General features: G+C 31.7%; 38 protein-coding genes, 1 tRNA gene and 1 riboswitch (2 of these 40 cut by a window edge). Of the genes, 17 read left to right on the forward strand and 22 right to left on the reverse strand.

The annotated features are described in order from the left end of the window. The 8 genes from EZS29_RS01220 to EZS29_RS01255 all read left to right on the forward strand — a co-directional run. Positions 1–2030 carry the final stretch of a translocation/assembly module TamB domain-containing protein gene (locus EZS29_RS01220; protein WP_130605736.1) on the forward strand. It extends 2161 nt beyond the left edge of the window, so only the last 2030 of its 4191 coding nucleotides appear in the window; its start codon lies off the left edge, out of view; it ends in the stop codon at positions 2028–2030. Next, positions 2017–5166 (forward strand): POTRA domain-containing protein, encoded by a 3150-nt coding sequence (locus EZS29_RS01225; protein WP_130605738.1) that lies wholly within the window; start codon positions 2017–2019, stop codon positions 5164–5166. Before EZS29_RS01220 ends, EZS29_RS01225 begins: the two co-directional genes overlap by 14 nt. An 18-nt stretch (positions 5167–5184) precedes the next feature. Next, a complete protein-coding gene (locus EZS29_RS01230) occupies positions 5185–6264 on the forward strand; it encodes a tRNA dihydrouridine synthase (protein WP_130605741.1) in 1080 nt (359 codons plus the stop codon). 117 nt (positions 6265–6381) lie between these two features. Beyond that, on the forward strand, positions 6382–7011 hold the full coding sequence (locus EZS29_RS01235; RefSeq protein WP_130605743.1) for a hypothetical protein: 630 nt from the start codon (positions 6382–6384) through the stop codon (positions 7009–7011). Continuing rightward, positions 7008–9530: a hypothetical protein gene (locus tag EZS29_RS01240; RefSeq protein WP_130605745.1), complete on the forward strand. Its 2523-nt coding sequence runs from the start codon at positions 7008–7010 to the stop codon at positions 9528–9530. The genes EZS29_RS01235 and EZS29_RS01240 overlap by 4 nt, the downstream gene beginning before the upstream one ends. Next, positions 9527–12682: a tetratricopeptide repeat protein gene (locus EZS29_RS01245; RefSeq protein ID WP_130605747.1), complete on the forward strand. Its 3156-nt coding sequence runs from the start codon at positions 9527–9529 to the stop codon at positions 12680–12682. The genes EZS29_RS01240 and EZS29_RS01245 overlap by 4 nt, the downstream gene beginning before the upstream one ends. Continuing rightward, positions 12679–13833, forward strand: a complete 1155-nt coding sequence (locus EZS29_RS01250) for a tetratricopeptide repeat protein (protein ID WP_130605749.1) — start codon at positions 12679–12681, stop codon at positions 13831–13833. The genes EZS29_RS01245 and EZS29_RS01250 overlap by 4 nt, the downstream gene beginning before the upstream one ends. Positions 13834–14002: 169 nt before the next feature. Continuing rightward, on the forward strand, positions 14003–14305 hold the full coding sequence (locus EZS29_RS01255; RefSeq protein WP_130605751.1) for an RNA recognition motif domain-containing protein: 303 nt from the start codon (positions 14003–14005) through the stop codon (positions 14303–14305). Between the two features lie 110 nt (positions 14306–14415). Here the strand turns inward: EZS29_RS01255 and EZS29_RS01260 are convergent, their stop codons facing one another. Next, on the reverse strand, positions 14416–16746 hold the full coding sequence (locus tag EZS29_RS01260; RefSeq protein ID WP_130605753.1) for a penicillin acylase family protein: 2331 nt from the start codon (positions 16744–16746) through the stop codon (positions 14416–14418). Further along, positions 16730–16966: an MbtH family protein gene (locus EZS29_RS01265; RefSeq protein ID WP_130605755.1), complete on the reverse strand. Its 237-nt coding sequence runs from the start codon at positions 16964–16966 to the stop codon at positions 16730–16732. Before EZS29_RS01265 ends, EZS29_RS01260 begins: the two co-directional genes overlap by 17 nt. A gap of 202 nt (positions 16967–17168) precedes the next feature. Here EZS29_RS01265 and EZS29_RS01270 point away from each other — a divergent pair, with 202 nt between their 5' ends. Then, on the forward strand, positions 17169–18524 hold the full coding sequence (locus EZS29_RS01270; RefSeq protein WP_130605757.1) for an MATE family efflux transporter: 1356 nt from the start codon (positions 17169–17171) through the stop codon (positions 18522–18524). On the opposite strand, the gene EZS29_RS01275 is transcribed toward EZS29_RS01270, so the two are convergent. Genes EZS29_RS01275 through EZS29_RS01305 form a run of 7 tightly spaced genes read right to left on the reverse strand, consistent with a single transcriptional unit; the run spans position 18420 to position 38688 of the window. After that, a complete protein-coding gene (locus EZS29_RS01275) occupies positions 18420–19082 on the reverse strand; it encodes a hypothetical protein (RefSeq protein WP_130605759.1) in 663 nt (220 codons plus the stop codon). The genes EZS29_RS01270 and EZS29_RS01275 overlap by 105 nt on opposite strands. Positions 19083–19124: 42 nt before the next feature. Further along, the gene (locus EZS29_RS01280) at positions 19125–19958 is read right to left on the reverse strand and encodes a class I SAM-dependent methyltransferase (protein ID WP_130605761.1); all 834 of its coding nucleotides are present in this window, start codon (positions 19956–19958) and stop codon (positions 19125–19127) included. Further along, positions 19955–22621, reverse strand: a complete 2667-nt coding sequence (locus EZS29_RS01285) for a lyase family protein (protein WP_130605763.1) — start codon at positions 22619–22621, stop codon at positions 19955–19957. The genes EZS29_RS01280 and EZS29_RS01285 overlap by 4 nt, the downstream gene beginning before the upstream one ends. Then, entirely contained in the window at positions 22611–23726 is a 1116-nt protein-coding gene (locus tag EZS29_RS01290) for a pyridoxal-phosphate dependent enzyme (protein ID WP_172603709.1), read from the reverse strand. The genes EZS29_RS01285 and EZS29_RS01290 overlap by 11 nt, the downstream gene beginning before the upstream one ends. Positions 23727–23737: 11 nt before the next feature. Then, the gene (locus EZS29_RS01295; RefSeq protein WP_130605767.1) at positions 23738–31018 is read right to left on the reverse strand and encodes a non-ribosomal peptide synthetase; all 7281 of its coding nucleotides are present in this window, start codon (positions 31016–31018) and stop codon (positions 23738–23740) included. 34 nt (positions 31019–31052) lie between these two features. Further along, a complete protein-coding gene (locus EZS29_RS01300; RefSeq protein ID WP_130605769.1) occupies positions 31053–35504 on the reverse strand; it encodes a type I polyketide synthase in 4452 nt (1483 codons plus the stop codon). Next, positions 35491–38688 carry a non-ribosomal peptide synthetase gene (locus EZS29_RS01305; RefSeq protein ID WP_130605771.1) on the reverse strand — a complete coding sequence of 1066 codons (3198 nt, stop codon included), beginning with the start codon at positions 38686–38688 and terminating at the stop codon, positions 35491–35493. Before EZS29_RS01305 ends, EZS29_RS01300 begins: the two co-directional genes overlap by 14 nt. A 393-nt stretch (positions 38689–39081) precedes the next feature. On the opposite strand from EZS29_RS01305, the gene EZS29_RS01310 reads away from it, so the two are divergent. Next, the gene (locus tag EZS29_RS01310; protein ID WP_130605773.1) at positions 39082–39798 is read left to right on the forward strand and encodes an NHL repeat-containing protein; all 717 of its coding nucleotides are present in this window, start codon (positions 39082–39084) and stop codon (positions 39796–39798) included. A 286-nt stretch (positions 39799–40084) separates the two neighbouring features. Here EZS29_RS01310 and EZS29_RS01315 read toward each other — a convergent pair whose 3' ends face one another. Both EZS29_RS01315 and tnpA read right to left on the reverse strand, forming a co-directional pair. Continuing rightward, the gene (locus EZS29_RS01315) at positions 40085–40342 is read right to left on the reverse strand and encodes a hypothetical protein (RefSeq protein WP_130605775.1); all 258 of its coding nucleotides are present in this window, start codon (positions 40340–40342) and stop codon (positions 40085–40087) included. Beyond that, complete coding sequence (tnpA, locus tag EZS29_RS01320) at positions 40317–40760, reverse strand: IS200/IS605 family transposase (protein WP_216678698.1); 444 nt, start codon at positions 40758–40760, stop codon at positions 40317–40319. The genes EZS29_RS01315 and tnpA overlap by 26 nt, the downstream gene beginning before the upstream one ends. A 602-nt stretch (positions 40761–41362) precedes the next feature. On the opposite strand from tnpA, the gene EZS29_RS01325 reads away from it, so the two are divergent. Continuing rightward, entirely contained in the window at positions 41363–42283 is a 921-nt protein-coding gene (locus EZS29_RS01325; protein WP_130605777.1) for a hypothetical protein, read from the forward strand. Between the two features lie 209 nt (positions 42284–42492). On the opposite strand, the gene EZS29_RS01330 is transcribed toward EZS29_RS01325, so the two are convergent. The 4 genes from EZS29_RS01330 to EZS29_RS01345 all read right to left on the reverse strand — a co-directional run bounded on the left by EZS29_RS01330 (position 42493) and on the right by EZS29_RS01345 (position 45921). After that, positions 42493–43365 carry a tRNA threonylcarbamoyladenosine dehydratase gene (locus tag EZS29_RS01330; protein ID WP_172603710.1) on the reverse strand — a complete coding sequence of 291 codons (873 nt, stop codon included), beginning with the start codon at positions 43363–43365 and terminating at the stop codon, positions 42493–42495. A 308-nt stretch (positions 43366–43673) separates the two neighbouring features. Beyond that, positions 43674–44075: a DUF4870 family protein gene (locus EZS29_RS01335; RefSeq protein WP_130605780.1), complete on the reverse strand. Its 402-nt coding sequence runs from the start codon at positions 44073–44075 to the stop codon at positions 43674–43676. After that, on the reverse strand, positions 44065–44949 hold the full coding sequence (locus EZS29_RS01340; RefSeq protein WP_130605782.1) for a hypothetical protein: 885 nt from the start codon (positions 44947–44949) through the stop codon (positions 44065–44067). The genes EZS29_RS01335 and EZS29_RS01340 overlap by 11 nt, the downstream gene beginning before the upstream one ends. A gap of 57 nt (positions 44950–45006) precedes the next feature. Then, positions 45007–45921, reverse strand: coding sequence for a ParA family protein (locus tag EZS29_RS01345; RefSeq protein ID WP_130605784.1), 915 nt, complete (start codon positions 45919–45921; stop codon positions 45007–45009). Positions 45922–46144: 223 nt separating this feature from the next. On the opposite strand from EZS29_RS01345, the gene EZS29_RS01350 reads away from it, so the two are divergent. Together EZS29_RS01350 and EZS29_RS01355 are read left to right on the forward strand one after the other, a co-directional pair. Next, complete coding sequence (locus EZS29_RS01350) at positions 46145–46492, forward strand: DUF423 domain-containing protein (RefSeq protein ID WP_130605786.1); 348 nt, start codon at positions 46145–46147, stop codon at positions 46490–46492. A gap of 36 nt (positions 46493–46528) precedes the next feature. Continuing rightward, entirely contained in the window at positions 46529–48517 is a 1989-nt protein-coding gene (locus EZS29_RS01355; protein WP_130605788.1) for an APC family permease, read from the forward strand. A gap of 39 nt (positions 48518–48556) precedes the next feature. On the opposite strand, the gene EZS29_RS01360 is transcribed toward EZS29_RS01355, so the two are convergent. The 3 genes from EZS29_RS01360 to EZS29_RS01370 all read right to left on the reverse strand — a co-directional run bounded on the left by EZS29_RS01360 (position 48557) and on the right by EZS29_RS01370 (position 51686). Next, the gene (locus EZS29_RS01360; protein ID WP_130605790.1) at positions 48557–49117 is read right to left on the reverse strand and encodes a hypothetical protein; all 561 of its coding nucleotides are present in this window, start codon (positions 49115–49117) and stop codon (positions 48557–48559) included. A 161-nt stretch (positions 49118–49278) separates the two neighbouring features. Then, positions 49279–50181, reverse strand: coding sequence for a methylisocitrate lyase (gene prpB / locus EZS29_RS01365; protein ID WP_130605792.1), 903 nt, complete (start codon positions 50179–50181; stop codon positions 49279–49281). Then, the gene (locus tag EZS29_RS01370; RefSeq protein WP_130605794.1) at positions 50181–51686 is read right to left on the reverse strand and encodes an MmgE/PrpD family protein; all 1506 of its coding nucleotides are present in this window, start codon (positions 51684–51686) and stop codon (positions 50181–50183) included. Before EZS29_RS01370 ends, prpB begins: the two co-directional genes overlap by 1 nt. 95 nt (positions 51687–51781) lie before the next feature. Further along, positions 51782–51938: riboswitch (adenosylcobalamin (AdoCbl) riboswitch) on the forward strand. Positions 51939–52028: 90 nt separating this feature from the next. Between EZS29_RS01370 and EZS29_RS01375 the strand changes: the two genes are divergently transcribed. Beyond that, positions 52029–53228 (forward strand): bifunctional 2-methylcitrate synthase/citrate synthase, encoded by a 1200-nt coding sequence (locus tag EZS29_RS01375; RefSeq protein WP_130605796.1) that lies wholly within the window; start codon positions 52029–52031, stop codon positions 53226–53228. On the opposite strand, the gene EZS29_RS01380 is transcribed toward EZS29_RS01375, so the two are convergent. The 3 genes from EZS29_RS01380 to EZS29_RS01390 all read right to left on the reverse strand — a co-directional run bounded on the left by EZS29_RS01380 (position 53225) and on the right by EZS29_RS01390 (position 54467). Beyond that, on the reverse strand, positions 53225–53662 hold the full coding sequence (locus tag EZS29_RS01380) for a hypothetical protein (protein WP_130605798.1): 438 nt from the start codon (positions 53660–53662) through the stop codon (positions 53225–53227). The two genes, EZS29_RS01375 and EZS29_RS01380, sit on opposite strands and share 4 nt — an antisense overlap. Before the next feature lie 14 nt (positions 53663–53676). Beyond that, positions 53677–54117 (reverse strand): hypothetical protein, encoded by a 441-nt coding sequence (locus EZS29_RS01385; protein ID WP_130605800.1) that lies wholly within the window; start codon positions 54115–54117, stop codon positions 53677–53679. A gap of 273 nt (positions 54118–54390) precedes the next feature. Continuing rightward, positions 54391–54467 (reverse strand) — tRNA-Met (locus EZS29_RS01390). A gap of 352 nt (positions 54468–54819) precedes the next feature. Between EZS29_RS01390 and EZS29_RS01395 the strand changes: the two genes are divergently transcribed. From EZS29_RS01395 to EZS29_RS01405, 3 genes are all read left to right on the forward strand, one after another. Further along, positions 54820–55359: a cupin domain-containing protein gene (locus EZS29_RS01395; protein WP_130605802.1), complete on the forward strand. Its 540-nt coding sequence runs from the start codon at positions 54820–54822 to the stop codon at positions 55357–55359. Positions 55360–55413: 54 nt separating this feature from the next. Further along, complete coding sequence (locus EZS29_RS01400; RefSeq protein ID WP_130605804.1) at positions 55414–56658, forward strand: aminotransferase class I/II-fold pyridoxal phosphate-dependent enzyme; 1245 nt, start codon at positions 55414–55416, stop codon at positions 56656–56658. Between the two features lie 188 nt (positions 56659–56846). Then, positions 56847–57407, forward strand: coding sequence for a hypothetical protein (locus tag EZS29_RS01405; RefSeq protein WP_130605806.1), 561 nt, complete (start codon positions 56847–56849; stop codon positions 57405–57407). A 60-nt stretch (positions 57408–57467) separates the two neighbouring features. On the opposite strand, the gene EZS29_RS01410 is transcribed toward EZS29_RS01405, so the two are convergent. Beyond that, positions 57468–57671 carry the 3' end of a DNA topoisomerase 3 gene (locus EZS29_RS01410; protein ID WP_130605808.1) on the reverse strand. The gene runs 2550 nt beyond the window's last position, so 204 of the gene's 2754 nt are visible here — the last part of the coding sequence; its start codon lies beyond the right edge, outside the window; its stop codon occupies positions 57468–57470.

A 57671-nucleotide genomic window follows, 5' to 3' on the forward strand; every position in this document is an offset into this window, starting at 1 on the left:
TATTTGAATTGTATGATTTGTCTTTCGAAAATGCAGGTATGAGGGGTAATATATTTAAACTTCCCCTTGGCATGTTTGCAAGAATATTTGAAAAAAAAATATCAGGTGTTCTTAATTCTAATATTCAATTTAAGGGAAAATGGAGTAATTTAGAAGGTTTTGCAAATGTAAATGCATATAAAATAAGTTTAGATAAATCTGAATTGGGTGATTTTAATCTGCAATTAAATCCATATGACAAAAATAAGATAAAGATAGATCTCAATGCATTTAGTAATCAGTTAAATGCATTTTATATCATGCAGCAAGGTTTAGAAGGTGACACTATATTAAATATAAACTTAGTAAATTTCAACTCATTTTTTTTGATAGATAGTGAAACACGAGCAAAAAATAGTTTATTTTCTCAAATAAATGCTGCAATGCGATTTGAAGGAATTGCACCTTTTACAAAGGATGAGAATAAAAAATGGTATCAATACTGGAAAGGAAGCGGAAAAATAAATTCAGCCTCAGTCCAAGTAGGTAAAGCAATATTTGAATTAGCGCAGCCACAAAATATTGTCTTTGATGGTGATGAAATAAAATTAGATGTATTTAACCTTGGTGGAAAAATTGGTCGTATCCAATTTGGAAAAACAAATTTAAATTTTACTAAAAAAACTATATACTCATCCCTTAATCTTGATTTTAATTTAGGTAATTTTGACTTACTTTCAGATGCATTTGGTCCTTCTGAAGGAGATTTAAGTGGACAATTTTCAATCACAGGATCCTTATATGATCCTTTGATTTCAGGAAGTCTATATATTGGTGCTAAGACGTTATTCGTAAAATCATTGCAGCCAGCATTTAATAATTTAAATGCTGAATTAAAATTCAAAGGTAAAAAGCTAGAAATTCAAAACTTTTTTTCTGAAAAAGGAGATGGTAATCTTTCTGCAAGTGGGAGTATTGACTTTTCCCCGATCTTTTCTGAAAATCCAAAATATCCTGAAGTGACTATAAAAATTGTTTCTAAAAAAGCAGACTTCAGGTTGCTTATACCTATTTTCCAAATCGCAGATATGAATGTGGATTCTGAATTAACTTTATCAGGCACTGATATACCTTATCTATTAACAGGCGAAGTGAATTTAAAAAAATTAAGATTGTTTAAAGATATTAATTGCGAGTCTATTTCGAGTCAATTATTTGCCTTAAATAATTCACAGAAGGTAACTTCCTCGCATAATCCTTTCTTAGCAATGAATGTCAACATTCATGCACTGAGCTCTTTTACTATTCAAAGTCAATGTATTCGTGGAAGATTTTCAACTTCACCCTTGATCAATTTAAATGGAACTTCAAGTGAACCTATTATAACAGGTACAATATCAACTGACTCAGCCAGTCTTATTTTGTTAAAGAGTCGTTTTGAAGTAAAAAAAGCAGAATTTACTTTTATTGAGTTACAAAAGTACGATCCCAATGTCGACATTTTTATGGAAGCAAGAGTCGCAAGTGAAACGATCAGTGTCAGTATCAATGGTCGTTTGAGTAAAAGCCGTTTGGAGCTCTCAGCGAGTCCGTCTACGTTACCTAATGGAGATAGAATCACCCAACCTGATATTATTTCTATGATATCAACTGGACAGGTTCCTGCCCAAAGCTCCAGTGCAAATTTGCTTACAGCATCAACAAGTCTTTTTCCATTTATAGGTTATGGAAATTTTTCTGAAAACTCGCTTCTCAATAATACCGTGAGCACAGTTACAGGTGGAATTATAGACAATGTGACTGTTTCGCCCACGACCCAAAATGGACAAGTGAGCTGGAGAGCAACAGCATCTCGTACATTATCGCAGAGACTAAATTTAGGTGTGAGTTATGAAGCTGGAGATATTGGAACGCGCAGTTCTGCTTATGCAACTTTTATTTTAAATGATACTGTTAGTATTTTTGGTTCGTATGATAATAATGCTCTGACTCAACAGGCAATTACAACAGAGTGGACAACTGGATTGAGGTTTCGTTTTGGCAGTCAATAAAAAATATATATTAAACTTTTTGATGAGTATATTAATAACATTTAATTTTTTTACTTCTTATGCAAATGCTCAAATAAATAAAGTAACCGCTATAGGTTCAGCATTTGAGCAAACAAACGTTGAAATTCGTTTTTATATTGATGGAAAAGAGCAGGGGTTTCCTCAGGAAATTCTAAATGATTTAGGGACTGTCCCTTTTTATGAATTGGATGATGCAATAATTACAAAGTTGATAGATACAGGAATCTATCAAGAAATTATTATTAAGAAAGGGCAGTTAGATAAAAAAGGGAATATTTTTATTGTTAATGCGAAAACTATTAAACGCATTCAAGATGTGTTCTTTTCAGGACTTTCATCAGCTGAAAGTTTAGAGTTCGAAAGAATAATAGTATCGCAAAGAGGCCGTCCTTTTAAGGCATCAGCAGCAAATGCTGATTCTAAAGAAATTGAAAAAAACCTTATACAAAAGGGTTATCCTAATGCAAAAGTTATTAAATATTCGATTAAAGAACTTTCTCCTGATTCTATTAGACTCAATTTTGAAATAAAAAAAGGTAATCCTTGTCATATAGATCAAGTGACTGTTCAAGATTCTTTGTCAAATATTTTGAACTTTTTAACAATTCCAATAGAAACTGGCTCAATCTGTAATTTATCAGCTATAAATGAGTCTTTGGATCAGTTGAAAGAAAACTATTGGGAACAAGGTTTTCTAGAAGCTAATGTTAAATTACAAGAAATTTCATATTCTGAAAATAGGGAAAGCGCAAAGATAACGTTACAAATAGAAAAGGGAAGGAAAACAACTTTTCAGATTTTTGATGAAGACAGTCAACTTATGAATAATGATTTTTTAGTATCAAAACAGGGATTAACTTATTCTGATATTATATTGTTATCAGATGCTGATTTAAATGCTATTTTGACTGATTTTTATAAAAAACAAGGCTATGCTTTTGTAAATATAAGCAATCCAGAAAGAATTGTTGATAAAAATGGAAATACTACTTTAAAATTTCTTTTGAAAAGGGGAGCCTACGTAAAGATTGGTAAGGTAACTTTTATCGGAACATTGCCTGAAAGTGAATCCAAAGTATTACAAGAGATGGGTTTGAGTTCTAGTTTTTTTTCAGGTTCAATTCCGTTTTATCAAGAAAATTTAAATATCTACAGAGATAATCTCAAGAAGTACTTATTGTCTAGAGGTTATTTGGAGGCGCAAGTTTCCAATCCAGACTATGTTCCAAATGAATCAAGTACGGAAATGAATCTTGTTTTTCGCGTAGATAAAGGAATAAAATATCTAATCAATAGCATATCATTTCAAGGTATTCCATCTGATTTTGAATTAAATAATGATAAATTATCGAAAATGGTTCAATTCGGTACAGTTTATAGTTCAGATGTTTTGCAGAACGTATTGATTGAAATAAAAAGGCAACTTTTATCAGCAGGGTATTTATATAATGAGGTAAAAATTGAACATGCAATTTTACCTGAGAGTAAATTTGAAAAATATGTTAATTTAGTTGTTAAAATTGATCCCGGGCAGATTGTTAGAATTCGAAATATTTATATTGATACAGACTTTTTTGGCAAAGAATTATCAATTTTATCTGCGTCGGGATTAGAAACAGGTGATATTTTCTCGCAAGAAAGTTTTGATGCAGCAAGACAAAGTTTAATTCGCCATGAGTTATTTTCAACTGTATCAATTGAACCATTAGATATTAATTCAATTGAGCGAAAAGAATTGAGGGTTGATATCATAATCCATGCGCGTTCACGTTCAGGCTATACCTTAGGAATATCTCCAGGATATGGGACACTGCGGGGCTATAATTTTGGAATTGATTTTACGTTAAATCGTTTAAATAATGATGGTCTTAAAATGATATCTTCAGCCTCTGTGAGTCAAGAAAGGCAGCAACAAAATTTTGCATCTACAGAAACAAGGCAAATATTAGGTAGGCAGATCACATTAGGATTTTCAGAACCACTTTTTAAACTTGGCCCCTTGCGTACGCCTTTTGATGCCACGGCTTCAGTTGGTTATAAAGTAATTGCAGAGACTTTAACAAATCGTGAATATTTCACAGTCAATTTAAAAGCGGATTGGAAACCAACGTTTTTTGATTTAAATTGGAATATAAGTCAATCTATAACGCATGAATCTTCAAATTCTACCAGTTCAGAAAGTGCAATTGTTCAAGTTTTAGATAGTCCTTCCATTATCATTCGGGAATTAACAAGCAGTGTTACTTTAGACAATACTGACAATCCTGCATGGCCTACTAAAGGAAGTCGGCACAATTTACAGGTTAGTTTTGCGCGATTTGGCCTTGATTCAGAAGTTCAATACAATCGCTATGTCGTTTCAACGGACTTATATTTTCCACTTTATAAAAAATTGAGCGGAGCAATTACTCTAGGGGGGAAATTTATAGTTGATACCGTAAATAAAAGTGGAGATACTGTTACCCCTCCTGCCTCAAGGCGTGAGACTCTTACGGACACAGCCCTTGTTCGTGGATTTCCTGAAACTTATGGTTCAGCGGCTCCCGGGCCTCTTCTATGGGTCCATTATAATCAAAGTAATCCTACGTTAAATTGCCCGACGCAGTTAACTTCGATAGGGGCTACTAATCTAATTTATTTTAAGGCAGAAGCTCGTTACCGCTTTAATGATAATATCGGTTTTGTTGCATTTTTTGATACCGCTACGAATTATTTCTCTAGAGCAGAGATAAATAATATAAATAAGTTTATTCAAAACCGCATCAGTTCTGTGCCTTCTTCAACGGACTGTGTTCCAGATCAGGCAGCACTCATTACGACAGGATCGGTGAATTTAAAAAGCTCAAATTTTATAGAACAATATTGGAGACAAGCTTATGTTTCAACTGGATTTGGTTTTCGTTATATAGTAAGTAATTACGCTACCATTAGCTTGGATTATGGTTATCCGTTAAAGGATCCTTCCTCAAATGAAACAGGCTGTGTATCACCTGCAGAAGCTTTGAATGCAACGACTCCACCACGCTGTGTGACGAGAATTCAAGATTCTGCTTATATTAATAATGCGATTCAATTTAAAGGAGCTTTGCACCTGAAAGTTGGTGCACAGTTTTAGAATCGATTTGGAGAAATAATGCCTGAAATTATCCCTTATGTATTAAAGACTCGTTTCAATAAATTGGGGATAGATTTTCCATTTATGATAGCGCCTATGGTTGGTCTTTCGCATGTTGCATTTCGTGAGCTCATAAAAAGTTATACACCGAAAAATATCAATGCTCTTCGTTTCACAGAAATGCTTTCCACGCGAAGAATTCCTAATGAAAAATTAGAAACAACTCATGAGTTGAAGACCGCACGCAATGAAGCTTTTTATATTCCTCAACTATTAGGAAATGAAGAAAAGTTTATTGCTCCTAGTATAGAAAAATTGCTGATTAAAAACCCATGGGGTTTTGATATTAATATGGGCTGCCCGGTCTCGCACACTTTGAAACACAATTGGGGCGTACGTCTCATGGGATCAAAGGACTACGCAGCGCAGATTGTAAAGATTGTGAAAAAATATTCATCTGTTCCAGTCAGTGTCAAATTGCGCGGAGGGTTGGCTGAAGACGAAGATTTTGATTATCTTTATTCTTTTGTGAGTGCATTAGCGGATGGAGGGGCTGATTTTCTGACAATCCATGCACGTACGCGCGCGCAAAAGCACAGTGGAGATGCTAATTGGCAGTTAGTTGCAGATATTCGCAATAAGATGTCGATTCCAATAATAGCCAATGGGAATATTCAAACAGCTCAGGATGCTGTTGAGCTTATCCAAAATTATGGAGTTGATGGTGCAATGATTGCACGGGCAGCCACAGCGCGTCCTTGGATATTATGGCAAATATCTGAACTCCTGGGCAATACAGAAGTTCCAGATGGGTTTGAGGGGCGGAATGCGCCAAGCACACCTGAGGAAGAAGGTGCTGAGTATTTAAAAGCTTGTTTAAAGATACTTTCCATAATGATAGATTACTTTCAGGACGAAGCTTATATCTTAGAAAAATTCAGATTTTTTGCTGCAACAGGTGCGCGTTGGTTTCAATTTGGTCATCATTTTTGGCGATTGACAATGAGAGCAAAAAATGTAGCACAATTAAGAGAAAGTATTGTTAATTTTTCAGAAAATAGTCAGAATACAATGTCTAAAAAGATAAAAATGATTTAATAATATTGAAAAGAACGAAAATATTTCCCACTCATTGTGTCAAAATCAAAGCGTATATTGCAAAAATTATTCAACTCATAATAAGCAAAAGTGAAATAATAATATATTGAGGCACTTATGAGAAATATTTTCTTAAAAATATCAATATATTTATTAATTATAAATTATGAAAGCAAAGCTTTCTCCGATCCTGAATATATTCCCCCCGATCCATTCTTAATTACTGGGGATAACTTTGATACGACAAAAGCAGAAGAGATTGCGAATAAACTATCCCAATTACAAGATAAAAATAAAGAAATTCGAGCTAAGATTTTGGCATTACAAGATATTTTGGTTTCTAAATTTAAAGATAGAATAGAACTTAAAGTAAATATAATTTCAGAGCAGAAAAAAGAATTGCCACAATTTGGAATTATAGAGTTAAATGCAACATTGAATAATATATCTATTATAAATTACAATAAGCCGATACTATTTGAAAAAAATATGAATTTACCAATATTTTATGGTCCGCTTCCTGTAGGAAAGTATGAGTTTAAAGTGCATGCAATTGTTGGCCAACAAAGTAACAATTGGCCGTATGTTCTACCTCAAGGAAAATGGATCTTAGATAAAGATGTAATTGTTAATGGAACTCTTAATAATCCAATACAAAAAATAAATATTATTCTCAAAGCTGATCCAAGTAGTGGTGTGCCAAAATTTGAAACAACTCAAGATTTATCTGAGGAAAAAATGGAATGAGAGTTGTTTATATAGTAATAATTATTCTAAATATAACTTGCAAATTGTCAAATTCTCAAGAGCTAAATTACTTGCCATCTGAAATAAATGTCTTTTCAGATATTGAAAAAAATCGAGTTGAACAATGGAAAAACTTAAGAAAAGTTGATACAGAAATTGACAAAATATTTAGTAATATAACAAGTCTTTCTTTTTTTTCAAATACATCTGATGTGACTGGTAAATCAAAATTTCTGCGAATCAACGAAATTGGTCTTGGGCAAAATGTTTTGCGAGATGAAATGAATTTATTGAGAGCCCAAGACCATCTTCAGCTCGGAGATCCTTTAATTGCTAAAGAAATGATTTTGAAAGATATTAAAAATTTTGACACAAGAAATAAAGAAAATTTAGTTTGGTCGTATAAAATTCTTTTTGAAGCAAATAGACATTTAAAAAAGCATGAAGAGGCAATTAATATCTGTTTAAAAATGCTATCTATTTATGGAGAAGATAAAGATTCATTTTCAGATAAATGGAAATTATCGTGTTCTTTAGAGTTTTTTAAAGCAGCAAAAATTGAAAATAAAAATTATATAAAGGATAATCTTAAAAATAGTCTAAGAGCTTGGAGTAATTCACCGCTCGTTAAAAGAGATTCGAACTATATGCCTCTCAGTGCAGTTTATATTGCATTGGCTTTAAGAAAGATTTATCCAAATAAAGTAATTCCAATTCAATATTTAGAAAGCGCCATTACTCATATAAAAAATGGCAATAAAAATCTAAGTCGTGCTTATTTGACATTAGCGCTCTTAAAATATGATAACAATAATAAAAATGAATCTCTGTCTTTGCTTAGGTACTTATCTGGAGATTTTAAAGGATATGGAGCGCGTTTAAAATATTTCGAAAGTGATGAAGCGAGTTTACAAATTGCGAGACTTTGTTTGGCTAGATATCAAGCATCTGTTGGGAATTTGAATGCGGCTGAAACATGGTATAGAGATGTATTGCTCGAGAGTAAAATTTCTGGAAATGATTTTATAAAAGGTGAAAAGAGAAAAACTTACTGGGAATTCGCGCAAATCTTATATTCACAGAAAAAATATTTAGAGAGTGCAAGACAATATAAGTTATCCTTAAAAGATATTTTTTATGATCATAATTTTATTATAAATAAACAATTCGATGAAAATAGTAAAAAAATTAGAACTTCAAATATTATGTTGGCAAAAATTCTGTCAAAGACTTCACAAAAAAATTTTCAAGCAGAAGGTCAGCTCCTTGAATTGCTAGGATATACTGAGGCAGATCTAAATTTTTTAAATAATATAAAAAACTTAAGTAAAGACAATACGGAAGAACTTCTCCAAAGCTTATTTGCTCTGGCAAGTCTTTCTTTAGAATATGGAGTGAACAGTAAAGTAACAGAAAATGCTATGAAATTTAGGAATGCTTTGTCGATGACAAAAAGTGAGATAGATTCTATGCGTACTGATCTTGCCAATGCACTCAATGCAGCCGACTATACATATACAGGCATTATTGAAACTAAAGCGATTTCTGCTCTTATGAAATTAGCACCTATTCTAGATAATCTAAAACAAATACTTTTAACCTTAGATAAAATAGAAAGTGCATTATGGGATCAAAGCAAAGTAGGACTCGATTTTGCTAAAAAAAACCGCATAGAAATATTAAGAAGACTCAATGCTATGGATGATGAAATCAGTAAATATAAATTAAAAGAAAAAATTGAAAGTAAAATCTATAAGCCAAAACTGCCAGGAGCTTTTCAATTGGTTGGAGAAAATATAAATGACTTATCTGCACAAATAGCTGCTGCTAATTTTTTATTTCAAGCGAATGATAAAAAAATATCGCGAGATATTCCATTAGATTTATTAGAATTCCTAGAAAATGACTTTGCAAATTTTGAAAGAGAAAAGCTCAACGACGAATTTATCAAGCTTACAATTGATAATAGAATATTTCAATTGTCTAGAAACTTACAAGAGAACACTACATTTCAGTTTCAAATAAAGGAAAGAATACTAGAAAAAAGTTTCTCTGAAATGTTTGAAATACATAAGAGAAATAGACTGAAATCAAGCTCCATTGGAGATATTGAGTTTTATAAATCACTAGATAGCTCATGGACAAATATAATCGCAGTATATAAAATGTTAAGTATTACGGTTGATAATATAAAGGAAAGAATAATAAATGAAAGAAAAGAAATTTTAGAGAAAGTTGAGTTTATCAATCAACACTTATCTGCTCAAGAATATCAATTCGAAAAATTAAAGAATATAACATATGATGAGTTTCAAAACATTTCTAAAGAAATCGTAAAGCAATTGATTCCAAGAGTTCTTAGCTTTAAAGAATATATAAAAATTGAATTAGCAAATCATAATAAAGATATTTATAACTTCAAAATTGAAAGTAATAAAGAGATTGAAAAATCTGCTGAAGAGAGAGTGAGGTGGTTGAATACACTCAGAGAAACTTCAAGATGGGATCTAATTAGATGAATAGAATAATCGTATTAAGTTTATTTGTTATTTTGATGATTCCTGAGTTTATTTACGCAGATGAAAATATTTTTATTCCTAAAATTCCTGAAAAATCAGAGACAGTGGATCCAAAAAAATATTTAAATATTGAACAGATGGAACACGAAAAATTAATTTTTAGAAATATATTTGATCTTCACTTTAAAAATTGGAAAGAGGAATTTAATAGAGAGATTGAATATGAAGATTTTAAAAGTGCAAGCAATGAAAAAATGATGATAGAAGAAAATAATAGAGTCAAGGAAGAAAAATTTAGCAAAGTTATAGAGTTTTTATCTCAGAGAATTCAAATTAATCATAATAAAATTATTCAAGCAGAAGCATCTTTTAAATTGGCTCTGTATTCCTATTTCGCAAAAAAAATGGATGCTAATAAAGCTATAGATGTTTTGCAAAAAGGACTTAATAAATTTCCTGTTAATTCTGAAAATATGCGATTATTTATTAGAATGAGTCTGTTCACCGCGGATCTTTTATTAGCAAATGAAAGATATGATGAAGCACAAAAATACTATGATGCAATAGTTTTACAAAAAGTGGATGCAAATGTCTTTCGTGAAGAATTGGTTAGAAGTTTTGTGGGTTTGGGTGATACTTACTATGCTCACTTTCAATTCAAGAAGGCTGGAAATTCATACCTGCATGCACAAGAGATTGCTAAAGCGGGTTGGTTGCTTGATGAAGAAAGACTAGCATTTTTACTTGCCGAGATCAAGATACGTCTTCTTTGGGCAACTTTTAGAAGTGCCGATTATATTCAATCATCTGAGTATGCATATCAGTTAGCCAGAGAGAAAGTTCGCTACGAAAAATACTTTAAAGATAATATCTTAAATGATATTATTCGTGTGGGCGCAATTTCATTATATGAAAGAAAAGATTTAGATTTTTATAAGAAAATCTCTTCAGATCTATTTGCAGGAGATTTTGCCAAAAAAATGGTGGTAAAATCTTTTTATTATTTTTCAGCAGCAGGTTTTGCAAATCAAGTTGAAAAATATGCGAATGCTGTTAAAGACAAATTTTATTCTTCTAGGGAATTGGTTGGCTTTGTCAAAGCTTATTTATTTGCTCTAAAAAAATTAAATAATATGAATAAATATTTTGAAATTTCATATTATGGTACAGCTTATATATCTAAGGATTCAATATGGAAATCTAGGTTTGTTCTATCGCAGGATGAAGAAGAAGTTCGTCGAGATTTAATATCAGAACTTTCTGAGGATGCAGCTAAATATTATTATAATTTAGGTTTACAAAATCACTCTAGAATTGAATTTTTAAAGAGTGCTGAAATTTATAGTGCACGCTTAAAAGAAAACTTTAGATTAGACTCAAAAGGAATTCTGTTACAGTCTTATGCTCAGTCTCTTTATCAAGCCCAAGAGTATGATTTAGCAATACAAGCAAGTGAGGAAAGTTTAAAATATCCATTAGAGGATTATTTAAAAAAAGTGAGCTGGTTTCAGCTTATAAATATATCACATGCAAAAAGTGGAAATAGTATAGATACAAAGAGTAAAGAGTATTTGCTGTATGAGAAGTTTGTGGATGGTTTTGTAGCTTATTTTCCTTTGGATCCAGAGAGTAGATTTGCATTGTTTGAAAGTGCTAAACGAGCAGAGTTTTTGGGGGACCTGTCGAATGCAAAAGATAGATATGAAAGAATATTATCGAGTCCTCCTTTAGAAAGTCAAGAACAATCAAACAATGAAAAAAATAAGGTATCATTAGCACTGGCATTATTATTAAAAAAAATGGGAGTCGAAAATAAAGATGTAATGGATTCAGCTGGGAATTTAGAAAATTATATTAAAGACTATACAGTGACGAAAATGGCTGAAGATGTGGTGCGAATGACAAACCAAGCGATAGCAATAGAATATGCAAAGCAATTGAAAAAAGACGGGAAAATTCGGGATGCTGCAAAATTTTTAGAAATGTGGTCAAGAAATTATGTACAAAATCCCGAGATGTCTTTAGTTCTCTTGCAATCGATTTCTGAATTTGCTCAACTGCAAGATTGGGAACATATTTTAAATATAACATTAAATTTTCAAAATATAATATCAGATCCAAACAAATTGTCTGCTTTGATGTTTTGGCAAGCTAAGGCTCAAGATATGTTATTACAATTTAAGGCGGCAGCATTAACATATGAAAAAGTATTTGATTCAGTTAAAAATACTAAAAAATATGATTATATTTTAATGAAGTCGAGTTTAGAAAGATCTGCAGAGCTATTTTCATTTCTTAATAAAATTGATGATCAAGCAAGAGTTTCAAGTAAACTATATACAGTTATCATGAAGTCTGAGAAAGATCAGTTGAAAATTGCTCAATTTGAAATTGATTTAGCTGAATTACTATTTTTGAATTTGCAATACGCTCAATCTAAAAATGTCTTAAATGTTGCGATGAGTAGAAAAAAATTGAGCAGAAAAATGAATAATAAAATTACGATTGGTTTATTAAAAGCAAACTTATTTATAAATAAAAATTCATGGAAATATGAAAATGATATTTTGAGATTTATTGAAATAAATTCTGGTTTAAAAGATAAAAATAAAGATGAAATTGATCCTTATCTTTTAACTTCATTATTAGTTGAAGTTAATCGTTTTGATGAAGAAAATTTTAATAATGAGGTTCTTATTTTTAAGAATGATTTTTCTATAAATAGATTGAGAAATATTGAAAATATAAAGAACAGTATTGGAAGTAGATTAAATGTTATAAGTAAATCAAAAAGTCTTATAAAAGAGGCAATTATTACTGAAATATTGTATGCGAAATTGTTAACCCAAACAGCTGATTTGTATACTCAATTATATTATAATAAAAAAGCAGTAGATGCTTATTTACTAAAGGCAAATCAATTTAATCTGTCAGCTAGGCAGCATTTTTATCATGCTCTAATGAGCGATCAATTGAGTTCAGGACAAAAACTATTAATTTCAATGGAGCTCTCAAAATTTGGTAAACGAGATTTTTCAATTCCTCCTGAGATAAATATAGAAGACTTTACTTCAGATTCAGCGCTCTATAATTCTATATCAGAGAACTTAAATTCAAATAATTTTTTAGTTAAGGATGAAGAGAAAAAATGATTAAGTCGTTTAAATTTTATATGATTTTATTATTCATTCTAATATTTACATTATCCTGTGTAAGCAAAACAGAGGATGCAGGATCCTTCCAATTTGGTTCATCTATCCTTAATTTACCATATCAAGAATCTCTATTGGTTTATCCAGATTCGACACAACCTGAACAAAGAATGATTTTTGCGGAAAAATTTATTTCACCAGATATAACAAAATATTTGAACTCAAAAGAAATTGAAAATCAAAAGAATAAAATTCAAATAGATGACTTTTCTCAAAATTATTTTAAAACCCCTACTATTATTGAGGTTATAGCTTTTGCTTTTCAAGATTTAAAGCGGGGTGATTCGCAAAAATCTGTAGAAAAAATAAATAATGTTTTAAATATTTTGGAAAAAAACAGATCGAAAACACTCTCTGAAGATTTAGCATTGAGCCCATATAGAGAAGCATATTTAATTCTTGCTCTGTCGCATCTCCACGATGGTAATAATTCTGATGCAGTGGTAATTTTAGAAAAATTAATTTTAGCATCTGCAGTTTGGGCTCAGCCATATATTGTACTCAGTGACTATTATCTTGAACAAGGGGCGTATGAGCTAGCAAAATTAGTCGCTTTAAAAGGAATTGATTTTGCAGAGCCCACTCATCCAGGTCTTTATGTTTCGTTAGCACGAGCATATCGTGGGAAAAAAAATTTAATCCAAGCACGTCAAGCTTTAAATAGAGGGCGGACTCTATTCCCTAGCAATAATGAATTGATTTCATGGTTGGGGGTTATAGAGTTTGATGAAAAAAATTTTTTAAAAGGCTGTCAATTGTTACAGCAAGCATTTGAATCAGAAAATAGCAACTCTTCACTCGCGCATAATTATGCAGTCTGTTTGTTACAGTCGAATCAACTTGATCAAGCAAATAAAATTATGCAAATTGCCATTGCATCAAATCCATCAAATTCTAAATTATATTATACGAATGGAATTATTGAAGAAGCACGAAAACATTTTTTTGCTGCACAAAAGTCTTGGCAAACTTATTTGAGCTTGGCAAATCATGATGATGCAAATTATAAACTGATTAAATTTAAACTTTCACAGATGAGTTATCTAGAGAGAAGCAAGGAAGAAGAGCAAGAATTACCTAATTCGCCTTAGAATCCATCAGAAAGGTTTGACTTTTTTTCTTTTGATTTGTAGTATTTATATTACCAGCACGCTCATTTCGTGTTTTATCTCATACATTTATGAAAGGGCGTTTTCGGTTGGTGTTTTAGTGATATTGCGTTTTTCCTCGTTTTGAGGGCGCTCCTTGGAGGCTTGTCTCATGGCTAAGAAGTTATATGTAGGAAACCTTCCTTTTAGTTGCACCGATGCAGATCTTTCTCAGGCTTTTACTCAGTTTGGGAATGTTGCAAGTGCACGTGTAGTTACCGATCGTGAAACAGGTCGGAGTAAAGGATTTGGTTTCGTAGAAATGGATCTGGATGGTGATGCACTCAATGCAGTTCAGAGTTTAAATGGGAAACCTTTTATGGGTCGTCCACTCACTGTCAATGAGGCTCGTCCTCGTGAAGAAGGAAAACGTGAAGGCGGATACAATCGTAGAGGCTATGACGCACGCACCTAATAAAAGTCCAAAAAGATTCTAAAAAGAGCCCTTTTTTAAGGGCTCTTTTTTTTATGATTAAAATTTTTTATAATTTTGTATAAAATACTGTTTTGATAGTTTTTAATTATTCAAATTGGTTCTAAAATTAATGTTTCATATTTTCCCCAACGGTTTTTTTCTGAACTCATAGGGATATATTTTCCATCACGCCAAAGTGGCATGAGATTATCGTAGTTTTTACTAAATATATTTCCTGATTGTCCTAAAGCCTGGATATAAATACTATCTTCTAAGTTATTAAAATCAACAATTTGTCTATAGCCTGGTCCAGCAATTTGTGATAAATTATCAAATTCATACGAGCCAACATTAACTGTAAATCCGTCACCAGGTGATGAAATACTACGATGCCAAAACCAATTTAAATATTTATTTTCAGAAAAACCTAATTCATTAAAGACTGCTTTATGAGTATAACCCCAATTCCAATTTTTTGGTTTTTCTCCAATATTTTTTACAATGGCATTTAAAGTTTTTGTGAGAGTATTGCTTAAAAATTCTTTACAATTTCTTGCATTATTAATTCGACAATATTTTCCATCACTTAGTAATTGATTTTTAATAAATAATGGCTCTGGCCATTGAGAAAATACTTTGAGTTCCTTTGGGACCATTTCTGCTAACTCTCGAAACCAATATGCAAAAAGCGTTGCTTCCTGGCTATTGATATTCATATTTCCATTCCAATCTTTTAGGATTTTAAGCACATCTTTTTCTTTATTGCTTGCAGGAATTGTTTTTAATAGAATTGTTTTAAAATCATTCCAAAGATAACTAACTGTATCATTCTGAATTTTCTGAATATCTATTAATGTTAATTTTTCTTTACGTTGCAATAAGTCAATGATTCGAGATGCTCGATAGGGTGCTGTCTTGCAATGTGGAGTGAGTGAATAAGGATAGTTGTTTGAAACAACTTTATTATTCGCTGATACGACAAAGCCTTTAGACGGATTCATCGTATGCGGCATCTCTTCAAAGGGGATAAAACTCTTCCATTCAAATTCTTTTTTACTTTCAATTGGATACAATCCAGACCACTGATCGCGAATTGGAATTTTCCCTGCTAAATAATACCCTATATTCCCATTGTTATCTGCATAGACATAATTTTGTGCAGGAACTACAAAATAGCTTAGAGCATTTTTAAAACTATCCCAATTTTTTGTATAATTAAGCAAAATAAATGAATGCAATGTTGTATCTTTTTCTAAAAAACCAGTCCATTTTAATGCAACTTTCTTGCCAACTCGTCTGGCTTCAGTGATATCACTGATTATTGGGCCATGTGGACTTATTTCAATTGGAAAAATAACATCGTTACTATTTTTTACTTTTATAACTTCATTAATAGTAGTTATGTCCTTGTCATCAGATTCTATATAAAGATCTTGTGCATCAATACATCCGTTGGTGACTCCCCAAGCAATAAATTGATTGTGTCCAATAATGACACCAGGTAAGCCAGGCAGAGTGGCTCCAATACTATGAAAGTTTTTCGTTTTTATATCTGCTAAGTACCATAGTAATGGAGAAGCAATTGATAAATGTGGGTCATTTGCTAAAATAGGTTTATTTGTATTTGTTAACTTGCCTGAGACAACCCAATTATTTGATCCTTTGCCTGGGGGAGAAGCTTTATTAAATTCTTTATTTGGGTAAATATCTTGTTTCCTAAATTTGCCAAAATAATTTTCTTTCTCGAGATAATTTTGAGTCATTTTTTTAGTTAAATTTATTTCACTATCTTGCAATACAAGAGGAGCACTGTCAGGATATTCCGGAGAAAATATGCTCATTTTCTCTCGTCCATATAAAGAAGCTATAATATGATTTAAAATTTTGTCCCGCCATGTTTCGTTTAAATCCCAAGCCATCATTTTCTGAAATGATATGCTATCTACATTTGTCCAAACGCTTGGCTTATACCCTATAAGCTTAAATTGAAGTGGCATATTTCCAGTCTGAATAAAGAAGTTAACTCCTTTAGTATAACTCTCAACGATATGCTGACTTTCTTTTGGGAGAGAAAGATAAGCTAATTGGGCAGCACGATAAAAACCTAAAGTTCGCAAAGTTTTATCTTGCATAATTGTGACTTCACCAAACATTTCACTGAGCGATCCTCGAGCCAAGTGTCTTTGTATTTCCATCTGCCACATGCGATCCTGAGCATGTGTATATCCAAGGGCAAAAAAAGCATCGCTATCATTTTCCGCTTCAATATGCGGAACGCCATATTGGTCTCGATGCACGATGACTTTGTCTAATAAACCATTTATTTTTAAATTTCCTTTAAGAGTATTTTGGGTACCTCTATAGATAAAATAAATGAATATAGACAGGGCAGATATTAACAGTAAAATTGATATGCCTATATATTTAATTGCTTTTTTCATTGTTATCAACTTTTTCAATATGTTTTCTTACGCTCAAAGGTCTCATATCAACCCAAACATTTTTAATATATTCAAGACACTCATTCTGAGTCCCAGTAAATCCTGCGTCAACCCATCCTTTTGGGTTATCTCTTGAAAAATCCCAAAGAGAATACTGCTCCTCATGATTCATAACGACTTTATAATTATCGAATAAATTTTTAATGCTTTTATCTTGCATTTTATTTCCTTTTTAATTTTGATTAAATAAACAAAATTAGCTATTTTAAATATTATTTAATCAGTTGATTAAGTTGTTTCGGAATTATATTATTATTATTTTAAAAATTCAACTTAAATTTTAAATTTTAAGCAAAAAAATCCTTTTTATTTAATTCTAACTCGGTTAGATTTCATTTCCACACAAGATAAAGGTGATTAAAGTGAAATTAATAAAAATGGATGGACTGATACAGCTTATATATTTAGCATTTCCCCTCATGTTAAATAATTTATCTACAAACCTCATGTTATTTTTTGATCGACTCATCCTAGCGAATGATTCTACCCATGCCATGAATGCTGCAATCACAATTGGAATTTCATGCAATATTTTTCATTTTGCAATGACATCTATTGCGGCTAGTGCAGAGGTCTTCGTAGGAAGAGCAAATGGTTGTCATAATTTAAAAAAAATAGGAGAACCCATCTGGCAGATGATATGGTTTTCATGCATGACATTTATTATTTTTATTCCTCTTGCAATATACGGGCAAAATATTTTTATTCCTGAACAATATAAAGAAAATGGAACCATGTTTTATAAGTTGTATATGTTTTGTGGTCCAATCTTCCCTTTTGTTATGGCACTCTCTGCATTTTTTATAGGTCGTGGCAAGACAAAAATAATTATATGCACAAATTTGATTGGAAATATATTTAACTTAATTTTAGCATATATTTTTATTTTAAAATTTAAAATGGGTCCTACGGGTGCAGCTCTTTCGACAATTATGGCGCAAATATTGCAAGGAGTCATTTTATTTAGTCTATTTCTTAAACGAGAAAATAGAAATACTTTCGGCTCTTCAAAAATCAGCTTTAATATTAAACTTTTTTTGGAAAATTTAAATATAGGGCTTCCAATGGCGATCGCTTATATAGTGGAATTAGGTGGATGGGCTTTGATTATACGTATTCTATCTGCATCAGGTCAAAAATATTTAACAGCATTTGCTATCGGTCAGAGTCTTTTTATACTTTTTACTTTTATATCAGAAGGATTACAAAAAGCTATTATTGTCTTAGCATCTAATTATATTGGTGAAAATAACTGGTTTAAATTTAAAAAATTATTTCTTGAGAGCATAAAAGTGCAAATATTTATTGCTTTAATTCTCTTAATACCTTTTATATTTTGTGCAGATTTGATAATAAAATCTTTTATCCATAGCTCAGAAATAAATATCAATAATATTAATTATACAGCACAAAATGCTCTGAATTGGTTTTGGCTTTTCTTTGTCTGCGATGGAATCAAATGGATCATTGCGAGCTTATTGATATCACTTAAAAAAACTACTTATGTTATGTTGACTAATTTATTGACAATTTGGTTTATAGCAGTTCTCCCTATTTACTTTTATGTTGAATATTATGGTGGAACTGAGAGTTTTATATGGCTTTTTATAGTCTTATACAGTATTGTCAACGCCTTTATTCTCTATCTTTTTTATAAAAGCGAAATGAGGCAAAATCGCTTGAATTCTTTTGCTTATAGCCTTGATTCGAAAATCTAAATCAGAAATTAAAATTTCGTCAGTTATCTTAGAAAGTTTATCAATATAATTAAAATTATTATTTAATAAAATATTCTGATAATGTACCTCTAATCCATGCATGATAATCTCAGATAATTCAGGAATAAAAAGATGATAATTGAGTTTACGGCATGGCAGATGAGTAAAAATGCTTTTCTTTTCATGTGTCAAAATAATAGGTCTATAAGTTATATCAAAATTGTTTGTTTTTTGTATGCAAAAGTAACTTACCTCAATATCATTCATACTATTTATTTGAATGGAGTGAGTTCCGCATTTAACATTCCCATTTCCATTTGGTTTTGCTCCAGGAAGACGATGATAGGTCATTATCTCCTTATTAATAATAACGATTTCAAGGCCGTTATATTTTAGAAAATTTTGATGTCTAAATTGAGTCAATATGTACCGTTCTTCTTTATGCGGAAAAGAGTTTATCCAATAATACAATTTAGGTTCCATTTTGTAGAGTTTTTCAAAAATATAAAAATAATTTTTATGATCAATGCTTTTAATTTTAAAATTAATGAGTGCCATTTCTTTTCCTAAGTTAAAAAATGAAAATATTAAAAAATCTTTCTAAATTTTTAATAACTCAGGAATAAATGTGGCTTTGATTGAAAACATCAAGGGCAAAGAATCTTGTTTGTCTTTTAATACATATTGATCCGGTCCATATTCAACTAAATTTGGAAAGCAATTAAAACTGGAATAGGGAAATTCATTTAAATACTCAATTAAAAGACCAGCTTGTCTAAGCGAACAAATAATTTCACTCATGGAGTGCGGCCATTCATAGGCCGAATGAATAAATTTCTCATTCGTATCTGCATAACTTCCACTTTCAACTGAACAGATAGAATTACCTTTATAAAAATAAGGTTCAGAAAACTCAGTCCATTCACTATTTAACATATTTATAAATGGGTGAAATTCTATTATGTAAAAAGTGCCTCCTGGCTTTAAAAAATGTGCTATTGTTTTTCCCCAAGTATTTAAATTATGCAGCCATGTAAGAACTCCATAGGAAGTATAAACAATATCAAATTTTTGCTCTAATAACATAGGAAGCTCAAAAATATCAGAACAGATAAAGTGTGCTGGGATATTTAATTGGTCACTTAATTCTTTTGCAAGTTTTATTCCCTCATCTGAAAAATCGACTCCAGTTACTTTAGCGCCTTTATTAGCCCATGATAATGTGTCAAGACCAAAATGACACTGCAAATGGAGTAATGTTTTGCCATGTACAGATCCCATTTCTTTTATTTCTATATTTTTAAGAGAATTTTTGTTTGATTTAAATCCTTCAAGATCATAGAAAGTTGACTTAGCATTAATTTTTGTCCAACTATTCCATAAAGAACGATTATTTTTAAGTAGCTCATCTTTTGTTAAAAAATTTGTAGTCATTCCAGGTCCTCTTTTAAGATATTATCAATTTGTTTATTCTTAATTTCTAAAGATTGTTGCCAAAAATTAATTTTTTCTTGTAGCCAAAATCCATCTTCTCTGTGCCGCTGAACAGCATTTAATCTTTGTTTATTAACAGAAAACTGGGATGATCCTCCACCGAAATCAAAGTCATCAATTCGGCAGTTTTCTGGAAGAAGTTTCGAAATTGCTTCTAAAGGATTTTGCTTTGAATCGAGTGCTTTTTGAATTGTCTCACCTACTTTAAAATGGGACTCACGAAATGGTAATCCTAACTTTACTAATTTTTCTGCTATTGCAAGTGAAATTGTGAGTCCATTTTGGCTACTCCGCAGCATGTTTTCATCATTTGGTTTTGCATTTTTTATAATAAGCTCGAGAAGCTGCATAGACTCAATAATTTCTATAAATCCTCTTTCAAAATCGACTAAAGATTCTGTTCCTACTTCGACGGAATTCGAAAAAGGAGTTTTGTGAGTAATTGCTAAACTTGACATTAATATTCCGCTCGGAATGATAGATTTACCTTTAATTTTTTCCAGTAAAAATGGATTCTTTTTTTGTGGCATCATTGAAGATCCCCCACAAAGCTCATCTGGAAGATCAAAAAAACAAAATTCTTGAGTTGTCCAGAGTTGAAAATCTTGAGCAATACGGCTTAAAATCGTCCCCATTATACTCAAGACGGACAAGAGGCTGAGAGCTAAATCACGATTTGCAACAGCATCTAGGGAATTGACAAATGAAGTTTTGAAACCTAAATATTTGGCAGTTATACTTGTATCTATTGGAAAACTTGTACCACAACCCGCACCCGCACCTAATGGGCATTCCATAAGATTATCAAAACATGCTTTCAATTTGTTCTGTTCTTTTGTTAAAGATTCTTCTATTGCTAAGAGATAAAATGCATAAGAGCCTTCAAAAGCAGGTTGAAATTGACTGTATATTGGCATCTTTAAAAAATCATAAGAATGAGACTGTAGTAAAATGCAGTTACGCAATCTCCAACATGCGCTGTATAAACTTTCAAAATATTCTCGTGCATTTAATTTAAAAAGAGTTGCATTCATATCATTTCGGGAGCGTCCTGTATGGATCACTCCGCCTATTTTCATACCAAGTTTTTCGATCATTATATTCTCATATAGAAGGTATGACCCTCGCAATGCATCTTTATTCATAAATTCTGAAAACTTGCTCTGTCTAAATAATTTTATTTGTCGCAAAATTTTATCTGTTATTTTCTTTGAAATGATTTTCTTTTCAAAAAGCATTAAAATATGTGCTTCATCAATAGTTGCAATATTTTCTAGTTCCTTTAAAAAATTATATTTATTTTTCTTTTTTAGAACTATTGCTTGTGCATCTGAATGAATTGTTTTTCCAATGCGCCCTGTGCTTTGACTTATAGCAATTTTTTCATCCATGTCCTCAATATGAATTTTAATTTTTTCCAGATTATTATTTACCTTTAATCTAGATTCATAAATAGTATCTCCTGAAGAAATTAAATAGCCAATACGATCTCTAAAATCGCCAAACTGAGAGCATATATCACCAATTTTTTTTGCTAAATAATAGTTATCTAAATTTTCCAACGTGGAAAAACCATCAATTTTTGCAATGACGCCTGCTTTATCTGGAATTAAGAAACGTATAGATGAATATCTCTTTGATTTAAAACTAAGATCAAATTTCTTTCCGCAATATAAATCTAAGAGTATGTCTATTAGATCAATACCATTGGATTTTTTAATGAGTTCTGGAATCATTCCACCTGCGAGTCTAGGGTTTATTTCAATAATATAAGGAGTATTATTGTGCACACGCAATTCAATATGTGCAGCACCAAAATTAAAGTTTACTGCATTCAATGACCGTAAAACAATCTCTTTAATTTTTAGGGCTATATCTTCTTTTAATTCTGCTGGAAAATCATGACCCGTCTCCACAAAAAATGGTTCTTCTCCTAAATATTTTTGTGTAATGCCTAATATTTCAAAATTTTTATCTGTCTTTAAGACTTCAACAGAATACTCTTGACCTTCAATATATTGTTGAACGAGTATTTTTGTTTCAATCGCGTTACCCCGTTCATTTTCTCTAAGATTTAAAAGTTGATTCGAATGTTTCAATAATTCATTTACATTCTTGCAAAGTTTAACTCCAATACTCCCACTTCCAGCGGCAGGTTTAACTATTACTGGGAAATTTATCTTCTCCTGGATGGATATAAGATCATTTTGATTTTTAATAAGAAATGTAAACGGAATTGGAATATCAAATTTAGTAAGAATTCCTGCGAGAATATCTTTATTCCGACAATTGTGAATTGCCTGTGCAGAATTACATGGCAATGAAAACGTGTCTGCTATTCTTGCAGCTATTTCTATGAAATACTCAGAACTTGAAAATACACCAACAATATTTTTTTCATTTTCGAGTGCTTTTAAAATATAATCTTTATTAGATGTGTCCAATATAATTGGTGATATAAGATATTTATTTAAGAAAGAATACTTATAAGGATCTGCTGCTAAAAATAAGACTTGATAATTTTTTTCAAGAGCTTTTTGAATAAATAACTCACCTGTGCCTGTCGTATTACTTTCAATAAAAACAATTTTTTCAATTTCCATTTTTAACTTCCATAATTTCTTTATATGTTCTTCTATTCCAATTTAAGTAAGTCCATTTATTATTGACTTCAGAAGGATCCATAACTTTCAAAGGTGAAGATGAAATTTCTTTATTGAAAAATGACATTTCTTTGAGATATTGATTGTTATACACTGAAGATAAATATCTATGTCCTGTGTCGGGGGCGATAAAAACAACTTTTTCATCCTTATTTTGATGACTAATCCACTTTGCAACATGATAAGCAGCACCACTAGTTGGTCCGTGAAAGCTTGAGTAGAGTGAATGCAATTTACGCGTTTGCAAATAGGCATCACATGCAGATACCCAATGTACTTCATCAAAAAGACAGTGCTCTAAATTTTGTGGCATCAGTGAATTTCCCAATCCACGTAATATTCTTTTTTCATTAATTAATCCAAATAATACGCTGCCAAATGTATCAACACCCACTAATCGATTGAATGGATTATTTTCTCTTAAGCATTTAATTGTCCCACAAGTCGATCCTCCCGATCCAACTGAACCAACCAATGTTAAGTTATTCCCCAATTGCTCAATTAAGTATTCAGCAAAAATAGTATAAGCTATCTGATTTTCTGGATTGTTATATTGCTGAGGCCAAAAACTTTGAGGATTGTTTGTGAGATACTCTTTAAGAGTATTTAAACGAAATATTTGAGGATTTTCTGAACTCAAGGTTTGAGAGAGAATTTGGACATAACCACCCAAATCTTCTAGTCTTCTTTTTAAATCATCATCTATTGCTTGATCGCTTATGATGTGAAATGGCAGCCCCATTTCTGCGCAGATTATTCCTAATCCCAGAGCATATGTTCCACTTGAAGTTTCAATGATCGGATATTTAGGATTGATTCTTTTTTCTGCAAGTGCTTTTTCTATCACATATTTTGCTGGCATAAGTTTCATGAGTTGAAATGAAGCCATAAATAAGTTTTTTTCTATTTGAATAATATTAGGTAAAAGAATTGAATCTGAATAGGATTTATAAATTTTTCCATGATTATAAAGATGAAAATTCTTAAAATTATTTTCACTTCCCACATTTAAGCAATCTATTTGGAGTGCTTGTGCAACTGACATGAAGTTATTCCTCATTTTTTTAAATTATATTCGCAAATTAATTCTTTCCCTAATAATTTTTCGCTCATCATTTTTTCAAGACCAAGAATTGTAGGAGTTTTATAGAAATTACAGAGTGGAATTTTTATTTGATATTTATTTGCTAATAAGGATAGCATTTGAATTACTTTTAAAGACTGCCCACCCAAATTAAAAAAATCATCACTTACACCGATTGAATCAATCTTCAAAACATTTTTCCAAATTTCCAATATTTCTTTTTGCATTTTCGTTTTAGCTGGGTCTAAATGGAAACTCTTAGCAGTTATATTATTAACCAATGCACTTTCATTGATTTTACCATTCTCAAATAAAGGCATTTCTGCAATAAAAATGTAATGATCTGGAACCATATATGAAGGTAAAGTTTGATTTAATAAATGTTTAATTTGATTTCCATTAATTTTTGGCCAGAGAGCATTTTCATTATTTGTAAAAAAATGTTCAACCCAAACTGCAGGATCATAATAAGTTACAGAGTTATCTGAAAAATCAACCACTGCCTCTTGTAAGGTCTCTGGAAAATGAATAGGACCTGAATTCATAATATGAAATTGAGTCCAGCTTTCCCATTCATCAATTCTAGCTTTTATAAATTGTGAATTCAGATCTATTTTTAATATTTTACCACCAATTCGCTCGTGCATTCGTAACCAATTGTCTTTAAGCTGTCCATCTTCTCTACGCAGAGAGCACCAGTCAGTAAATTTTATTTCGGGAAATTGAGCTTTGCCTGTTGGTCGAACTGCAACTAATATTTTTTCCAATTCATTTGCTTGCGCAATTATTTTAAATAATTTTAAGATTTCACTACTCAACCCTCTTGATTGATAGGGTTCTGCAACTATACCTGCTAATATAAGCAATGTATTCGGTTCAGTTTGAGTTTCCTTAAACGCACTTTCTAGAGCACCGTCCCAGCCATTTGGCAAATTTTTGCATGTCCCATCCCAATAAATGGGAATTGAGTTACCGATTGCAGCAATTTCATCTTTTTCATCCACGATTAATATTTGATACTCAGAAAATTCAGAATAAATTTTAGGCCATAGGTCAACGAGGATAGCACTTCCTTCAAAATACTTTGGCCAGGATTGAGCATGAATTATATTGAGTTTCCTCAGCAATTCAGGACGTTGTGCTAAGGTATATATTCTATAATTTGAGTTATTTATGTTAACTTTATTAATTTCATCTTTTATTTCAATGTATGCTGAAATAATTTCATCAGTATATACTTTAACAACAGAGTTTTTAATATAAGGAATTTTTAATATTGCATTGTTAATTTCTTCTAGTTCAACTCTATTTCCTCTTACTTTTACTTGTTTATCTATTCTTCCTAAATAATAAATATTCCCATCGTCGGCAATTTTTCCTAAATCACCCGATTTATATAATCGAAAAATTTTTCCATCAATTTCTTTATCTATAATTGCCTGCTGTGTGTTTTTATGCTCATTTAAATACCCTTTCATTATTCCTGGGGAATGAATATAAATTTCTCCAACCACACCTTGAGGAACAAGATTTAAATAAGGATCGAGAATAAAAATTTTAACATTCCCAATTGGCTTACCTATAGGTACGACGTCACCATAAAATGATTGCGAACAATCAAAACTGGTTGCATCAACTGTAATTTCAGTAGGTCCATAATGATTCATCAATTGGCATTGATATTTTGCAAAAAATTTATCTCTTATTATTTTGGATAATTGTGCTCCTCCGGATATAACGAGTCGCAAATAGTTAGAATTAATATTTGCCTCTATCAGGGCATCAAGCATAATCGGTACACATTGTAAAATGCTAATTTGCTTTTCTGTTATTAATTTAGCAATTGCATATGGATCTTTATTTTTTTCCAAGCTAGGTATGATCAATTCTCCGCCAAAAGAAAGTGGCCAGAAAATATCTAAAATTGAAGCATCAAAAGTATAGGGTGTTAGCATTAATATTTTATCAAGCTGATTCAAATTATATCGTCTTTGTGTATCTTGAATTAAATTCACAATGCCATCATTTTGAATTGGAATTCCTTTGGGTAATCCTGTTGTGCCAGAAGTATATATAATATATATTAATATATCTTGCTTAAATTCTCTATAAATAAATTCTGAACTAAAATTTTTGATCTTATTTTTTGATTCACACATATTTAAAATTAAACCGCTAAAGGACAAACCTTCATGCGAAAATCCAGAGTCAATTATTAAAAATTTTGCTTTTGAATATTCTAAAATACGTTCGGTACGTGCTAAAGGATTTTCAGTTGAAATTGGGACATAATGGGCAGACAACTTTAAAATTGCTAAAAGGCTCACTACCATCAGGATTGATGGCTTCATGGTGAGAGCGACTGTGTCTTCAGCCTGTATTCCACTTTGCATTAAGAAATTTGCTATTTTATTTGATGAATTATGTAACTCCTTATATGTGATTGAATTTTTTTCTTCAGAAATTGCAATACTCTCTGGCGAGCATTTTAACTGTTTCTCAAGTAATTGAACAATATTATTTTTTTCATAATTTATATTGGTATTATTTATGCTATCAATTAAATACTTTCTTTTTTCATCTGAAAAAATTGAATATTCTGTGAGGAGCAAACGTGGATTTTTGATCACCTCATCAACAATATAAACCATATCCTCAAGCATTCTTTCAATGGAGCATTTTTTAAAAAGATCTGTATTATAAATGCAATTAAAAGCAATATCACTTCCCCACTGATCAACAACGAGCGTTAAGTCAAAGCGAGCTGCGTTTGCTTCTGCTCCATATAGATTTTTTAAGAACCTTTCTGCTCCATGAAATTGTGTCGCTTCATAGGCTTGTGTTTTATTATTTTGCACACCATACATGACTGAAAATAATTTAGGGCGGGAGAGATCTTTAACATGATTCAATTCTTCTATCACAAGATTGCATGGGTAATAATGATGTTCAAAAGCTAAAAGTGACTTTTCTTTTATTTGAAATAATAAACTTTCAAATGTCATTTCTTCATCAATTTGGCAGCGAATTGGGAGAGGCGTTGCAAAAAGGCCAAGAATTAATTTGAAATCATCATGATCTCTTCCTGCGATAGGACTGCCAATGACAATATCCTTTTGTCCCGTAGTTCTAAAAAAATATAAATCTATAATCGACATCATAAACATAAATAATGTTACATTATTATTTTCTATAAAGTTATTTATTTTACGGATACTGTTACGCGGTATCCATGTTGATATAGAGTTTCCATTATATGTCTGCATGGAAGGTCTCGAAAAATCTGTCTGAAGATTGAGAGCGGGTGGTATGGTTTTAAATTCTTTCAACCAATACTCTTTATGTTTTACGAATTTACCAGATTGAATAGATTCATTGATCCATTGAGTGTAGTCAAAATAATTTAATTTTATTTCAGGTAAATCAGGAATATCATTTTTCAAATATGCATTATAAATAGAAGATAATTCATTAAAAAGATTTATGGTGCTAGTTTCATCCCATATTATATGGTGTATTACAAATATAAGTTGAAAAGTTTTATCAGGGTATTCTGCAATTTTTAATACAAATAAAGGTCCATTCTCAAAATCAAAAGCTTTATTGCTATATTTACGAGCTAAATTATTTGCGATCGAGTCCAAATTCTCAACATCTATTTGTGTATTGTCTATTAATATTTCATTTTTTTGTAAGACCAATTTGTTTAGTAATTTTTGAACAGGTTTGCCATCAATATAATCAAAATAAATTCTAAAATTTAAGTGCCTATCTAAAATACATTGCCATGATTTTATAAATATATCCACATTTATATTTTTAAAAAAAAGATCATTAAAGCTAATATTATATACGGGACTCGTTCTATCAATTTGATAAGAATACCATTCAGGAATCTGACATGGAGCAAGATCGTAATATTTCATATAAGGATACGATTTAACTGACGATGTTTCTAGAATATCAAGCTCTTTATCGATCTTAAGTATTGACTGCCCTAAAGATTCTATAGTTGGAAATTCAAATAATTTTTTTAGCTCAATTTTTACATTTAATTCTTTTTGCAGTTTAATAATAACTTCTGCTGCAAGCAAAGAATGTCCACCTATTTTAAAGAAATTATCATATATACCAATTTTTTCTCGGCCTAATACTTTTGTCCAAACTTCAGAAATTTTAGTTTCAAGTGAATTCCGGGGAGGAACATATTTTTGCTCTTGAATAAAGTCTTGTTCTGAGGGGGGAGGTAATTTTTTCCGATCCACTTTTCCATTGCTCGATAAAGGAAAATCATCCATTATGATATATGCTTCTGGTACCATATATTCCACTAAATTATTTATACAAAATTGTTTGATATCGAATATAGTGGGAGCAGGAAATTTTTTTGGAATAATATATGCACTCAAATAATAATTATTATTAGAATTGTTTTTGTTTGCTAAAACAACACAACTCGCAATATTATGGTGTTCGCTTAACTTAGCTTCAATCTCTCCAACTTCAATTCTAAATCCACGAATTTTAACTTGAAAATCAGAACGACCTAGAAACTCTATTGAGCCATCAAAATGCCTTCGAGCAATGTCGCCTGTTTTATAAAGCCTTTCTCCCAAAGTTTTTGCAAACGGGTTTGGTAGAAAGCTTGAAGCTGTTTTTTGAGGATCGTTTAAATAACCTCGACCGACACCAAAACCTGCAAAGTATATTTCGCCGCGTACGCCATATGGAACGGGTTCAAGCTTTTCATCTAAAATAAATGTCTGTTGATTGGGCAAAGGTAATTTCACTGGCATGTAAGGCATTTGCGTGTTAGGAGGGTTTATAAAGTGTAAATGATGCGAATCATCAGAGCATTCAGTTGCCCCATATGCGTTCACGAAAATAATATCAGAATTTAATTTAAACCACCTTTGACATTGCTCTAAAGTAAGAGGTTCTCCATTTGTGATATAAATCCTCAGCGGTTTAAGCTGAGACTTATGGTTGCTCTCCAATGCATCTAATATAACCTTAGTATGGGAAGGCACAGATTCAAGAATTGTTACCTTTTCATCATTTATTTTATTTATTAAAAGGTTTGGTTCCCAAGCGGAATTTCCTGTGAAAATTGCTGTTCTTCCACCGACTAGAAGAGGGCAGATAAATTGCCAAATAGAAACATCAAAGGTTTGTACTGCAATCTGTCCAATAACATCATCTTGATCAATTTTTAAATCACTAATTTTTCCAAATAAATGATTCACCATTCCTTTATGTTCAAGCATTGCACCTTTTGGTTTACCAGTAGAACCTGAAGTAAAAATTAAATATGCTAAATTATTTGAGACAGATAAATTTTTGGGCGATTCTTTTGGATAAATTTTATCAAATAAATTTTTTAAATTAATTATTTTTTCAGTTGAATTAAATAATTTATTCGCGTTATCAAAAAGGGTATTTGTAGTGATGATAAAATGTGGTTTACACTGTTCAACGATCTCATATGATCTTTTGTCATTTGCTCCTGGCTCCAAAGGAACAAATGCAGCGCCAGCTTTTAATACACCTAACATACTTATTAAATAATCAAATCCGCGATCAAGATACAACGCAATCCTATCTTCAATTTGTGAGCCAATGCTTTTTAAGTAATGCGCTAATTGATTTGATTTTTCTTGAAGTGCTAGATAAGTTAGATTGGATCCATCACAACTTGCAGCTATTCGATAAGGCGTTTTATTTACTTGTTCGTCAAATAATTCATGCACACATTTCTGAAGAGGAAATTCTTTTTCTGATATATTATATATATTTATCAAGTCACTTTTTTCATTTTCTCTTAGAATTTCATAACTATCGATATTTAAATCTGAGTTCAGACGGATATTTTTTAGGAGAGTAACATAATTATTTACAAATTGATCCATATATTTTTTTGTAAATAGATCGGTATTATATTCTACAATACCATAAAGATCGCTCTCACGACTTTGCAAAGTTAATGTGATGTCAAATTTTGCAAGGTTCAAATCTTGTTCGATTAAACTTATTTCTAAATTGTTCAAAGAGAAATTTTCTATAGCATCATTTTGCAGCTCAAACATAACTTGGAAAAGGGGAGAATGGCTCAAACTGCGTTCAGGCTGAACTTCTTTTACTAGAAGTTCAAATGGGAGATCTTGATTTTCATACGCACCTAAGGTCATTGCTCTTGTCTTTTTTAATAAATCAGTAAAACTATCGTGCTTATCAAGCTTCAATCTTAAGGGGATCGTATTTACAAAAAATCCTATTAAATTTTCTAAATCTTTATGGTTTCTATTTGCTATTGTGGTCCCTACAGTGATGTCTCTTTGCTTTGTATAATTCATGAGCAATATATAAAAAGCAGTAAGCGTCACCATAAAGAGAGTTGATGAATTGTTATTAGCAATTTTTATTAAACTCTGTTCAAGATTCTTTTCAATAATAAATGAAAATGATTGTCCTCTATATGTTTGAATTGATGGTCGAACAAATTCAGTTGGTAAGTCTAAGACCGGTGGTAAATCATGCAAATGATTTTTCCAATAAGCTAAAAGTTCATTTAGCTTTTGCCCAGTCAGCATATCATTTTGCCAAACGGAGAAATCTGCGTATTGAATACTCAAGTCAGGCAATGTATATTTTTCTGATTTTATAATCCCATTATATATTTTTGATAATTCATTGCAGATAACTCCAGTTGACCAACCATCTGAAATAATATGATGAATAGTCATTAATAATACATAATAATTTTCGGATATTTTTAATAATAGAAGGCGCAAAAGCATATCATTTTCAAGATTAAAGGGTCTGTGAATTTCATCGATTGAAATCTGTTTTAAATTTGATTCAAATATGTTTTCTGGATGAAGTTGAATGACTTTTTTAGGGCTTATAACTTGATAAGGAATACCATTTTCTTCTTTAAAGTTTGTCCTAAGGATTTCATGCCGTTCTATAATCGCATTAAAACTGGCGTTTAGAGCTTCTAAGTTTAAATTGCCCTTTAGACGCAGGAAAAAAGGGATATTATATAATGCGGAATTTTCTTGCATTTTACCAATAAACCACAATCTTTTTTGGGCAAAAGAAAGTTGAAACTTGTTTTCTGAACGATTTATTTTGGGTATTTCATTTGATAAAACAGGATTTTTATTGTTTTCTAAATTTTTTATAAATTGTAACTTTTTAATCAATTCTGCTTTTTGCTCTGGACTTAGAGAATCAAATTTACTCATATTCATAGATATTTTAACACTTTCTTCTAAATGTTTTATTTTATAAATCTTCGATTAATTTATTTAATAATTCTTCATCTATTTCAGTCAGTTTTTTTTGCAGTACAATTTCAGCAATTTTTATTGTAGTTGGATTTTCAAATAAATTTTGTAACGAAAATTCAATTTTAAAATTATCTCTTATTTGCGAAGTCAATTTTGTTGCCAAAAGAGAATGACCTCCGAGTTCAAAAAAATTGTCTGTTATTCCTATTCCTTTGATTCCTAGGAGGGACTCTAATATTTGAATAATATTAATTTCTATTTCATTACGAGGAGCTACATATTGATTAAATAAATTGGGTCGACTGTGGTTAGCATCAAGATTTTTTTCACTAATTTGATCTACTTTATTTATAGGACTTTCCCATTTCTGGATACGCTCATCAAGATCATGGGTTGAGACGATGATTCTTCCTAAATGTCCTGACGTCATAATATCTAAGAAAATTTGGCATCCTTCTTCCTTTGAAATGGTTAACTCAATTAATTTTTCTTCGAAATGGGACAAATTTTTATCTGAGAAATACCAAGCATCCCAGTTTATTGAAAGCAAAGGTGTATTTAAATAATAACATTTATTCATAAGAACAAATTCATCTATATATATATTTGCTGCAGCATAAGCAGCATGCCCCAGACCAGCCAAAATTGAAGAAATAGATGAAAACAAGCAGCAAAAATCAAATGTTTTTAAACTTAATATTTTTTCGAGAACTTTTACACCCTCTACTTTTGTTTCAAAATGACTTTGAATAGCAGTTTCATCTAGATTTTCGATAATTTTAAATGAGTCTTCATTTAAATTTCCAGCTGCATGAATAATTCCATTGATAGTCCCAAAAGTGGCTTCAGCTTGCGTAAATGCATTCTTCATTTCGATATAATTTGCAACATTTGCCTGCAATAAAAGTATATCAATTCCCTCATCTTTTAATCTTCTGAGAACTTTTATTTTGTTCAATAAGGTATTTGAAGTATCATTGCATTCAGTAATTTTATGCCAATTTTCTTCCTTTGGAAATTCTGTTTTAGAAATTAGTATGATTTTTGCATTAAATTTTTTACCAAGGGTTTCTGCTAAAGATAAGCCAATTTTACCAACACCACCTGTTATTAAGTATATTCCACCTAATTTTAAATGATGACTGATATTTTGATTCTTCGGTAATTTAATCTTATCAAAATGTGGTATCCAGACAATATTATTCCGATACGCTTTTATATTATTCATTTTTTCAGATGAAAATTCTTTATTTATAATTGGAATTATATGATTTATATTGCTATTTAGATCATCAAAATCTAAATGCAAGTAATTCATATTTGAATATTCTTGCACAGCTGCTTTTAGAATTCCTACGAAAAGTGATTTGTCATAATTAAGATTCTTCTCGAGCCCATTTACAAAATATGCTTGCTCTGTTACGCAGGTAAGTTGAGTTTTATTATAAATTTTACATTTATTTAAAGATTTTATCATATTTAAAATATAATTAATATTAATATTTTTAAAAATAAAAACAACTCTTAATACATCATTTCTTTCTAAATTAAGCTGTTTTATAAGAGTTTCGTTTTGACTCGCTTGCGAAAAATCTAGTGTATATAAATACGCTTCTTGCTGTGCAAAATGCTCACTTTGCACAGCAAAAAAAGAGTCTCTATTGTTAGCAGTTAAATGTTTTATTTCTTTTAAATATTCATTATTTAGAAAGAATAAGTATTTAATACTTTTCTGTTCTTCAATATTATTTGCAGGTATTTTTTCAAAAGACCGACTTTTCCATTCCTTTCCATACAACCAATCTACAGATTCTTTGCGAATATTTGTGCTCTCAGTTTTATCAATCCAAAATCTTTTTCTCTGAAATGGATAAGTGGGTAAAGGAATACGACTTCGTTGTTCACTATTATAGATATTTTCCCATTTTATGGCGAAACCATTCAGCCACAGTTTTCCGATAGTTTCCAAAAAAGTAAGCGAACTTGATTTATCTTCTTTTGCATGTGGGATAGTGTTTAGTGTAATAACATCTGGATTAAATGAACCTTTTAGCATATTCATCAACGACCGGCCAGGACCGACTTCAATAAAAATTTTTATATCGTTTTGAATTAACGTTGTAAGACCATCATAAAATCGAACTGTTTTTAGAATATGCTGTGCCCAATAATCCAAATTTATTGATTCTTCATCAGATATCCAGTTACCTGATATATTTGAAATAAAGCGTATTTTGGGCAAATTAAATTGAACTGTTTTTAAAACTTCTTTAAATTTTGGCAGCATTTTTCCCATTTGTTGAGAGTGAAAAGCATGAGAAGTATTTAAAATTTTTGTTTCAATATTCTGAGCTGAAAGTATCTTTTGCAAATGCTCTATAGCAATATTAGAACCAGAAACGACACATGCGTCCTTACTATTCACTGCTGCTAATGAGAGGTCATTTTCTAAATAATTTTTTAATTCATTTTCATTCATTGCGACAGAAAGCATTTTTCCATTTTCTAATTCCTGCATGTATTTTCCGCGCAAGCAAACAATTTTAAGTGCATCTTGTAAACTAAATACTTCAGCAATACACGCTGCAACATATTCACCAATACTGTGCCCAATCATTGCGTCTGGTTTTATACCAAAATGTAGCAAAAGTTTTGCTAAGCAATATTCAATTGTAAATAAGACTGGCTGTGTTACAAATGTTTGATGCAAAATTTCATTTTTATCAAGACTCTCAGAAAATAAAATATTTGTAATGTTTAAATTCAAATACTTTTCAATAAGCAAGCTACAAGTTTCAAAATTTTCTCTAAATATTTTTTCTTCATTATATAAGTTATAAGCCATATTTATATATTGAGTCCCTTGCCCTGGGAACATAAATGCGAGATCTTTTTTATGTTGGGGCGTTTTATTGGAATAAACATATGTATTGTTTTGATTTAAGATTTTATCAATACATTCTTTTCTGTTATTTGCAATAAAAAAACTTCTGAATTTATATTCATTACGACCCATTTGCAGGGTATAAGCTATATCTGCAATATTCTCTTCATTTTTAGATAAATAATTTGCTAAATTTAAATTTGTCTCTCTCAAAGCTTCTTCTGATTTTGCAGAAGCTATAAATATATGCTGGAAAAGAGATGATTCACTGCTATTTTTTGTTGGAGCCTCTTCAACTATGACATGTGCATTTGTTCCACCAATCCCAAAAGAACTCACGCCTGCTCTTCGAGGGAGAAAGCAATTTTCCCAATCTTTCAATTTTTTATTTATATAAAATCCAGAGTTATTTAAATCAATTTTGGGGTTTGGTTTCTCAAAATGAATATTTGGTGGTATTTTTTTATTTTTTAATGATAAAATAACTTTGATCAGTCCTGCAATACCAGACGCTGTATTCAAATGACCTATATTTGTTTTAACTGACCCAATTCCACAATCGATATGATTTATTTTTTTACTTTCAAATGCCTCTTTGAGAGCACTGATTTCAATTGGATCTCCTAAGAGAGTGCCTGTGCCATGTGCCTCTACGTAAGAAATATGATCCGATGGTATATTTGCTATTTCAAGAGCATCAGCAATGACACGTGCTTGCCCCTGCGGACTGGGCGCAGTGTATCCAATCTTTTCCGATCCATCATTATTGGCTGCGCTTGAGCGAATGATACAATGAATTGTGTCATGGTCGGCGAGAGCTTCTTCTAAACGTTTCAGGACAATGATTCCGATTCCATTACCCTCTACGGTCCCTTGGGCATTTTCATCAAAAGGTTTGCAATGACCATCAGGTGAAAGAATGCTTCCCTCTTGATAAATATATCCTTCATCTTGTGTGACATTGATAGAAACACCTCCAGCCAAAGAGATATCGCTTTCAAAATTAAGAAGGCTTCTACACGCTTGATGAACCGCAATCAATGAAGTTGAACAGGTAGTGTTCACATCAATACTAGGTCCAGTTAAGTTAAGTTTATATGAAACAACTGTTGAGACTGAATCATTCCCATTTGAAATTTGTAATAATCCATGTGTGTTTATTAAATCTTTTCTTGGCAGAATATTAAAAAGTAAGTATGAGCTTATAGCAGAACCCAAGTAAACTGATATTTTACCTTTGTATTTATTACTAACATACCCACTGTGCTCAAGAGCATTGACGGCACATTCTAGCACCAATCTTTGCTGAGGATCCATTATTTCTGCTTCTCTTGGAGAAAACCCAAAGTACTCTGCATCAAAGTAATCAATTCCATTTAAGAATCCAAATGCATTTATATGATTTTTATTTTTAGTTTTGAATCCTTCTATTTTTCTTATGGATTCTTTTCCTTGCGAAAGATTATGCCAAAACTCCTCAATATTTTCTGCTTCTGGAAATCTTCCACTCAAGCCTATGACTGCTATTGATCCTACATATTCATCTAAATCAAGATTTGACATGCGATTTCCTTATATTCATAGAATTTCTTTGATTTTGGATAGCTTGACGTTGTTTTTGTGCAGAATTAATCATATATTCATCGATATTTGATTTTTTAAATTGGGAATTTAAATATTGAGACAAACTTTTCACTGTAGGGTAATTAAAAAGCATTATAACGTCCAGTTTATTTTTTATAAGATCTTCTATTTTTTTATGAACGGATAATATTATTAAAGAATGAGCACCAAGATCAAAAAAGTTTTCTTCAATGCTTATTTCCTTTACACCTAGTGCTTCTTGCCAGATTTGAGCTATTTGTTTTTCAAAATCGCTTCTAGGTTTAAGTACATTGCTATTCTGACTAATTTTGTATTGCATTTTTCTAAGCTGATCTTTGTCAACCTTTCCATTTTGATTTAGTGGAATATCATCTAAAAATACATAATAGGTAGGAATCATATAATCAGGTAAATAATTTTTTAAAATCTCTCTAATATCTTTATCTGTAAAATTTCGTTGATTGTGATTGACAATGTATGCGATTAATAAATTTTCATTGCTGTTATTTTTTTCTGCTAAAACCACTGCATTTAATACATTTAAATACTTGACAATAACATTTTCAATTTCACCTAACTCTATGCGATAGCCGCGAATCTTAATTTGTTCATCTATTCTTCCAACAAATTCAATTTGTCCATTAATTAAACGGCGAGCAAGATCTCCTGTACGATAAAGCCGGTTACACTCATCTGGGTTAAATGGATTTGGTATAAATCTTTCCGCAGTCAATTCAGGTTTATTTAAATAGCAGCGTGCTAAATTTTCTCCAGAAATGAGTAGTTCACCAACTTGTCCGAGAGGAAGCAAATTTAAGTATGCGTCTACTATGTACAATTGGCATCCATCAATTGGGGAGCCAATTGGGATTTGAGGATCCGTTAGAGAATTGAATGCATTGTGTGAATATTTCCAAATGGATGAAATGATTGTTCCTTCTGTTGGACCATAGGTATTGATCCATTTTACTTTATCTCTGAAAAATTGATTCCACTTAATAAAGGATAAGTAATTTGCTTGCTCTCCACCGACGATAACAAGGCGAACGGATTCATATGTTTTATATGAATCAAGATGACATACCCAAGAATGCCAAAACGCAGTCGGCAAGTTTAGAATTGATATTTTATATTTAAAAATAATACTTTGAAAATTTGCAATAGAAATACCAATCTCATGTGGATATAATATTAAAGTTGCACCACTTATTAAAGTCGGAAAAATTTCCTCGATAGACAAATCAAAATTTATTGAGCTTAATTGTAATACCTTATCGCTGTTTGTAATTTCATACTGGTTTTGCACAAATAAACTATGATTGACTAAAGAACTATGATTTATAACTACACCTTTCGGTTTTCCAGTAGAACCTGAAGTGTAAATAACATAAGCTGCGGAGTCTAAAAGATTAATTTTATTAACACTTTCTTCTGAATAACTAATAATTTTAAATATGCTATCTTTATCAAAAATATAATTTAATTTTGCATCTTGAATTATATATTCAATTCTTTCTTTAGGATACTCTGGGTCAAGAGGAACATATGCTGCTCCTGACTTTAGCACTCCTAAAATCACAATAATTGCTTCGATAGATCTTGATAAATAGACTCCAATGAAATTCTCACACCCTAAATTTTGGCTATTAATAAAATTTGCGACTTGATTTGATCTTTTATCGAGTTCTTCATAAGTAATTTCTTTGTTATTTTCAATTAATGCGATTTTATTCGGATATTTTCTGACAGTTTCATTTATAAAATTTGTTACAGGAGTCTTTAATGTATTTCTTTTTTTATTAATATTCCACTCAATTAATTTATTTCTTTCAATCTCAGAAATAATTGGTAACTCATAAATAAGAGAATCCAAACTTTTTATGACATTATCGTAATAATGTAAAAAAGAATTCTTAAAATTATCAATAAAGTGATCGCTAAATTTTGCAGAATTATATTCAATTTTAAATTCAATCATGTCTGGATGAATTTGATATGCCATACCAATATCATTTTGAATTTTTTTTGCTTCATATTTAATAGATTTTACTTCTATATCTTTTAAATTAAATGAAACTGCCCCTAAAAAAGCTTCAAAGAGATCGACATTGAAAAATTGTTGACCTTTTAATATATTTTTTTTTCTTAACCTTTCTACAATATCTGTCATTGTGCATCTCTGATGCTGCTTGGATTGTCTGCGTTGATTTGTTAATTCGATTAATAAATTTCGAAATGATTTACTTGGATCAATAGATATTTGAAATAAAATATTATTTACGAAGCAACCAGTACATTCTTGATAGCCAGATGGCCTCATATTTACGGGGTAATTTAAAACAACTGATTTTTGTCCAACATATCTTAACAAAAAACTACCAAAAAGTGTTGATAAGAAAATAAATAATGAGGTTCTTTCTGCTTTAATAATTGATTTCAATCTTTGATATTTTTCGCTTCCTAACCGGAAAAAAATGGATTTTGACTCTTGAGTAAGTACATTTTTTTCTTTGAAGTCCAAACTTAATTGACTATCTTTTAAAAGATTTTCCCAATAATCTAAATCTTTCTCTATGTGATATTGAGAATATGTATTTTTTTCATGTTCTATATAATTAGAAAATTGAGGTAAATATAAATGTTTCACATTTTTTCCGTTTATTAAATAAGAGTTATATAAATAAGAAAATATATTAACAAATATACTTGCAGTGATTGCGTCTGAAATGATGTGATGTATATTTAATACGAGTACGCAGTGGTGCTTATTTATGTGCAATAATCCAAATTTATATAAAGATAGTTTATTTAAGTTAAATGCATAGGAGCTTATTTGTTCGATATATCTATCAATCTTATCATTAACGTGCTCTTCATTTTCATCTAAATATTTGATTTCTAAATTAAGTGCAACTTTATCTAATATTATTTGACTTAATTTTCCATTTTCTTCTTGTATAAACGATCTACACCCCTCTGCATAATGATTCACATAACTGTCTAATGAGAAAATAATTGCATCAACGTTAATTGTACCTTTCAAATCAAATATAATTGGGGTATTGTAGGTGACATTCTGGGGGTTCAATTTCCATTCAAGCCAAAAACGCTTTTGATAGTATGAAAGCTCTATAATTCTCATAAGAACCCCTTTAATTAAATAATATAAGCTATTTTCTAAAAATATATTTTACATATTATATTCTTCGAACTATTTAATTATTTCCCTGATAAAACTAATTTGATACTTTGATAACTGTTTTTTTGTATTAAACTATTTTTTTTTTCTATGCAACAATTAAGGCTTAAAGTTTTTCATAAAATGAGATGAATTTTTTCAGTATTATGCCTTTTATTTAAGCACTCATTCGTAAATTCCATTTCAAGTTTGACTTTGGGTATTAAAGGTGCGCGTATGCAATTGTTTTGCTTGGGGGTAAGAATCCATATTGCTATTCCAGACAATGACTTGAATTTTTATAAAATTAAAATAAAATTTTTACAGATAAGAAAACTTTAATTGAAAGGACGTTCTATGCTTCAATTATTATGTAAAAGTGTTGTTTTATCAATCACAATTTTGTTAATGTCTATGTTTAATTTTGCTTTCTCAATTCCACAAACTTCTCAGACTCAGTTAATAATCACAAACAATGTTTCTTTAACAAATAATCTTTATATGGTTGGAACTAACGCAAACTTTGCAGTTTGGAATCCTTTGTTAGGAAAACTTTCTGACTATGGTTATTTAGGAAATTGGGATTTGAAAGGAATTGCATTTGATAAAGCAGGGACACTCTGGAGTGTGGGTTTTAATAACAATGTTGGCAAATGGAATGGTACTTCCTGGGATGATCAAGGATACTTGGGTGGATGGTTATTAAAATCGATTGCATATGATAAAAATGGCACACTCTGGGGTGTGAGCTCACGAAGCACTGTTGGCAAATGGAATGGTCATTTTTGGGAAGACCAGGGATTTATGGGGGGCTGGTTCATCAACATGCTTGCCTTTGACAAAGATGGAACTCTTTGGTGTGTTGGAGTGAATGGAAATTTTGCGAAATGGAATGGTACGTCTTGGGAGGATCAAGGAGGTGGTTGGACACTTAAAATGATCAACTTCGATGCAAATGGTGATCTTTGGGCAGTGGGCACAGCGAGCAATGTTGGAAAGTGGAATGGTAAGTCTTGGGATAATCAAGGTTATATTGGTGGCTGGTTTGTAAATTGGATTGCTTGGGCGTATTAATCTTTTATCTCAATGAGAAAACGAACTGTTTAATTTGATTTTAAATAATTTAATTAATTAAAAATGATTTCCATTTAGGTTTCTTTGGCTACAATCAAAATGACTCGTTTTCATGTGTTGAATTTACGAGTCATTTTGAAAGCCCACTCTGCACTTCTTAACAGTGAGACCAAAAATTTTATTAATTTTCACGAGGATTTATATTAGTGACTGAAAAATTTTGAATTAAATCGATAGGTTTTTTTGCGCTATCATATTTAGGGATAGTAAATTCCGATCTTTCATATCATTCCTTACCTCCGACATAGAAGTATCTTTCATTGTAATATCTCAATGTATTTTTTCCATTATCATGAATGAATAATTCATTGACTTTCATTTCAAAAAACCATTTGAATTTATTTTCTACTGGAAACAAGCGCAGTGCTCCATCTTTAACCGCTTGCGCAGCATAAGGATTAGATGGAGCACGGCTTTGCCGCGCGGAAGTTGAGTGCGATAACGGCGATATTGTTCCATTAATCCACGCGAGCTTGTTGTTCAATATATTGTTTAATAACTGAAAGAGGAGCACCTCCGCAAGTTAAAATACAATAAGATCGGCTCCAAAAAATAGGATTATTATAATAAAATTTTGAAAGATGATTAGAAAAATCTTTTCTAATATAACGACTAGAAACCGTTTTCAGATTATTAATAAATGTTGAAAGTGCAATTTTTGGATTCAGTTCAAGCAGCATATGAATGTGATCAGGCTCACCATTAAATTCAATTAAATTGCATTCCCATGTTGCGTAACAAAATTGATTTTTTGTATAGTCCCAACTACTTCCGCTATTTTGAATTAACAAAGAAGTATAACAAACTTGGGGGCCAACTGTACTTGAATGTCCATAGTTAGAAAATATTGCTTTATTATGCGCATTGTAATTTGACTCCCTCTTTTCGCTGAAAAGGGTCAATATGAAATTGGGGTTTCGATTGATTTTCTTATTCCATATATTTTATTTATTTTATAATAACCTTTTTCAGGCTGTTTGAATTATGGCTCTGTTGTAAAAAAGCTCAACAGATAGTTGGTTTTTTTTAGTGTTTTTTTGGGATAAAGAGATTGATTTCAAGTTGAAGCAAACCGAGCAGAAGGCTATAATAATGACAAGTCGTTGGAATTTTGCTCACTCTCTGATTTACAGATAATTAAAAGAACTCATATTTCAATATGCAACACTGATGTTAAAAATAAACTGAAGAACTCTTATGCATATTTTTTGCGCTTTATTTTTTGCTTAGCGGTAAATTTTTTTACGCAATTTGATTATTAAATAAGCATATATAGTAAAAAAATTGTATAATTTTTCATTAAAGTAAAAAATTTATAAAAATTATCAAAAAATAGTTGAAATAATAAAAAATGATGATATATACCCTTATATATAGGAGTAAGTAATAAAAATTAATCAAATCCTATATATATAAAAATAAATACAATAAATTTCATGACTATTATTGTATTTGATAAAATATTTGATTTTTATAAATTGTATTTTGTTTAAATGGAGTTAGTATGAATCAATTTTTGAAAACGGCATTTGTTTCTATCAGTCTTTTAGCAATCACGGGTTGCGGAACTAAAGTCATCGATCAAACAGCGGAAGAAAAATCTTCTTTTAAATACAATTTTAAACTAAGCTCTGCGGAAGAGCGAGATCTAAAATATTCAATTGCTATAACTTTGAGCTGTATGGGTGATGTTTTTACAAAAGAATTGAATAATAATGATATGAGTCTCTCAATTCCAAAAGACACTGTTTGCCAGATCTCAGTGACTAAAATTACTTTAACAGATAAAGAGGAAACTAAAGAATATGTATCTAATGGTAACGCCGACATAACTTTTAATATATTATACAATGCCGATAAAATTTCTATTGATTTAATTAGAGCTGGAAAAGTTGGGTATAAAGATCATACACAAAAAAACTTGCTACAAATAAATCCAATAGTTGATAAAAATGAAGTTATATTTGAAATTGAAAGAAACAATTTGGATGATATTTATATTTCGATGGAACCAGAAATTCAAATAAGTCCCAAATTTATGAATTTTGAACCAGTAAATATCAATTGTTTATTTAATTTTACTTTAACTAAATTGTCTAACAAAGATTCGATCGACAAATTCACTTTGAGAGCTGATTTAAATGATGAGACTAGAAAATTATTTAAGGATAATTGTAAAATTATTTATGAAAACATGCCTGATCAAAGTTCTCAAATAACTAATTTCATTACAAGTAGCAACTTAGGGGATTATTATCTCACTGAAGCAGCTTATAATGCTGCACCTACTGCTTGTTCATCTGCTATTGCTTTGAATAATTTTGGGAATTGGAATGAATTTTCAAATCAAAAAGTTTATTTTATTTTCAAAACCAGTCAAGATGGCTATAATTCTTACAATACTATTAGATTTCTAAAAAATTAAAAAAAGTTAAATTTTTTCCTTCCTAGGGTATTTTTTTGTCCTTTTTTTATTTCAGCGGCAAAATTTTCCTAAATTCATTTTTTTGACGACTTGATTTGACTTAATGAGATTTGTTAAAAATAAAAATCAAATAATAAAAAATCAATGATGTGATATCACATCATTGATTTTTTATTATTTGGATGAGAATTAATTGAAAGAAAGCGATTTTATTGTTTTCCTAGCTTTAAAACCTTTTTGAATTCATCATATGTAGGTATTTTTTCAAAAGTATCCCTTTTTTTAAAATCAATACCTTTTAAAAAATGCTGCAATAGATCTCCGGCAAGCCACAAACCGAACATAGGTGGCAAATAGCTTATTGTACCTAACATCACTCGTTTATGCTGGCATGCGCCAAATTCTTTTTCAATTGTTGGGCAGATACAATGCCATTCTGTGCCTGGAACTGCTTGCTCTGGATCTATGGGGTCTTCAATTGAAAAGACGGCTCTGATCCCTTCGGATATTCCAATTTCTCTTAATTTTGCTCGTATTTGTTTTGCAAAAGGATCAACTCTAGTTTCAGAAATATCTGCACATCTTATTTGTGCAGGATCCATGCGACTGGCTGAACCCATTGAGCTCCATATTGGAATACCAAGTTTGAGGGAGCGTGCTAAGAGATCGACTTTGGGGATCAGCGTGTCTATACAATCTATGACTGCATCAACAGGTTGTCCTGCTAAGCGTTCAGCTTCCTCAAAGATAAAATTTTCTTTATCAGGATGGTGGTGTTCAGCTATGCCAAAATAACCTGCTAACGGATTGATTTTTTTCAATCTCTCAACAAGAAGCTCAACCTTCTTCTTTCCAACTGTATCTGTGAATGCATGGAGCTGTCTGTTTACATTAGTTACGCAGACCTCGTCATGGTCAACAATTGTGACTTTACCAATTGCGGAGCGTGCGATGGCCTCGGCTGCAAAACTACCAACACCTCCAGCACCAACAATTAGAATATGTAGATTTCTAAAACGTCCTAAACCTTCGCGTCCAACAAGGAGCTCAAGTCTACTAAATCTATGATTGCGAAATGACATTGTGATTCCTTCTGAAGCACTCATTTGGAAAAAACCTGAATCAACTACATAATGTCAAACATAGTATTCTGCTACAAAAATTTTTCTCTTTTTTATACAAAATAATTTATATATGAATTTAGGTGCTTAGGTGCTTTTTAAGTATATTTTGAAAACTGGCAAAAGAAAAAGATAGTCAATACAAAAAATCATCAAAGAAAAGCTTTTGAGCGAATTATGCAAATTGAAATTTTGAACTTAGGCGACAATTCGGATGGTGCAAATGTAGGGTTACCTTAGAACTGAAATAGGGAATTTGCAAATAGTGGTCAAGTTGTTTCGTTTTCTGGCAAAGCTGGTAATTCTTTTGATAAAGTAGTCCAACCTTTGTATGTACGGAAAATAATAATAAGAGTAGCGATAACAAAGCATGGAGCAGAAATTATCCAACCCAAAAATGGAATAACACCAAAAACTATAGCAATTATATAGAACAGTGTTGCAAACCAGAAGGTTTGAATTTGCCAACGAAAATGGGAGTCTAGCCAAGTGTATCTTGTTCTATGCCTAAAAATATAATTCATGAAAAGAGGGACAAGCAAGAGAGTCCCGGCTGTAAATAATGATAAAAACTGTATGATATATACCAGTGAAACTATATTTTTATTTGAGTTCAATGCAGGTAAATCTGTACCATTTGAATTGTTTTTGAAAAAATTTTTACGTGACATAATCTTCCTCATTTTGCATAGCAGACGCGCCGCTATTTCTTGTATATCTCGATTCTTGAGATTTTGAAAGAAGTTCTGCTAAGTCTGACATTTCTACAGATAGACTGCGAAAAGCTCCCAAAAGACTCCATTTTTCAGCCTGATCTAGGGAGTTTAGGTCTAAATTGTCTAGTTGTAACTTAATCTTTTCTAAATTGTCCGTAATATTTTTTAATTTTACTTTATTGTTATAGGTGTCTTTGGGTAACAACCTTTTGTCAAGTTTTTGAGCAACAAGGGATCTCAGAGATTTTACGCTAATGGTTTCAGGTAAAGATGAAATTATTTGCAGACGATCAGATGAAGGCAAGGGTAGCAATGCTTTAAAATGTTCAAAGCCAAAGTCAGTTCGTTGATGTGATGCCACATCAAATTCTTGAGCAACGCGAATATACTGATTCGCAGTCGTGTAATTTATATTCAAAGTGTCTTCACAAAAATTTTTCCAGCCTGTTTTGTTTCCTTCAAAAAACCTATTCTTTACTTCGGCAATTAATTTTCCTTTTAAGAAAAAAGCTTCTGTTTGAGCATTATCAATACGATTGAGGAAGGATACATATTCCCCTTGACTCCAATTATTTCTTTCAGAGCGCAAGCGATCAAAGTTGTACTGGATTTTTGTGATTGTATATTCATTTTCTTTTTTGCTAATTGAATTATTAGAATCTAAATGAATATCTTCTTGGTTTTTATAAGGTTCATCATGGTTCGAGACTTTATTTTCAATAACTGAATCAGAAACAACTTTTTCAGGAAAGGTAACATTGGTGGCATGGTCTGGTTCGGTTTTAGTAAATAACCCTCTCAATGCTTTTTTTGGTTTTGCTTGATTCATTTTTGAGATCCTTTACAAAATATTTTAATTCTAGAGATGATGTGTCGTCACATCAATCTAAATAACGACTGTATCAATTGTAATGTTTTCATTTTTTCTTTGTTCGGAAATTTGTATATTCTGCATGCAAACTTCTTTGCCTAAAGCAATATAGTCAATTGCTCCTGTGCAAGAAGGATCATAAGTTAACACAGATTTTCTTGCTTTTGCTGCTTCGGCTAATTTTACATTTTGTCGAATGCAGGTCTTAAAAATACTATTTTTCAGTTCTTCAATAGAATTAACTTTATCAACAATTTCTCTCGACAACTTTGTTCTGGAATCAAACATAGTCATGACTAAACCTGTGATTTTTAACTTTGGATTTAGTTCTTCTTTTATCAAAGAAATAGTTTCTAACAATAAATTTAAACCATCAAATGCAAATGGATGAGCTTGCAGAGCAATATGAACTTCATTGGATGCATTGAGTGCATTGATACTTAATAAACCTAAACTGGGTGGGGTGTCGATAATAATAAAATCATAAAGATTATGAAGAGGTAAAAGAGCTTTTTTGAGTCGATTTTCCCGCCCAATTTCTCCAGCCATTCTACTTTCGAATTCAGATAGTTCTATGGAGCCTGGTGCAATATGTAGGTTTTCATATTGTGTTTCAAGGATAACATCTTCTAGATTTGTTTTTTTGGGTTCGACGATCAATTCGAATATACTTTTTTCAATTTCAGAGAGATCAATTCCTAAGCCAGATGTCGCATTGCACTGAGAGTCAAGATCGACAACGAGAACGCGTTGTCCAAGTTTTGCAATTGCAGTTGCAACATTAATGACAGTTGTCGTTTTTCCGCATCCTCCCTTTTGATTGCAGACGGAAATAATTCTTATACTTTTGGGGCGTTCATAATTTTTAAATTCTGCTTTAGGAATATTTGACTTTGTTGCGCCGACTCTTTTAATTTTTTTATCTGACATGGAGGCTCCTTAAATAAGATAAAATATAGTCATCAATTTGCTGTCTGCTTCTTCAATTCTATTTTATGCTGATTTCTATTGAGGTAGTCCAATGAGAAATGCTCCCTTAATAAATTGTATACTTTGCAAATAAAATTTGTTGTTTTTGTTTATTTGCTCAGATTTAAACGAATATCGTCAAAATTTTGACGTTGCGATATTATCTTAATTTAAAGGACCCCGCATGTTTTACCCAAAAATATTTTCTATTTTAGGATTTTTTGCTGTTGCTCTTGGTGCTTTTGGTGCGCATGGTATAAAAGAAAAAGTTTCTGCTGCACATATGGAAAATTGGAAGACTGCTACACTTTATCTTTTTATTCATGTTCTTGCTGGTTTATTATCATTTTATATGACTCATAAGAAAAGATCTCAATTATTTTTTTTATTAGGATGTATTATATTTTCAGGTTCATTATTTTTATTAGTTATATTAAATCTACCTATACTTGGTGCAGTGACTCCAGTAGGTGGAGTCTGTTTTATGTTAGGTTGGATCTTTTTGTTTAATGATATAAACATAAAAAAATAAAATTTATTTTATGTTTATAAAGTTTTAAGAGGAATTATGGATCAGAATAAAACGAATAAGAATAAAACAGAGGATCAATCGCATCCTTTTATTTCAAAATTATCTTATTTTCTAACGAAAAGTTTCCATGTTAAAAATGATACATCGCCCAAAAAAGTCGAAAAAACACATCATTGGTTCAGTGTGTTGTGCCTTACGGGGGTGGATTATTTTTCGACCTTAGCCTATCAGCCGGGAATTGCTTTGTTGGCTGTGGCGGTGCTTGCTCCTTTTGCCACACTCTTACTTGTATTGCTTACACTATTTGGAGCTGTCCCAACATATATTGAAGTTGCGAAACGCTCATATACAGGGCAAGGCTCGATCGCAATGTTAGAAAATTTGTTGGCTGGGTGGAGTGGTAAATTTGTTGTACTTGCTTTAATTGCTTTTGCAGTGACAGATTTTTTTATTACGATGACTCTCTCTGCCTCCGATGCAGCTTCACATATAATAGAAAATCCACTTATAAATGTTTATTTAGGTCATTCATCATTAAATATTGCAATTTGTCTCATTATATTATTAGGCATTGTTTTTTTTATAGGCTTCAAAGAAGCAATAAATGTTGCAATAGCAAGTACGATTCCATTTTTATTATTAACTTTAATTGTTTTAGCTAAGTCAACATTTGTTATTTATCAAGACCCTGTTTTGATCTATGAATGGATTTCTAATCCTATTTTTAAAGTGGATTGGCTTGGGCTTTTTTGTATTTCTGCTTTGGCTTTTCCAAAACTTGCACTTGGCTTAAGTGGTTTTGAGACAGGTGTTGCTGTTATGCCTCTTATCCAAAATGGGAAAGGAGTAGAAGCCAATCAAAGGCCTCCTGTAAAAAGAATTGAAGGAACGCGTAAGTTATTAGTTTGTTCTGCAGTCATTATGTCTGTGTATCTTATTGCTTCAAGTATCGTAACATCCATTTTATTAAAACAATCTCAGGTGATGGATGGTGCGGAAGCCTCAGGCAGAGCTCTGTCTTTTTTAGCACATAAATATGTTGGAAATGTCTTTGGGACCGTATATGATATTAGTACAATAATAATTTTATGGTTTGCCGGTGCTTCCGCTATGGCAGGGTTATTAAATGTAATTCCTCGCTATTTACCAAGGTTCGGCATGGCTCCGCGTTGGGTAGAAATGCGCAGACCTTTGGTGGTCTTAATCACCGTAATCTGTCTTATCATTCTGATTATTTTCAAGGCCAATGTAAATGCTCAAGCTGGGGCATATGCGACAGGCGTTCTTGCATTGATTTTATCTGCATCCGTAGCAGTTGCTCTTTCAGTAAGAAAAGAAGCTATTTTACAGAAAAATTTTAAAATCCGACTTAAATCTTATTACTTTTGGCTTGTATCAGCCGTATTTGCTTTCACATTAATCGATAATGTGAATTCTCGACCTGATGGTCTGATCATTGCATTTGTTTTCTTTCTTGCTATTTTATTTGCAAGTGCAGTCAGTCGTTGGCGGAGAGCATTTGAACTGAGAGTTGAATCCCATAAATTTATGAATGATGAATCCATTGCTTTGTGGTCAACTATTACAGACAAAAAAGTCAATTTAGTCCCTATTTCTTCAGGTGATAAAGCATGGTTTAAGCGGAAAGAAGAAAAAATTAAAAAGAATTATAAATGCACTGAACCCCTCGCCTTTCTTGCTGTTACATTAAGAGATGATAGAAGTGAATTTGTCGCTCCTTTATTTATTAAAGTTACAAAAATGGAAGACAATTCAGAGAACTATTTTATTGAAGTCAGTGGTGCGGTCGCTATTCCAAATACAGTGGCATATATAAGTGAGCAAATAGATCCCATAGCTATCTATTTAGGACTGGCAAGAAAAAATGCGATGGAACAGGCAATATTTTATGTCCTCTTTGGAGAAGGAGAAATAGGGATAATCACTTATAAAGTTCTTGTTCAGTATTGGGAGTCAACTGAGGAAGATGATATTAGGCCTGTGATCTTTTTAATGTCGGAATAATAATTTCTTTAAAATTATCATTCTGTGGGTTACAACGTATTAAATTTTATAATTTACACCAAAGGCAAAATGAAAATCATGCAACCCCGTGTTGAAAAAAACGCGATCATAGAACCACAATGTGCGAAACTCATAAGATAATTTTTCACTTACAGGAATGCGTAAAGTATTCACAATACCCCATAAATAAAAGAATCCAGTTGTAATCATAACTTTATTGTCAAAGATATAACCAATATGGCCATGAATGTTGGGCACGAAAGCAACAACCCAACCTGGGACTTCATGGTTACTAAAAGCTGTAATTTTAGTTTTTTTGTTTGTAAAAATGGAAGGAAAAAGCATAAAATTGGCTTCCACCCCTAAATAATATTTTTGTTTATATACCCAGCCATACTCTCCCCCTAAGATAGCTAAGGGTGCAGTCTTTGGGCGTGAAAGAAACTCATTTTTTTCATCTTCAAGGACATTTAAAGCGAGACCACCTAAAGCTTTTAAATGGAATCCAGCATATGAATAATTATCTACAGGATTTTCCTCGGCATATATGACTTGATATTGGAATATAGTAAATAAAATAAGACTTAATTTTTTAAACATTTCTCTAATAACTCATAGTTTTTTTTTGGATATTATCGTCGGCAGAAGTTGGAGGAAACTGCACATAAAATAATTATTTATCATAAAAAAAAGAGAAGTTCTATATGTGATTTAATGATTTTTTAAGTGCCGTAATTTACTATATTTTTTTTATCTAAGGCTTAATTTTTTAATTTAAAATTAAATATATCTTGATCAAATTCGTTATAATCTTCATATTTTGTCAGAGAATATAAATCTTTTCTGTGTTGCATTTTGCCTAGTATCTCTTCTTGTGTTCCTTTATTTTTGATTTCCAGTAAACCATCGATAGATGCTTTCATCGCTAAACGAAATGCTGTAACTGGATAAATAACAATATTATATCCAAGATTGGAAAGTTGGTTGTAAGTGAATAATTTTGACTTTCCGAACTCTGTCATATTGACTAGAAGTGGAGCAGAGATTGCTTTGCGAAATAATTCAAATTCTTTTTCATTCTCAAGTGCTTCTATAAAAATACATTCAGCACCTGCGTCGACATAAGCTTTTGCCCGTTCAATTGCCTTGTCGAGTCCTTCTGTTGCGCGCGCATCGGTGCGGGCGATAATAAAAAAATTCTTATCAAGTTTTTTCCCATGGACTGCGGCTTTTACTTTTCTAAGCATCTCTTCTTGTCCGATAATGGATTTTCCATCTAAATGTCCGCAGCGTTTGGGATTCATTTGATCTTCAATATGGCAACCAGCCAGTCCCATCTCTATCATTTCTTGCACAGATCGCGTGACATTCATGGGTTCACCAAAGCCCGTGTCGATATCGATGATCGTTGGCAGTATGCTTGTGCGCGCTATTTGGCGTCCGCGCTGGGCGACTTCACTTAATGTGGTCATGCCAATGTCGGGATAACCGAGATCATTTGAAATAACTGAACCAGATATGTAGATTCCATCAAAGTTTTGCTTTTCAATAGCCATACTGATTAAGGGAGACCAGGATCCTGGGAATTGCAAGAGTTTGCCTGTTTTCAGCGCAACTCGCAGGTTCTTTCTTTTTTCATTTGGTGTGCATTCGGGGAAAAGCATTAAAAAATCCCCTTTGTTTGCGCATTATGATTTAAATTATTGATATCTACTTGAACATTTAGCTGTTTGATTTCCTCTTTTGTGAGATCCGCTAAATTTTCAACGAGGGAAATAAAACGGTTTCTTTCTGCTTTAGTTATGATTTCTTCAGTTAAAGTGTCAAACTTATCGATATAATTCTTTCTCTGAAAAGGGCGTGATCCATTCGGATGGGCATCTGCTACGCCGAGTTGGTCAATTAGCGTTTCACCATTTTTGAAAGTGATTTCGACACGTCCACCAAATTGTTTTTTATTTGCATCTTGTTCGTGATATTTGCGAGTCCACTCAGGATCTTCTATGGTAGAAATCTTATGCCACAAACGAATTGTATCAGCCCTTTGCGCTCTTTCACGCTCGTAAGAATGAATATGATGCCAAGTGCCATCTTGTAGAGCGACTGCAAAAATATACATGATGGAATGATCGAGTGTTTCGCGTGAGGCACTTGGATCCATTTTTTGTGGATCATTTGCTCCTGTACCAATAACATAATGCGTGTGATGTGATGTATAAATTTGAATACTATCAATATCTTCATAATTTGTAATTTTCTGTTTCATTTTGCGTGCCAGATCGATGAGTGCCTGTGATTGGTACTCTGCTGAGTGCTCTTTTGTATATGTTTCTAAAATAGCTAATTTTTCTTCACCAATTTCAGGCAAAGGGACTTCATAAACGGCTTCTTTACCTTTTAACATATAAGCTATGACTGAATCTTCACCCTCATAAATAGGTGATGGCCCCCCCTCGCCGCGCATAGCACGATCAACTGCTTCAATAGCTAATTTTCCTGCGTGCGCAGGTGCAAATGCTTTCCATGAGGAGATTTCACCTTTGCGCGATTGGCGGGTCGTAAATGAAACGTGCACGGCTTGTTGGACAGCTTGAAAAATAATCTCAGTCGGGAGTTCAAGCAGTGCGCCAACTCCTGCAGCTTGAGCGGGGCATAGGTGTGCAATATGATCTTTTTTAAATTCATGCAGACAAATTGCTTTTACAAGATTTACATGAACTTCATAGCCCGTAATGATTCCTTTTAGGAGATCTTTTCCTGATTTATTCATTTGTTGAGCTACAGATAAAATAGGAGGGATATTGTCGCCCGGATGTGAATAATCGGCAGCTAAAAATGTATCATGAAAATCGAGTTCGCGAACGGCCGTTCCATTCGCCCAAGCGGCCCATTCGCAGTCGAAATTGAGTGTATTTGGCATTCCAAAGACAGTTGCCCCATTTTTTCTAGGATGGGCAATAGCCATAGCGCGTGCTGTGGCAACAGGAGTTCTGTTGAGGGATGCAACGGCCACAGATGCGTTGTCGATTATTCTATTTATTACCATATCTAAAACATTGTTATTCAATTTATTTGAATCAGACGCTATTTCTGCAATTTTCCAAGCGAGTTGATCTTTTCTTTCAATTTTTTCTTTTGACTGATGGACGCGAACAAGGTGTTTTTTCATGCTCTTTCCTTCTTAATAAATTTCTTTAAAATTACTGTTGAGATGAAATCTCGTCAAGGTCTCATTGACATGTCAGAGCAAATTAACTTAGCCTTCTTAGATTATTAAACCACTCAATGAAAGCTGAAGTCCGGTGAAACTCCGGCACTGTCCCGCAACGGTATAGAAAAATTTTTTTCTAAGTCCGATCGCTTTGTTGAGTAAAACCAACGCTTGTGGCTTTCTCTTCGGAGTAAAGAGAGGACACGTCATCAAAATATAATCTTGCACAGAAGACTCTATTTTGAGGTTGTCTTTCTTTTCCAACTGATTAAAAAAGCCAGGCTCTTCGGAGGAAAAGTTATGAACAATTTGGAAGATATAGGTGCTCAAAAAAATATTCATATCAATCCAGATTATGTTCCAGAACCAGAAAAAGTAAATGTAAAAAAAGGTTTAGAAGGAGTTGTAATAGATACAACCAAAGTTTCAAAAGTCAATCCAGACTCGAATTCGCTTATTTATAGAGGATATCCAGTTCAAGACTTAGCGGAAAATTGTTCTTTTGAAGAAGTGGCTTATCTTTTACTACAAGGGGAATTGCCAACTCTCAGTCAATTAAAATCTTTTAAAGAAACAGAAAGTCAGCAGAGAGGTATTTCTAAAACTATATTAAATACATTAAAATCGTTACCTAAAGAAACACATCCGATGGATGCTATTCGAACATCTGTTTCTATACTAGGGTGTGAAGATATAAAAAAAGACTCGAGTCAATCACAAGATGTTAATTTTGAGAAAGCAATACAAATTTTAGCAAAAATTCCAACTATGGTTGCAGCTCATTATCGCTTGCGCCAGGGCAAATCAGTTATAAATCCAAGAACAGATCTTTCATTTGCAGAAAATTTCTTCCATATGTGTTTTCAAGAAATACCTGAGAAAGAAATTGTAAAGGCTTTTGATGTTTCTTTAATTCTCTATGCTGAACACAGTTTCAATGCTTCGACTTTTACAACTCGTGTTGTTACTTCAACACAGTCAGATATTTATTCTGCGACAGTTGCAGGAATAGGTGCGTTGAAAGGCTCTTTGCATGGTGGAGCAAATGAACAAGTTATGTATATGATGCTTGAAATTGATGATCCAAATAAAGCTGAAAAATGGATGAATGATGCACTTGTTCTTAAAAAGAAGGTTATGGGTTTTGGTCATCGTGTTTATAAATCTGGTGATTCACGCGTTCCTACAATGAAAAAATATTTGCAAGTGGTCAGTGATGTAAAAAAAGAATTGAAATGGATTAAAATGTATGATGCTTTAGAAAAAGTTATGATTGAGAAAAAAAATATTTATCCTAATCTCGATTTTCCTACTGGGCCAGCATACTTTATGATGGGTTTTGATATCGATTTTTTTACACCTATTTTTGTAATAGCACGCACAGCTGGATGGTCTGCTCATATCATTGAGCAGCATAATAATAATAGACTTATTCGTCCTTTGAGTGAATACGTGGGTGAGCATCAGCGGAAAATAATTCCGCTAAAAGAACGGCGCTAAATATTTTTAAAAAGAAAAATCTTAATCGGATAGTCCTGAAAAGAATTTTTGAGTTCCTGCTTGAGCCATGAAAGAGGAACTCCTTCTATTTCTGGCAGAGCTATTGATAATATATTTTCTTTTTTACAATGATGCATAAGAGCATTTAAAATCTCTATCATAGATTCTTTTTTTAAGCGTTCTTGCCAATTGTTGCGGATCGTTAAAGTAACAATATGTTTCGTGCCAAAAAGAGCTTCAATAGAGTGGTAGTATGCTTTATAAGGTGTGAGCTGTTTTCTTAAACAAGCTCTTGCATAATTCCGATAATAACTTGACCAAACTTTTTTTATTTTCTTTGTGAAAGGGTCATGGGATAGACCTATGCAATTCACAGGATGTGCAATAGCTTCAGGGTAAAGATCAAAAATATTTTCTACTTCTATAAACTCCATAAGTCTTCCCCAACCTATTTTAAGCGTATTGAGATGAAGTTAATGATTGTAGACATTAAAGAAGCGAATCCGCCTAACCAAAGTCCATAGCCAACCTTGATTTGGCTTGCTGAGAGTGAGACAACTCCAAACATTTCGGTAGGAAGGCTTTTCGCAATCATTGTTTGGTAAGCGATACTAATTATTTCATATAAATACAAAGATAAAAGAATGAGCGAGGCTGAGAGTGCAAAAAATAAAAGTACTTTCCTAAATCTATCCGTTTTATACAAAATTGATGAGATTAAAATAAGACATATTGCAGAGATAAGGATAATATAAGAAGGTTTATCGCCAATATCAATACCTGTTTTAGAACCCACTCCATAAGACATCCAGGGGAGTAATGGAGATAGAAGAGCAAGAAATCCACAACTGTTGTTGAAATAGAGTTTTACACGGTTGTTTTTTTCCATAGGGCAAGCCTTTAATGAGAGTGGAATACGATTGTGAACATTATCTCAATCAAGGATGACGTTAACCTTTTTCATATTCAACAATCAAGATTAGGGCTTGGCTATCATGTCTCCGGCAATATTTGCTGAGACTTGGACAGAAGTGATTGTGCAGAACGCTTTAGAAAGAGTTATTTGAAATGCAACATACTATCATCATTGATGTAACTTTATTTAGTTTCATTATGAGAGTTGAGGAAAAAACAGGAAAGTTAATGTTTACAAGAAGTTAAATGGTGACAAGGAGTGGACTTGAACCACCGACCTGAGGATTATGAGACCTCCGCTCTAACCAGCTGAGCTACCCTGCCATCGTGAATGAAGCAATTAGTATGAGCATTCGAAAAAGTCAAGCAGAGATCTATAAAATTAGCTATAGTCTACTGGTTTCTTATAATCTATGAGAAAATAAATATAGATATATCTATCTTAAATATATAAAAGTCAAAATATTTTTGTAATAAAGTCTTGTTTTAGATCTATTGACCAGTAAAAATCGATGTAGTAGCTTAAGCTCTTATGGGTATTTTGTGATTTTAAAAAAATACTCATAAATTGCGGATGTTTTTTTATCATGTTTTTAAAATGGAGTTTTTAAACCTATACCTTTAAAAATAATTCGTAAAATATATTTTTCTTTATAATAATTTCAGGGACGAAAATATGTATAAATCAAGGCTTGTTATCATCGATAATATAATAAATAATACTTCTTCTGTCGTAGAAGACAAAAATATTGAACCTACAATTGAATTAGATGATGGGCATAAAATAACTCAACTTTGGTATAATGAAAAAACACCTTGTGAGCCAAATGGTAAAAGGGATCAATTAGAACATTTTAATTTTAATATCAAACCAGGAGCAGTGCACTTTATTAAAACTATATTTCCACCATTTTCCAAAATAGAAGCATATGCAAAGGAAAACTCTTGCACGATCGATGCGGATTCATATGGATTTCATAGCACAACAACGATTGATTTTGCAGTTGTCATTAAAGGGCAAATGCAACTGACGACAGAGAATGGAATTGTAAAATTAAATGAAGGAGATTGTTTGGTACAAAAAGCAACTGTTCATGGTTGGATCAATATAGGTTCTGAGCCCGCTGTCATGGCGTTTGTTATGCTAGGAGCATATGTACCAGATTCATTTATAATAAAATCATTCCAAGATCCTATTTCAGGGAAAAAAATATAAAATTACATTTTATAATTAAATAATTCTTTAAATATATAAAAACGGAAAAATACTATGAATATGAAATTATATGAAGAAAATTGGCAAAAGAAAAAGATAGTCAATGCAAAAAATCATCAAAGAAAAGCTTTTGAATATATAAATGATTCAGTTGTTGTTAAGAGGGAAAAGGGTAGAAAAATATATTTAGAGAGTAACGAGAAGCTAATAGACTTCGCATCATGTTCCTATTTTGGGCTAGATTTAGATGAAAGAATAATTAATGCATCACAAAATGATATAGAAAACTTTGGGGTAAATTTTGCGATAGCAAGAACGAGATTAAGGGTAAAAAGCTTTGTTATACTAGAAGAATTACTACAGGAAATATTTTGTAATTCATTTGTTACTTTGTTTTCCTCTTTGCATTTGACTCATCTTGGTTTCATTCCACTGTTGGGATCTGGGGAAATGCCAAGCTTCCCAGTGAAAAAAAATGGAGTCTATTTTATAGTAGATAAAACAGCCCATGCATCAATCCAGATCAATAGAGGACTTATGGAACAATTTGGAATTGTGTCTGTTGTCGATTTTCAAGAGGAGAAAGCATTATCTGAAGCATTTTCTTTTGCTTATAAAAATGATATGACACCGATTTCCTTCTCTGACAGCATAGGCTCTATGGGTGGTATGGCGCCTCTTACCCTTCTTTTTAAACTAGCAGAAGAATATAATGGTTATGTCTATCTAGATGATGCACATGGCACTTCAATTTACGGGAAGAATGGGTGTGGATACGTTCTTGATTATTTAAAAAATAAGTTTCCTTTAAGACTTATATTGTGTTCATCCTTGTCAAAGGGATTTGGGGCTAATGCAGCTGCTCTTTCACTTCCAACTTACGAAGATAAGGAAACAGTTAAGCAATTTTGTACACCTTATCTTTTTAGCAATCCCCCTGCCCTATCAGTAGTGAATGCAGCCATTAAATCTGCAGAGATTCATCTCTCAAAAGAATTAACAGAACTACAAAATCAATTGTGGGAAAATGTGAGTTACTTTGATTCCTTAGTTGAGAGTGAAAGAGTTATCAATAGAAATTTATTGATTCCTATTCGTGGATTATTGATAGGAAATGAAGAAAAAGCTATATTTTGTGCAAAAACCTTAAGGGAAAATGGATTTTTTGTCTTAACTGCGATGTATCCAACTGTAGCTAAAGGCAAAAGTATGTTGAGGTTTGCGTTTGCTGCAGATCATAAAAAAGAGGAGATCTTTAAGTTTTGTAATATAATTAATGAGTTTAAATTAAATTCTTGAAAAAGAGTTTTATTTAATATAGAGTATCAGAATGTTGTATTTAAGTACTTTGATTCTAAAAAATAAAATGTATTATACTTGATAGAAAATAATTAGCGTTTTATAAATATATACTATTCTATTATTTTAGAATAATAATAGGTAAACAATTGATTTAAGATTGTTATTTTTATATCTTTGGAATTATTATGAATTTAAGAGAGAGTATATATTTATTAAAAAAAGAATTTGTAAATGATAATATTAACGATATTATTTTTAGAAATAAAGCATTTGATTACTTTTGTTATATAGACCCAAACATAGTTAATGTGAAAACGGGTGTTCATATTAATTTAGGGATTGATATTCTTGGTTTATCTGAACATTATATTGAAAAAAATTATGTAAAACAAGATCCTTTTTTACATCAATTTAAAAACCTTCGCATGCAAACTTATCATTATAAAGAGCTTGAATTGAGCCAGATTAAAATGCCTGGTAGCTCGGAACGAGCAGGCGTTATTTTAAATAGAGTTAGAAGTTCACTGTTTAATGTTAATAGTGGTATGTATCGCACGATTCAGTTGACGAATACTTACAGTTTTATTTGTTTATATGGCAGAGAAAAGAAAGATTTTCTTTTTGAAGTTGATTTAAACTTCAGTTCTCGGCAAGGTCGTTGGTTTTGGAAATTTGAACAGGAAATGATTGAATGTATGAAGAAATATTTACACGAGTTTAAACTTCCAAGTATGAGAAGAGGTTAAATATAATTGAGTTAAAGCGTGGAAGCAGAAGAAGAAGTTAAATTCACTTCTTCTCAAGTATTATACTTCAGTTTCGGATAAACTATCAGCTTTTTTTGACTTTTTGACTACTTTAGCCTTACTCGTCGCTTTTTTTGCTGTTTTCTTCGGCTTATTTTCTGACGTATCTTCTCCAAGCAATGCCTTACGTGAGACAAATTTAAATTCAAAATTTCCATTCTCTTTTAAATGTAAAGCAGCAGCAAATGGTCGTCCTTTTTTAGA

Source organism: Fluviispira sanaruensis, assembly GCF_004295685.1.
Lineage (GTDB): Bacteria > Bdellovibrionota_B > Oligoflexia > Silvanigrellales > Silvanigrellaceae > Silvanigrella > Silvanigrella sanaruensis.

What these genes read in the sequence shown, in the direction of transcription:
- EZS29_RS01230 (WP_130605741.1), top strand. Translation starts at nt 5,185, where the DNA reads ATGCCTGAAATTATCCCTTATGTATTAAAGACTCGTTTCAATAAATTG.
- EZS29_RS01235 (WP_130605743.1), top strand. Translation starts at nt 6,382, where the DNA reads ATGAGAAATATTTTCTTAAAAATATCAATATATTTATTAATTATAAAT.
- EZS29_RS01240 (WP_130605745.1), top strand. Translation starts at nt 7,008, where the DNA reads ATGAGAGTTGTTTATATAGTAATAATTATTCTAAATATAACTTGCAAA.
- EZS29_RS01245 (WP_130605747.1), top strand. Translation starts at nt 9,527, where the DNA reads ATGAATAGAATAATCGTATTAAGTTTATTTGTTATTTTGATGATTCCT.
- EZS29_RS01250 (WP_130605749.1), top strand. Translation starts at nt 12,679, where the DNA reads ATGATTAAGTCGTTTAAATTTTATATGATTTTATTATTCATTCTAATA.
- EZS29_RS01255 (WP_130605751.1), top strand. Translation starts at nt 14,003, where the DNA reads ATGGCTAAGAAGTTATATGTAGGAAACCTTCCTTTTAGTTGCACCGAT.
- EZS29_RS01260 (WP_130605753.1), bottom strand. Translation starts at nt 16,746, where the DNA reads ATGAAAAAAGCAATTAAATATATAGGCATATCAATTTTACTGTTAATA.
- EZS29_RS01265 (WP_130605755.1), bottom strand. Translation starts at nt 16,966, where the DNA reads ATGCAAGATAAAAGCATTAAAAATTTATTCGATAATTATAAAGTCGTT.
- EZS29_RS01275 (WP_130605759.1), bottom strand. Translation starts at nt 19,082, where the DNA reads ATGGCACTCATTAATTTTAAAATTAAAAGCATTGATCATAAAAATTAT.
- EZS29_RS01280 (WP_130605761.1), bottom strand. Translation starts at nt 19,958, where the DNA reads ATGACTACAAATTTTTTAACAAAAGATGAGCTACTTAAAAATAATCGT.
- EZS29_RS01285 (WP_130605763.1), bottom strand. Translation starts at nt 22,621, where the DNA reads ATGGAAATTGAAAAAATTGTTTTTATTGAAAGTAATACGACAGGCACA.
- EZS29_RS01290 (WP_172603709.1), bottom strand. Translation starts at nt 23,726, where the DNA reads ATGTCAGTTGCACAAGCACTCCAAATAGATTGCTTAAATGTGGGAAGT.
- EZS29_RS01295 (WP_130605767.1), bottom strand. Translation starts at nt 31,018, where the DNA reads ATGAATATGAGTAAATTTGATTCTCTAAGTCCAGAGCAAAAAGCAGAA.
- EZS29_RS01300 (WP_130605769.1), bottom strand. Translation starts at nt 35,504, where the DNA reads ATGTCAAATCTTGATTTAGATGAATATGTAGGATCAATAGCAGTCATA.
- EZS29_RS01305 (WP_130605771.1), bottom strand. Translation starts at nt 38,688, where the DNA reads ATGAGAATTATAGAGCTTTCATACTATCAAAAGCGTTTTTGGCTTGAA.
- EZS29_RS01310 (WP_130605773.1), top strand. Translation starts at nt 39,082, where the DNA reads ATGCTTCAATTATTATGTAAAAGTGTTGTTTTATCAATCACAATTTTG.
- EZS29_RS01325 (WP_130605777.1), top strand. Translation starts at nt 41,363, where the DNA reads ATGAATCAATTTTTGAAAACGGCATTTGTTTCTATCAGTCTTTTAGCA.
- EZS29_RS01330 (WP_172603710.1), bottom strand. Translation starts at nt 43,365, where the DNA reads ATGTCATTTCGCAATCATAGATTTAGTAGACTTGAGCTCCTTGTTGGA.
- EZS29_RS01335 (WP_130605780.1), bottom strand. Translation starts at nt 44,075, where the DNA reads ATGTCACGTAAAAATTTTTTCAAAAACAATTCAAATGGTACAGATTTA.
- EZS29_RS01340 (WP_130605782.1), bottom strand. Translation starts at nt 44,949, where the DNA reads ATGAATCAAGCAAAACCAAAAAAAGCATTGAGAGGGTTATTTACTAAA.
- EZS29_RS01345 (WP_130605784.1), bottom strand. Translation starts at nt 45,921, where the DNA reads ATGTCAGATAAAAAAATTAAAAGAGTCGGCGCAACAAAGTCAAATATT.
- EZS29_RS01350 (WP_130605786.1), top strand. Translation starts at nt 46,145, where the DNA reads ATGTTTTACCCAAAAATATTTTCTATTTTAGGATTTTTTGCTGTTGCT.
- EZS29_RS01355 (WP_130605788.1), top strand. Translation starts at nt 46,529, where the DNA reads ATGGATCAGAATAAAACGAATAAGAATAAAACAGAGGATCAATCGCAT.
- EZS29_RS01360 (WP_130605790.1), bottom strand. Translation starts at nt 49,117, where the DNA reads ATGTTTAAAAAATTAAGTCTTATTTTATTTACTATATTCCAATATCAA.
- prpB (WP_130605792.1), bottom strand. Translation starts at nt 50,181, where the DNA reads ATGCTTTTCCCCGAATGCACACCAAATGAAAAAAGAAAGAACCTGCGA.
- EZS29_RS01370 (WP_130605794.1), bottom strand. Translation starts at nt 51,686, where the DNA reads ATGAAAAAACACCTTGTTCGCGTCCATCAGTCAAAAGAAAAAATTGAA.
- EZS29_RS01375 (WP_130605796.1), top strand. Translation starts at nt 52,029, where the DNA reads ATGAACAATTTGGAAGATATAGGTGCTCAAAAAAATATTCATATCAAT.
- EZS29_RS01380 (WP_130605798.1), bottom strand. Translation starts at nt 53,662, where the DNA reads ATGGAGTTTATAGAAGTAGAAAATATTTTTGATCTTTACCCTGAAGCT.
- EZS29_RS01385 (WP_130605800.1), bottom strand. Translation starts at nt 54,117, where the DNA reads ATGGAAAAAAACAACCGTGTAAAACTCTATTTCAACAACAGTTGTGGA.
- EZS29_RS01395 (WP_130605802.1), top strand. Translation starts at nt 54,820, where the DNA reads ATGTATAAATCAAGGCTTGTTATCATCGATAATATAATAAATAATACT.
- EZS29_RS01400 (WP_130605804.1), top strand. Translation starts at nt 55,414, where the DNA reads ATGAATATGAAATTATATGAAGAAAATTGGCAAAAGAAAAAGATAGTC.
- EZS29_RS01405 (WP_130605806.1), top strand. Translation starts at nt 56,847, where the DNA reads ATGAATTTAAGAGAGAGTATATATTTATTAAAAAAAGAATTTGTAAAT.